The following is a 57671-nucleotide window of genomic DNA, read 5'->3' as shown; positions in this document are numbered from 1 at the left end:
AAACAAGGATTTATACTTTGAGGACGCAAAGAAAAGTGTTGCTGCCAAGAACAGCAATTATAAATTTTACATTGACGGGAATAAGCTTGTTATATATTTTGACTTATATGAGTTAAGACCTTACGCAGGAGGGATCCCCGTCTTTGAAATTAATGCCGGGGAATTGAAGGGACTGCTGAAAAATGACGTATATTCCCAGATGATAGCTGCCAAGCCGCTGGAAAAGGTCAGATTCAACGGAACAAGCCTTTCTCCTCAGCTAAAGACCTATGAACAGGAATATGTACTGATGGTTCCCTTGCAGGATATTGCAAAGCTTTTGGGCTACAAAGTGACCTGGGATGCAAAAAAAGGCTGGGGAGTCGGCGGAGGCTTTGTAAAGAATAAGGAAAGCAGCTTTTATTCCAGCAAGACAAACGGCAGCGTGAATCTGGGGTTGGCTGCAAAAGCTGTTGGAAACACCATGTATGTGCCCCAGTCGTATTTCTCAATGGTTCTTAAGGAGGATGTATATTACTACGGGGATGCATTAAGAATATACAGGATCAATCCGGCAAATCAGAACACCTTTGAAAAGCAGATTGTGGAGCTTGTGTCTCCCAAAACCTCCCAGGAAGCTGTAAATATGTATGCCGCAGCAGTTAAGGAAAGAAAGGGTGCAATTCAGTACGCATTGTATTCGGATGCGCTAAAGGCTGCCAGGAAAGCAGACCTTGAGGATTTGAACTGGGTAACAGGTGTCTCAAGTCCATGGGTGTCCGGCTATGAAATAAAAAATACAGGCAAGGACAGCTATGCCATAACCTTCCACTGGGCAACCTCCACAGGCAAGGCCGGTGACAGTGTCACAAGCGTAAAGGCGGAAAAAATCAGCGGTCAGGATTACTGGCAGATAACAGAGGTAAAGGAATAGTTCGGCGGGTTTATTTTAAGAATAATAAAATGACAGTCAATTGTATGGTAAGTTTGAATATTTATCATGCAATTGATTGTTTTATTTTTTTCGGTAAATAATAATAATTGTACATTTCACCGCAACGAAAACCCCCGTTGGCTTATGCCGGGCGTTGTTATTATCCTCAAAAGTTTACGAAAGTTACAAAAGAGCAGTAAACTTTTTGCGGTAATAACGGCTAAGGAAGATAATAGAGCCGCAAATAACCGCAACAAAACCCGTTGCGGTTATTTGCCGGACTATGATATAATGAATTGCTAACTATGTGTGAATATTTGGAACAAGCTGTGGAGGATTAGGAATGCCAAGTGAAAGACAAAAATATATTAGGAATTTTTGCATAATTGCTCATATAGACCATGGTAAATCGACGCTTGCAGACCGGTTGCTGGAGAAAACAGGTGTGCTTACGTCCAGGGAAATGCAGGAACAGGTTCTGGACAATATGGAACTGGAAAGAGAAAGAGGCATTACAATAAAGGCACAGGCCGTACGTATGGTATATAAGGCTCCTGACGGGCACGAGTATATTTATAATCTTATTGACACTCCGGGCCATGTTGATTTTAACTATGAGGTTTCCAGAAGTCTTGCCGCCTGTGAGGGGGCTATTCTTGTAGTTGATGCCGCCCAGGGCATAGAGGCACAGACTCTGGCAAACGTATATCTTGCGCTGGAGCACAACCTGGAAATAATGCCTGTGATTAATAAAATAGACCTTCCCAGCGCACAGCCTGAGGTTGTGAAAAAGGAAATAGAGGATGTCATAGGCCTGGATGCGTCTGGCGCTCCCATGGTATCGGCCAAAAACGGTATAAATATTGAAGAGGTCCTTGAAAAGGTAGTGCACATGATTCCATGCCCCCAGGGGGATGAGGAAGCTCCGCTGAGAGCGTTGATATTTGATTCCTTTTATGACAGCTATAAAGGTGTTATTGTATACATGAGAGTTAAAGAGGGTATCGTGAAGACCGGAGATATCATCCGTATGATGTATACCAAAAAGGAATTTGTAGTTACCGAGCTTGGCCATCTGAGGCCGGGAGGCTTGTCTCCCGCAGAAGAGCTTAAAGCAGGTGATGTAGGATATATAGCGGCAAGTATTAAAAATGTCCGGGATACCAGAGTAGGTGATACAATAACCCTGGTGGATAATCCCGCCCAGGAGCCGCTGCCGGGTTACAAGAAGGTAAATTCCATGGTGTTCTGCGGCATATATCCCGCGGATGGTTCAAAATACGGTGATTTGAGGGATGCCCTGGAAAAGCTTCAGCTAAATGACGCGGCTCTTACCTTTGAGCCCGAATCCTCTGTGGCACTCGGGTTTGGTTTCAGGTGCGGTTTCCTTGGTCTGCTTCATATGGAGATAATCCAGGAAAGACTGGAAAGAGAATACAATTTCGATCTGGTAACTACGGCCCCAAGTGTAATTTACAAGGTCACTACCACCAATGGGGAGGTGCTTACCATTGATAATCCTACAAATCTGCCGCCCGTCACAGAGGTGGACAGTATGGAGGAACCCATAGTAAAGGCTACCATAATGGTTCCTACGGAATATGTGGGCAATATTATGGAGCTTTCCCAGGAGAGAAGGGGCGTTTACAAGGATATGTCCTATATTGATGAGGGCAGGGCCATGCTGATCTATGAAATGCCTTTAAATGAGATAATATATGACTTTTTTGATGCCTTGAAATCCAGAACAAAGGGCTATGCCTCCTTTGATTACGAGCTTATTGGCTACAGGGAGTCCGATCTTGTAAAGCTGGATATGATGCTCAACGGCGAAGTTGTTGATGCCCTGTCCTTTATAGTCCACAGGGAAAAGTCGGTATCCAGGGGCAGGAGAATGGCTGAAAAACTTAAGGAATCAATACCCAGACAGATGTTTGAAATACCCATACAGGCCTGTATCGGAGGAAAGATTATTGCCCGTGAAACAGTAAAAGCTTTCCGAAAAGACGTTTTGGCCAAGTGTTACGGCGGTGACATTACCAGAAAGAGAAAACTGCTTGAAAAGCAGAAGGAAGGCAAAAAGCGCATGCGCCAGGTAGGCTCCGTAGAAGTACCCCAGGAAGCATTCATGAGCGTACTGAAACTGGATTGATAGAAAACATTATATAAAGGGCATTGGAGCAATCCGGTGCTCTTTGAATATTTTTGGAGGCAGGGAATGAAGGAAAAGCTGTTATGGCTTCAGAATTATTTAAAAGAGACCTATGACACTCCCATACTTGAGAATTTTTTAGGTCTTGAGGTTTCAGCCCTTGAAGAGGGAAAAATAGTATATACCGCTAAGATAGTGGACAGGCACTGCAACATGTACGGTTTTATCCATGGAGGCACTCTGGCCTCCGTATCCGACATTGCCATGGGTGTAGCATGCATTACTCTTGGCAAAAAGGTTGTGACAATTGATATGAACATAAGCTATATAAAAAATGCGCCGGCGGGAAGCATAATAACAGCCATAGGCCAGGTTGTCGGCAACGGAAGGACCATAATGAGGGCCACAGGAGAGATATACTGCGAACAGCAGTTGCTTGTCAGGTCCCAGGCCTCGTATTTTGTGACGGGGGAATTTGGCGAGGGCCGGTGATTATTGTGTTATGGGTTGACTAATAATTGGGCTGACTCACAATGAGGCTATGGCTCTTCCAGTACTTGCACTTTAAATTTTCAGGCAGCTTATTAAGAATCCCTTTTTTAGAATTAGGAAGAGCCTCGTTTTCAGTTTTTATCAGTATAGTTGTTTTCCTCTTTATCAAAGTCTCTATATTTGTCTAAGCAATAACATATAACATGTATAAATTATTATTAATCTTCACTTCCAAATATTCCAGTAAAGTCATATCGAATAGTTTTTAATGATAAGGTAAAAATAATAAAATAAATCAGGTTTGGAACAACTTTCAAAAGCGGTTGTTCCCTGAGTTCATCAAATGCACTTTAATTTCGCCGTAAAGTTAAGTCATATAAAAAAATGAAAGGATGGATCTGATGAAAGCTGTGATTATGGCAGGCGGGGAAGGGTCACGTTTGAGACCGTTGACCTGTAATCGGCCCAAGCCTATGGTACCAATTGCTAACAGGCCAGTAATGGAACATATTATAGAACTACTCAAAAAGTATGGTATTAATGATATTGCAGTTACCCTTCAGTATATGCCCGAAATTATAAAGGATTATTTTGGTGATGGAAGTGAATTTGGAGTAAACTTGAAATATTTCACCGAGGAGGTTCCCTTGGGAACAGCCGGAAGTGTAAAGAATGCAGAGAAATTTTTAAATGAACCCTTTGTTGTCATAAGCGGTGATGCATTAACGGATATTGATCTGGAAAAGGCGCTTGCCTTTCACCGGGACAGGGGAGCTGTTGCAACACTGGTTTTAAAGAGAGTTGAATGTCCCATAGAATATGGTGTGGTGGTAACCGACCAGACTGGGAAAATAACCAGGTTTCTTGAAAAGCCAAGCTGGGGCGAGGTTTTCAGCGATACGGTAAACACCGGTATTTACGTCCTGAACCCTGAAATTCTGGAGTATATTGAGCCCAACCGGATGTTTGATTTCAGCAAGGATGTTTTTCCTGTACTGCTGAAGGAGGGCCGGCCTATGTTTGGATTTGTCACCGGGGATTATTGGTGCGACATAGGGGATTTGGAGGCGTATGCAGGAGTACACAATGATATATTGGACAGAAAGGTAAAAATAAATATAAATGCAAAAGAAATACGCCAGGGTGTATGGGTTGGCGAAGGTGCAGTAATTTCCAGGGAGGCAGGTATAAAACCTCCTGTTTTTATCGGAAAAAATACTGTAATAGCCGAGAACTGCAATATCGGAAGCTATACTGTCATAGGGGACAATAATCATTTGTCTAAAGGCAGCTCTGTAAAAAGAAGCATACTTTGGAAAGGCTGTACTCTCAAGGAAAATTCTCAGATAAGAGGAAGCCTTTTGTGCAACAGGGTCAGGATGAACACCAGAGCCTCAGCCTTTGAGGGAGCTGTAATCGGCGACAGTTGCATCCTTGGAAAATGTGCATCCGTTAAGCCCGGTGTAAAGCTGTGGCCCGAGAAACGGGTGGAGGCCGACACTGATGTATGTTCCAACCTGGTGTGGGGCTCAAAATTTACCAAAAACCTTTTCGGCAACAGGGGGATTTTGGGAGAAATCAACGTGGATATCACTCCTGAATTTGTTTCAAGGCTGGGAGCCACATATGGCTCTATATTCAGCAAGTCTTCCAAAATAGGGGTGAGCTGTGATGATGCGGATGCCTTGAAGATGCTGAAGAATTCCCTGATTTCAGGCTTGCTGTCCACGGGGGCTGAGGTGTACGACATAGGCACGGCAATTTTACCTGTAATAAGGTCTGCCATAAAGTTTTACGGCTTAAGGGGCGGGGTGCACATATCTGCTTCAGGCCAGGGACAGGATATGCTGGTAATAGATATTTTAAACAGTTACGGCAGCAATATTGACAGAGGCGAGGAACGGAAAATCGAGAATACCTTCATACGTGAGGATTTTGTAAGGTGCCCGGTAAATGAAATCAAGCCGGAGGTCAAAATACCGGATCATTGCATATTTTACAGCCAGAGTATCCTAAACGGAGTAAAAGCCAGGGAGCATAATTTCAAAGTGGCTATTATCGCCAAATCCCAATTGGTAAAAACAATCGTGGAAAGAACCCTTGAAGGGCTGAAATGTAATTATGCCTTTATAAATCCCAGGCTGGAAAGCAATTATAGGAAGAAGGAAAGTCTTTTTTCAGATATAAAGACACTGACCACTACCGTCAGACAGGGGAAGTTTGATGTGGGTGTATATCTTGACAATTCAAGTGAAAAGATGATGCTGGTTGATACAAAAGGCAGGGTAATATCTGATGATCTTTTTATGGCGCTTATCAGCCTTATCCATCTGAAGTCTGAAAAGGGCAATACGGTTGTAGTCCCTTTGAATACCAGCAATGTAATTGAAAAAATAGCAGTTGAACACGAGGGAAGGGTAATCAGGACAAAGACCTCGACTCAGGAACTGATGAAGAAAATGGTTTGCGATGAGAATCCAAAAAATATAACTGATTTTTTTACAATGAATTTCGATGCTGTTGCGGGACTTGTTAAGATAATCGACTTTATGGCGCAAAATGAAATAAGGCTGGAAGAAATGGTGGACATGATACCTGACATTCACATTCTGAAAAAAGAGGTCAAATGTCCCTGGTCATCAAAAGGAAAGGTTATAAGGGCAATCATCGAAGAAAATGACGGAGACAGCCTTGAAACCACGGAGGGTGTAAAAATTCTCGGTGACAAGGGGTGGGTGCTGATTCTGCCAGATGCTGAAAAACCGGTTTGCAAGGTGATAAGTGAGGGGTATTCAGAAGAATATGCCAACGAACTTACAGACATATATGTGAATAAGGTGAAAACCATCAGCCAGGATAATGTGAGCAGCAGTTGACTGTTTATGAAAAATGATATGAAATAAAAGGAAATGTCCTTTTGGCCCTGTTGTCGGAGTAAATCCTGCTTCAGGGCTAATTATTTGTATTTTTCCGGCTTAAGGCGTATAATTTACATTGAAGGAATGCATATTCTATGCTTTAACGGGAGGAGTAATGAAACCGGTAATCAGATTATTTTCATTTATTATTGTCCTGATTCTGTCGGTCACAGGCATGTCAGCCACAGTTTCAACAGCCGGAACGCAGATAAAGTCACCGGGCATATATGTTGCCCTGGGAGATTCGATTACTTCAGGCTATGGTCTGGAAAGCTTTACAAATAATGATGCGAAGAATAGAAGCAGTTCTTATAATTTTGTTACAAAGCTTGGCAAAAAGCTGGACATGAAGACCGTGAATCTTGGAGTGGAGGGGATTACCAGCACTGCTTTGCTGAATTCCCTGAAAAAGCCGGCAACGGCGGAACAGAAGAATGCAGTGGCGCAAATAAAGGATGCCGGTCTGATAACTCTTTCTGTGGGAGGAAACAATGTTTTCATACCCTTGCTAAATGCTGTAAACGACCAACTGGGCAAGGGGAAGAGTATTTTTAATGCCGGTGCTGCAGAAATTCAAAATGCAATACTGCAGCTATTGTTCAGCGAAACACAGCTAAGCAAACTGAAGGCAAATATTTCTGCGGGAGCAGAGGCTTTTGCGGGAAATGAAAAATTACATAAATCCGGTGAGCTTTCTGAAATTATTGGGACAATAAAGGCTTTGAATCCAAAAGCAAAGCTTGTGGTTCAGACAATTTATGATCCGTACGGTTTTATATTGCCTGATACGGTGGGGAAGGCAATTGATACCATGAACACCGCAATAATCAAGCAATCTGGCAGCGGGAAGAATTATATTGTGGCAGATGTCTGTTCCGCTTTTGAAAAGGCAGGAAAGGGAATGCAGCTCTTAAATGCAGATTCCGGCAAAACCTTTGACCCCCACCCTACGAAAAAGGGGCATGAAGTCATATATACCCTGATGGCGTATGCGGCAGATAACAACAAGCTTCCCTATGCATTGAAAGCCAATGTGGTAAAAGGGTCGGCGGCTGCCGTTATATCCGGAGGCGAGTTCAGAATAACAATAACTCCCTCAAAAGGCTGCAAGCTGCCCCAGATCATTTATCTGACCGTTGGGAAAAGTGTAAAGTACAACCTCACTTTAAAAAATGCCACAGCAGTAATACCTGTGGCAAAAATAAACGGAGACATAACAATAACCGCAGTCTGCACAAAATAGAAATAGAAGGCCGGACAGGACAATACCCTCTATTGACAATGTACAATACGTTTTTGAGCGGCGAATTTGGCTTGCGGCTGCGTTGAAGCCGCTTGCAAGGCACAAAGCATTCCTTCGCGTCTTCGCCTTGTCGCAAGCCAAATTCTCTCCCTCAAAAATCTCCGACCTCACGCCGAGATATTTTGTCAACTTTCGAGGCGGATGGACGCAGCCTTGCTTGACGCAAGGCAAGGACGACAACAAAGAAAGGTGGCAAAATAGCCGACGTGAGGCGTGTTATACATTGTCAATAGAGGGTAGCTTTAAGGCATAAAAAATCCGGGTATTCCATTTTTATGGAATGTCCCGGAATCACCTGGGTTACATTTCCCCCACTGGGTCATAGGTTCTGTCCGCCACCGGCTCAAAATAAAAGTCAATGAATAACGGAGTCTTGCCATTCAACTGGTCAGCCTTGACAGGAGAGGTATAAAAAGCTATCCTGTACTCAAATTCCGGTTCTTTCACCCGGTCTCGGGCATTTTTGTCATAGGGCATATCCTCAATCTTATAAATCCCTTCGTTTTCCATCTGCCTTATAAACCAGTTCAGTTCATCGTCATCATATACATCCATACATGGTATATTGCCTTTTTTCATTTCATCTATAATTTTTGACATTTCTCCGGTTTGAAATCTTACCTGGTAAAACATTGTTGTTCCTCCTTTGTGTTTGAGTGCAATTATAGTGGATATTAACCGCATGCAAGAATTATATAATAACTATACCACATATCCATGCCGGCAATCAAAAAAGATATATCGCTCCGGTCTGGTAAAATGACTGTTGCTGGGATAATATAAATTGAGTAACATTATAAATCAACGCGTTGTAATAGTTAATACCGGAGGTTATACATGAGAGTTTTTTTTGCCATAGAGCTTGAGGAAGAGATAAAGGATTACCTGTTTTCTATGCAGCAGAAGCTGAGGAAAATCTGCAACGGAGGTAATTTCACCCATAAGGACAATTTTCATTTGACTTTGAGGTTTATGGGGGAACAAAGCGAAGAACAGCTTCTGAGTCTGAAAAATGCTTTGACTGCGGCGGCCTCTGAAGCACAAAGCTTTGAATTAAGGCTGTGGGGCCTGGGGGCGTTCAACAAGGGAAGCAAAAAAATAATCTGGACAGGTCTTGAAAAAAGCAAGGAGCTTCAAGGGCTGTATCAAAGCCTGGAGACTGCCCTGGAACAGGAAGGCTATCCACGTGAAGAGCGGAGCTACAGCCCTCATATAACACTGGCCAGGGAGACAAGACTGGAGAGCGGTTTTCTGGAAACAGGCATAATTCCCGTGGAAAGATTATCTGTGAGGGTAGCCTCCATTTCTCTGATGGAGAGTGCAAGAGTCAATAACAGGCTTTGCTATCAGGCCGTCCACAAAGAGGCATTCCGATTCTGAGGCCTGATAGCTGTCAGGTTTGCCATATCAGGTATTTCCAGGCTATCAGGAAAATAATTACACAAGCCGATTTAAATTGAACTGCTTTGCGTAAAATGGTAAAATGGTAATCTGGAAACCAAATACGCATACAAAGGAAATTCCTGATGGAGGAAGGTTGAAGGAAAATTTGAAACATATAAAAATGTGGCACCGATTCCATGCCGTAACTTTCATGGGGTTTTGTGCAAGATGGGGGGCATGGAAATAAATATGACAAAGGCAAATCTTATAAAAGCCCTCTGCATAACAGCAGCATTGGCTTTCATGACCACAGGTACATACGCGGCGGGAGCTTCTGTGTTAAAAATTGACGGAAGGCAGATTAAGGATGCCGTCAGGGAAATCAACGGGAAGCAGTATGTTCTGGTGGACAGCCTCAAAGACAATTTGGAGGGCATAAGTATTACGGGCAATGGCGGCACAGTTGAAATAAATACGGATATCAATAAAATTTCAAATATAATCAATCAGGTAAGTCCCTCGGTGGTGGGTATTATCGGAAAATTGAAGGAAAGCAGCTATGATTACAGCGAGTATACCGACAATCTTGTTTTTGGGACAGGTGTCATATACAGAAGTGACGGATATATTATAACCAATGCCCATGTTGTAAAGGATATGGATTCCATAGTAGTGGTATTATCCAACAGCAAGGCTTATAAAGCCCGGCTGAAGGCCATAGATGAGAGCCTTGATCTGGCAGTAGTTAAAATAGACAAGGGCGGACTCAAGCCGGCGGTTTTTGGAGATATGTCTTCGGTTGCCGTAGGTCAGGAAGTAGTTGCCATAGGAACTCCTCTGTCATTTAATCTGAGAAACTCTGCAACCAGGGGGATAATCAGCGGGATGAACAGGTCGGCAGACGGAGAGTACAGGTTTATTCAGTCCGATGCAGCCATAAACGGGGGAAACAGCGGAGGGCCCTTGGTAAATATGAAGGGGCAGGTTATAGGAATAAACTCAGTCAAGCTTGTGGGCTTTGGCGTAGAGGGCCTGAACTTTTCCATTCCTGTCGATACGGTCAAGTATGCAATAGGGCATTTTGAAAAGTTCGGAAAGATTAAGAGGCCGTATCTGGGCATAGTGTTTTCCGAAAGCATAGCAGCGCAATATGGGCTTCCAAGTGCTGTGGAAGGGCTGACGGTGAGGGATATCAAAGAAGGCTCACCTGCCTCGGAGTACGATATTGAGACTGATGACAAGCTGGTGTCGGTAAATGGGGTGAAGGTAAATTCAATCATTGATTACAATGAGGAGATGAAAAAATACCTTCCTGGCGACAGAGCAGCCCTGAAGCTGGTGCGTGACGGCAGGCAGCTTGTTGTAAATGTTGTTTTCGGTGAAAAATAAATGTGATAATGAGGATGTGCTGCTATGAACCTGATATATTTTAACAATTTAAAGAATCAGAAAAAATTCCTGGCAGGTCTGCTGCTGGTGTTATCTCTGCTGACAGCCTGCCTGACGGGCACGTACGCCGCCAACGATGACAAGCTGGTGCTGGAACTGAAGGTGGGAAGTGCTGCGGCAAAAATTGACGGTGCGTCTTCCGTGGCCGAAAAACCATATGTGGTCAATAAGACAATAATGGTGCCCCTGGAATGGTTTACAACGGCAGTGGGAGCCGAGGTAAACAAAAAATCCGGCAATGTTGTGGAAATCATTTATGGAGAAATGTCAGCTAGTATCACCATAGGGAAAACAAGCTATATCTGTAACCGGGAGACAAAAAAGCTGCCGGCAGCACCAGCTCTGAAAAATAAATCAACCATGGTTCCTTTGGATTTTTTAGTGGATAACTTTCCCATAACCGGCACGGGTGACCTGAAAACCGGAAATATAAAGCTTGTCCTGGAGGATGACGGAGCATTGAGTGATTTGTCCTTCCTTACCGGAGGCATCAGCAGTCCAAAGGTGGGAAACAGCTATTTTGGCTGGAGCCTGAGTATCCCTTCCGGCTCCAGGATTGTTTCCAACAGCTTCAAGTCCGACAGGACAGGCATTACAAATGAAGGCAGAAGTCTTTATTTTGAAATATATGTTGAGAACAAAAAAAGCAGGAAGCTTTCTGAATTGTACAATGACATACTGTACAACAGCACGGTGAGAAGCTCAAAAATGGATGTGAAGGCTGATATCCCCTACTTTCAGTATACCAGGCTGACAGAATACGATGAAGCACTCCGGGTAAAAGTTTTTGACAAGGGAGATTATTTTTACTATCTGACAATAAATTGTTACGATAATTCTGTCACCCCTGAAAAACTGCTGACAGACAAATACTACGAAAATATTGTGAATTCCTTTAATCTCAGTTACAGGGGAGCGGTTAAGGGGGTTGAGGACTTATCCAGGATAAAGCAGGGGAAAGCTGGTTTCTACAACTACATAGCGCTGAATCTTGAGTCGAAATATATGCCCTGGTCAATGGATGTTCCTGCAAGCTGGGACAGGGTTTTGGCAAATGATGATCCCATGTCCACCTGCCTGGGACTGGACAGCACCCATTATATGAAGGTTACCATGAACACCCTGGGCGAAAGCGGAAGTCTTGATGAGTATGTGGACAATATAGTAAAAAAGTATAATACCTATTTTAACAGGGCAGTATACAAGTTTATTTCAGACAGCTATGAGCCGGTTGCAGGGGCAGAAGCCAGAACTTTGAGATTTGGTATCAGGCAGGGAAGCAGGGACTATATAATCGATGAGTATTATTTCATCCAGGGGGATTTTGTCTATGAAATAACTGTGAAAATACCTGGGAATGAACATGACAGGCTTATTGGACAATTTAAGGAAACCATAAATCAAATGAGCTTCTATTCCATTGATGAAGACCGGTTTCAAAGTGATTTTGAAAAATTTAACGCCAGAAATCTGGGAATAAGAGTGGCTCAGCAGGATGGCCCTTTTGAATATATGAACAAGACCTTCAAATGGAGTTTGAAGATTCCTGGATATTGGACAAAGTCAGCGTCTGAGGATGACAGCAGTGTAACCTTCCTCAATCCCTACTCAAATACAAGTGTAATGGTTTATTCCCAGGAGAATTCTGCACTGTCAAAAAATCTTCCTGATGAAGAACGGTTCAGCATAATGAAAACTCTCAAGAAGGTATACAAGGCGACTCCTGTCCAGGGCACTGCAAGTGAAAAGGGCCTCCAGATGAGAGTATACACCTACAAGGTTGAAAGTGAAGAAAAGGATTATTTTGCAACCGTGACCTGCTACTGTTTTGAGGCAGGCGGCAATTCATACTGTTATGTTACTGCTGTTCCTGAGCTTACTGCCACTTTGGAGGCAAATAGCGAGGCCGGGGACATATGGAATTCCTTTACGATTAAAAACTGACAGTTATTACAACATTGGGTAAATCCTGGCGCATAATTTGGCCTTGTATTTCCAAAAAATCTCCTCCCAATTTATGCACCCTATTTATCCAATGTTATACTAGGAATATATTTACGCAGTACCGCAATAACCATAAGGAGTATTATGAGAGAGAAAATAGAACCCCTGGCATACAGGATGTCACCCCGGACAATTGAAGAATTTGTGGGACAGGACCACATAATCGGCAAGGATAAAATGCTGTACCGGATGATTAAGGCCGACAGGATTACTTCAATCATACTATATGGGCCTCCAGGTACGGGAAAGACTTCCCTGGCAAGAATTATTGCCAATACAACACAATCCAGCTTCGAGAAACTCAACGCCGTCACCTCGGGAGTTGCAGATATCAAGCGGATAGCGGCGGATACAAGGAATCCGATGCTCAACCCGAAGGGCAGGACTGTTTTGTTCATAGATGAAATACATCGCTTCAACAAGTCCCAGCAGGACGCCCTTCTGCCATATGTGGAGGATGGGTCAATAGTTTTGATCGGTGCAACAACTGAAAACCCTTTTTTTGAAGTCAACAAGGCCTTGATATCCAGGTCCACGGTTTTTATGCTGAAGCCCCTTGAAGAAAAGGATATAAAAAAGCTGCTTTTAACAGCAATAGAGGACAAGGAGAGGGGACTGGGAAACTACAGCATCAATATTGACCAGGCTGCACTGGATTACCTGAGTCTGGTCTGCTCGGGAGATGCCCGTACAGCCCTTAATTCAATCGAATTGGCTGTGCTCACCTCAGAATTGGATGAAAACGGCTCCCTGGACATTACCTTGAATACCATCGAAGAGTGTGTCCAAAAAAAGGCCATACGCTTTGATAAGAACGGAGAGGAGCACTATGATAATATCAGTGCCTTTATAAAGTCCATGAGGGGAAGCAGTCCGGATGCCGCAGTATTTTATCTGGCCAGGGCCCTATATGCAGGTGAGGATGTTGAGTTCCTGGCCAGAAGAATAATAATATGCGCTTCTGAGGATGTGGGAATGGCCAATCCCACCGCATTGCAGGTGGCCGTTGCTGCGGCCCAGGCCGTTAAAATGATCGGAATGCCGGAGGCCAGAATAATACTGGGTCACGCTGCGGTTACAGTGGCATGCAGCCCGAAATCAAACTCGGCGTATGTGGCTATAAACAAAGCTCTTGCTGATGTTGAAACAAAAAATACCGGAAGTGTTCCAATGCACCTGCGCAATGCGGCAGCCAGGGGAATGGAGCAGTTAGGCTATGGACAGGGCTATAAATACGCCCATGACTATAAAAACAATATAGTAAAGCAGGAATTTTTACCGGAGGAAATGAAGGGAACCTTATATTATCACCCCACAGCAAACGGCTATGAGGCCAAAATAAAAGATTGGTTGGAGAAATGGAGAGATCAGTGATGATGAGAAGAGTATTGGCGTGGATATTGCTTGCAGGTTTTGTTCTGTTGTTGTTAAACATAGTATTTTTTCATGTGTTCCAGATGCAAAGCGTTGCCGTGTATGCAATAATTGCTGTTTGGTTTATTTTTTCAAACAAGCCCCTGCCCAGCAATAAGATAATTAAGACGGGAGAGAATGCGGGAGGGACGGGACTTGAAAACTTCTCGGAAACTCAGGAGGATATTGAGGAGTTTCAGGGAGACGGCAATGAAAATGTTCAAGAGACCTCAGAACAATGACTGAAAATAACCTGATGTTTAAGGTTTTTACGTGATATTTGGAATAATTATTTTACCACTGCAAATACTATCAGGGAATAACTTCATGTAGAAGGAATATTTACTGGAAGCATATGCCATGAAATGAAGGGTATTCCTTTACAGTTCCGGAGGTAAAATATGATAGTAGCAGTACAGCCGAATATGCCAGAGCTTTCAAAGGCACTGACCCGCCGCGGTTACACCGTGGTGGATTTATATACTTATAGAAATCCTATTGATGCAGTAGTGTATGAGGGCAAGCGTTTTGATTTTTCAGCCATAACAGAAGAAAATACAGGTCCGGTAATGAGCACCAGCAGCAAATCCAGCTATGGTGTTTTTATTGTCTGCGCAAACGGAAAGAGCATTGACGAAATTGACTACATGTTGAAAACAAGGTGCTACAGTTCTTTTTTTGATTCGGACGATAATTGTTAACAATAAAATTTTACCATTTGTTTGTATAAATGTTGCTATTTATACTTGAATTCCTTAACACGATATGGTAACATCAATTAAAGTCTAGTAAATTAATTGGAATTAAGGTGATTAGCGTGAAGGTATCAACAAAGGGAAGATATGGTCTTAGAGCTATCGTTGATCTTGCCGTCCATGACAGGGATGGTCAGGTATCTTTAAAATGTGTTGCAGAAAGACAGGGCCTTTCAGAAAATTATCTGGAACAGCTTTTTTCATCCTTGAAAAAGTCAGGTCTTGTAAAAAGCATAAGAGGTGCTCAGGGCGGTTATTTACTTGCAAAGTCGGCTGAAAGCATATCTGTGGGGGATGTTTTGAGATCTCTTGAGGGAACACTTTGCCCTGTAGACTGTATTGATCTTGAGATGCCCGTTAGTTGCGACAAGGCTGACTATTGCGTTACGGCTACAGTTTGGGCCAAGCTGAGGGATAAAATAAACGAGGTTGTTGATTCTATTTCAATTGCTGACCTGGTTCTGGAGTATGAAAGCAAAACAAAAAATGATTATATATATTACATATAATCCTGTTTTTTAAATTCTTGTAAGGGTATATAATTAAGGAATGCTTGAAAACTACTTCAATTATTCCTGGTGAAGTTTATATAAAAGGGAGTGTTCGACATGGGAAACAGAATTATTTATTTGGATCACGCAGCAACCACTTATGTAAAACCTGAAGTATTTGAGGCAATGAAGCCATACTTTACTGAACATTTTGGAAATGCATCTTCTATATATAGTCTTGGACGTGAAAGCAAAAAAGCTATTGAAGAAGCAAGGGAAAAAGTAGCAAAGGCTTTGAAGTCTGAAGCCAGAGAGATATATTTTACAGGATCGGGAAGTGAAGCGGACAATTGGGCTGTAAAGGGTGTGGCCGCCGCAAACAGAAAAAAAGGCAACCACATTATTACATCTGCCATAGAGCATCCGGCAATTATGAATGCATGCAAATACCTGGAGGGTGAGGGTTTTGAGGTTACTTATCTGCCTGTGGACAGCGACGGTGCCGTTTCACTTGAGGATTTGAAAAAAGCCATCAAGGACACAACTATACTTATAAGCATAATGTTTGCCAACAACGAAATCGGAACCATTCAGCCAATACAGGAAATAGGGGCCATTGCCCGTGAAAAGGGCATCATATTCCACACCGATGCGGTACAGGCGGTGGGAAATGTGGATATTGATGTAAATAAACTGAATATCGACCTGCTCTCTCTTTCGGGTCATAAATTTTATGGACCGAAGGGTGTGGGCGCTTTGTATGTGAAAAAGGGAGTCAGAATTACTTCCTTTATACATGGCGGAGCTCAGGAGCGGGGAAAGAGAGCCAGTACAGAAAATCTTCCGGGAATAATCGGACTTGGAAAAGCAATAGAACTTGCAACGGAAAATATGGAAGCCTACAATAAAAAGCTTTTGGATTTAAGAGAAAAAACCATAGAAGGACTTATGGCAAAAGTACCGTATATCAGGCTCAACGGGCATAGAAGCAGCAGATTGCCCGGAAACGTGAATATTTCATTTCAGTATATTGAAGGAGAATCACTGCTGCTGATGCTTGATATGCTGGGTGTCTGCGGTTCCAGCGGCTCTGCCTGCTCTTCAGGCTCACTTGATCCCTCCCATGTGTTGATGGCAATAGGTCTGCCCCATGAAATTGCACATGGTTCCCTGAGATTGACTTTCGGAGATGTAAATACCCAGGAGGATGTTGATTTTATACTTGAGGAAATTCCTAAAATAGTCAGCAGGTTAAGAGATATGTCTCCATTGTACGAAGCAGTTAAAAACAAGAAGTAATTACAGGCTTAACCGTTAAACTATTGATATCTATAACAGGAAAGAGGTTATGTAAAATGTATAGTGAAAAAGTTATGGACCATTTTTCAAATCCAAGAAATGTTGGAGAAATTGATGATGCAAATGGCGTGGGTCAGGTTGGAAACGCAAAATGCGGTGATATAATGAAGATGTACCTGAAGATAGAGGATAATATTGTTGTAGATGCAAAATTCAAAACCTTTGGCTGCGGAGCCGCGGTCGCTACCAGCAGCATGGCAACCGAGCTGGTTAAGGGCAAGACTGTGGAAGAGGCTATGAAGATTACAAACAAGGCTGTTGCGGAGGCACTGGACGGTTTGCCGCCAGCAAAGATGCACTGTTCAAACCTTGCAGAAGAAGCTATAGCAGCAGCTCTGGAGGATTATAGAAGAAGGAACGGACTGGCCTCTGATGAAAGTGTGGACTGTACAGGCTGCTGCAACAGTTGCGGACACAGCCACGGTCGAGAAGAGGATTTTGAGGACGAGGATTGATAATTGACTTTTCAATTAATTTAAAGGGTTAAATAATAAATGCAGGATGTTATTATTTAGCCTTTTTTGTACAGGAGATTGACTGATGAATTCAAAGAAGGTTATGCTCGGTATGAGCGGCGGCGTAGACAGTTCTGTTGCAGCCGCCATTTTATTGCGGCAGGGTTATGAGGTAATAGGAGTGACACTGCAAATATGGCAGGATATGGACGAGGAGTCGAAAAAATCCGAAGGCGGCTGCTGCTCGCTTTCTGCGGTGGATGATGCCAGGAGAGTGGCAAATAAGCTTGGCATACCGTATTATGTGCTGAATTTTAAAGACATTTTCAATAAGACGGTCATAGAATATTTTAAGGATGAGTACTTTAAAGGCCGTACTCCCAACCCGTGCATTGCATGCAACAGACATGTGAAATGGCAGGCTATGCTTGACAAGGCCATTTCCATGGGAATTGACTATATTGCCACCGGCCATTATGCCAAGGTTGTGGAGGACCCTGTTTCAGGCAGATTTATTCTTAAGAAATCCGTCACTGACAGGAAGGACCAGACCTATGCGCTCTACAATCTGACACAGGAGCAACTGAGCAGGACCTTGATGCCTGTGGGTGACTACTCAAAGGAGCAGATAAGGGAAATCGCAAAGGAAATAGGACTTTCTGTTGCAACAAAGCCTGACAGTCAGGAAATCTGCTTTATCAGCGATAATGATTATGGAAGGTTTTTAAGCGAAAACAGTCCCAAAAAAATAATTCCCGGCAAGTTTGTGGACACCAGAGGCAATGTTTTAGGTACCCACAGAGGCATAGTACATTATACTGTGGGACAGAGGAAGGGGCTTGGAATAGCCTTTGGAAAGCCGATGTTTGTTGTGGCTCTGGATGCTGAAAACAACAGGGTGATTCTGGGAGACGACAGTGAGGTTTTTTCGGACACACTTACTGCTTCCGACCTGAATTTCATTTCCATGGAAGGCCCTTATGACGGGATGAGAGTAAATGCAAAAATCCGCTATTCCGCAAGGGAAGCACCTGCGACTATATGGCTAATGGGGACAAAGCAGATCAGGGTGGTATTTGATACTCCTCAGAGGGCGATAACACCTGGGCAGTCTGTGGTTTTCTATGACGGAGATGTGGTAGTAGGCGGAGGAACCATAGATTAGGAGGGCGGGCAGCCATGATTGAAGTTAAAAAGGAAGAGATGGATAAAATAGCACCGCTTTTTCAGGGCTGGGACGAAACTCTCATCTGGTCCTGCCTCCAGGGCTATATGGGCAAGGCCTGGGCCCGCAGTGGGGAAAAGCCCGGAGCGGCTCAGATAATAACCGGTGATTTCTGCTTTTTTGCCGGGCAGCCCGATGACGAGCTTATTAAAAACATACCCGGCAATTTTCCCTCCGAATACATACTGATGATACCTGAAAATCACAAGTGGGCTGCAGGGATTGAAAGGATTTACAAGAGCAGGTACGAAAGGTTCATGAGGTATGCCATAAAGAAGGAGCCGGGGGTATTTGACCGGAAAAGCCTGGGCTGCTATATTGAAAACCTTTCACCGGAGTATGCCGTAAAAAGTATTGATGAGAAAATATATCTGAAAACAAGGCGGGAAAGCTGGTCAAAGGATTTATGCTCACAATTTTCAACCTATGCAGATTATGAAAGATATGGCATGGGCTTTGCCGTTTTTCACGGTGACAAGCTGGTTTCAGGGGCTTCCTCCTATACTGTTTACAGAGACGGCATAGAAATAGAGATAGATACCAGGGAAGATTACAGGCGGAAGGGACTGGCTCTTGCATGTGCTTCAAGGCTAATACTGGAATGTCTTGACAGAAAGCTGTATCCTAGTTGGGATGCCGCCAACAGGGAATCTGTGGCCTTGGCAGAAAAGTTGGGATATCACTTTGAAAAAGAATATGTAACCTATGCGGTTCCTGCAAGATGAAGAAGTGAAAACCGGCATAAAATAAAAAAAGCCTTGGGTCAGGAGGCTGTTTCTCTTATTTTCCGGGGGTTGCCGTGTATATCGCTGTCAGGATGTTTTTCAAAAACATCAAAGGCTTCACTCAGGCAATCCTCAATAACGTCGGAATTTAAATATACGTTATTATTATTCAATTTTCTCACCTTCTTTCAACTACAGTATTAACTATATACCTATTTACATATAATATCAATACCAATTTATGTTAAGTTTCCATTACATAAGTAAATAATAATTAACTTAACTGGTTATTTCAGGCTCGACAGGGAGTAGGCAGCCTTTTGTCTGTTAACTATATTTTAGCCGGCACAACCGGTTGAATTGGCTAAAAGGCTTCAAAAACCGGCTTCCGCTTCTCAAAATGCATGGTATATTTAAATCCGATAGCTTTCAGGCAGTGGGCGGCCTCCTCGAAGCAATGGCCCAAATGCTCCGTAAAGTGCGAATCCGAACCTATTGTGACGATTTCGCCCCCAAGCTCGAAATATCTCCTGAATACATCGTAACCGGGTATGGGTTGCTGTAAGTCAGACCGGAGTCCCGAGGTGTTGAGTTCAATACCTTTTCCTTTATGTATGACAGCTTTGAGTATCATGTCCAGGATATCACTGTAGTCGGCGTATCTTAAGGGCTTATCCTCAAAATTTCCATATCGGGCTGCATAACCTATATGACCTATAATGTCATAGTTGTCGTACGCATTGACGGACAGCAGAATTTCCTCCAGGTAACGCTCATAGGACTGCTGCTGGGAGCGCCCTCTGAAAAAAGCACCGGTATAGGGGTCCATATGGTCTATTATATGAACGGAATTAATTACAAAATCGAAAGGATACATGGCAAGCACCTGATTTATTTTGTCTGTAACCTGGGGCTGGAACCCCATCTCAACACCTATCAAAACATCAAGCTTTCCTTTCCACCTGTCTTTAAGTCCGCAGAAAACCTGAAAATAGTTTTCATAGTCAATTAAAAAGCTTTCATCAAAGTCGGGATAGTCATAATCCACATGATCTGTAAAAACAATTCCCTTAAGGCCTATTTCCACCGCTCGTTTACAAGCAGCTTCCGCATCCATTTTTGAGTCTGTGGAAAATTTTGAATGAATATGATTGTCATACATTGTAACTTTCTCCTTTGATAAGTATAATTAAAACTGAATAAATTATCCAATCTGTTTTATTTGTATAATGAATTGGATATCTTAATATATGAGAAGCAGTATTGTTTTAATATTATCAACTTTTTAAAATTAAGTCAAAAATAATGGAGCAGGCATGCAGGCTGTGCATGCGGACGGGAGAGTGTCATGGGTGAAGAAAAATCACAAGGAGAACTGCTGAAGGAAAAATTGTCCTATGAAACAAAAAATGCCTGGGAACATGGTGAAAATGAGATACGCAAGGCCTATGACCTTTGTGAAAATTATAAGGCATATCTGGATAAAGGAAAAACAGAAAGGGAGTTTGCCGCAGTTGTTGAAAAAGAGCTGGTCAAAAACGGTTATGAAAACCTGCAGCTTTTGTTCAAGCAGGGAAAAAAATTAAGGAAGGGCGCCAGGGTTTATTACATAAATAAACATAAGGCGGTTGCATTTGCAATTTTGGGTGACAAGCCGGTTGCAGACGGAATAAACATGGTGGGTGCTCATATTGATTCTCCGAGAATAGATATCAAGCAAAATCCATTGTATGAAGACTCAGGGCTTGTGCTGCTTAAAACCCATTATTACGGCGGAATCAAGAAATATCAGTGGGTTGCCATTCCATACTCCCTTCATGGAGTAGTTGTCAGGGCTGACGGAACGAAGGTGGACATTTGCATAGGAGAGGATGAAACTGATCCTGTTTTTACAATAACCGATCTTCTGCCGCACCTGGCCCAGGATCAGATGCAGAAAAAAGCTACCGAAGTTGTAACCGGAGAAGGTTTGAATCTTCTGTTGGGGTCAAGGCCCTATAATGACAAAAAGCTTAAAGATAAAATCAAGCTTAACATACTGAAGCTTCTTAACGAAAAGTACGGCATGGTGGAGGAGGATTTTCTTTCGGCTGAGCTTGAAGCTGTTCCTGCTTTTAAAGCCAGAGATATAGGCCTTGACAGAAGCCTGATCGGAGCTTATGGACAGGATGACAGAGTTTGTGCTTTTACCTGCGTACAGGCCATGCTGGATGCAAAACCTGCTGCGAGGACGGCACTGTGTATACTGACCGACAAGGAGGAAATAGGCAGCACCGGAAACACAGGGGCACAATCCAATTTTCTCAAAAGCTTCATTTCAAAATTGCTTTATCTGACCAGTGACAATTATTCGGATGTTCTGCTTAATCAATGCCTGGAAAACTCTTATATGCTTTCGGCAGATGTGAATCCGGGTGTTGACCCCTCATACCAGGAAGTATACGAAAAAAGAAATGCTTCATACCTGGGAAATGGAGTAGTTATTCAGAAATATACCGGTTCCAGGGGAAAGTATGATGCCAGTGATGCCAGTGCCGAAATGATGGGCTTGATAAGAAAGCTGTTCAACGATAAGGGCATAATATGGCATACTGCTGAACTTGGCAAGGTGGATCAGGGTGGAGGCGGAACCATAGCACAGTATGTTGCAAACCTTGGAGTCGAAGTCCTGGACTGCGGTGTGCCGATTTTGTCAATGCACTCTCCGGTGGAGGTTACCAGCAAAATAGACGTGTTCATGTGCTACAAGGCAATGCAGGCTTTTCTTGAAAGCAATCCGGCATAATAGAAGAGATTGCCTTACCCAAGGCGGTATTTTTGAATAATATATAAGAAAGAATAATGATAAACCTCATCAGAAGGTTGGAATAAACCAAGGGAGAAGCAAATGATTAAATTCGGACCCTCCGGAAACTCGGACAGTTTTTATGAACAGGGCTACAAATCGTCTTCACAAATGCCGGCGTGGCTGGCATCAATGGGCCTGGAGGCTTATGAGTATTCCTGCAGCAAAGGTGTCAAGGTCGGTGAAGCAACAGCCAGGGAAATAGGGCTTCAGGCCATGGAGAACAATATATTCCTGAGCATTCACGCACCCTATTATATTAATATGGCCAGTGAAGAGGCTGAAAAAAGGGAAAATTCAAAAAGATATATACTGGAAACCATGCAGGTTGCAAGATGGATGGGAGCCAAAAGAATTGTGGTGCATACAGGCTCCTGCAGCAAGATTCCCAGGGAAGCCGCTTTGAGGCAGGCGCTGGCAATCCTGGCCGAGACCTTGGAACTGGCTGATGCTGCCGGTTTTGGGGATATACACATCTGTCCGGAGGTGCTGGGCAAACAAAACCAGTTGGGTACGGTAGAGGAAATTCTGGAGATGTGCAAGGTTGATGAGAGGGTTATTCCAACAATAGATTTCGGACATGTGCATGCCCGTGGACTGGGAATCTTGAATTCAGAGGAGGACTTTGCCGCGGTTATCAATATGATTGAAAACTACATCGGAAAAGAGAGGGCAAAAAGGATACATTGTCATTTCAGCAGGATTGAGTTTTCAAGGGGCGGAGAAAAAAGGCACTGGAATTTCTCCGACAGGCAGTATGGGCCGGAATTTGAGCACCTTGCGCCCATTCTTGTAAAAAGAAGAATGGAACCTGTTATAATATGTGAGTCAAGGGGAATGATGGCTGAAGATGCTGTTGCCCTGAAAAAGATATATATGGAAGCCAGAGAGAAGTATGAATAGAATAAATACTGATAACAAAAGGAGGCAAAAAATGAAAAAAGTATTGGTTGTAAACGGGCCTAACCTGAATTTGCTGGGAGTCCGTGAAAAAGGTGTTTACGGAAGTGAGACTTTACTGGATATTGCCAAGGCGGTAAATATAACATCTGAACAGTTGGGGCTTGAAACGGATTTTATACAGAGCAATCACGAAGGGGAAATCATTGATAAGCTTCATGCAGCCCGGGAGGTCTATGACTGCATAGTAATAAACGCAGGTGCCTACACCCATTACAGCATAGCCATCAGGGATGCAATCAAGGCCATAGAGCTTCCTACAATAGAGATTCACCTTTCAAACATACATAGCAGAGAAGAATTCAGGCACACCTCTGTAATTGCCCCCGTGTGTGTGGGACAGATTTGCGGTTTTGGAAAGATGAGCTATATCCTTGCATTGCACGCTGCGGCAGAGCTTCAGCCAGGCTAAGGTTAAGGGCAGGTAAACAGTAAATATAAAAAAAAATATAAAAAAAATATAAAAATAAAGATAAGGACATTGACTTATTAAATAATGGGGAATTTAGGAGGCAGTTAAATGTTTAATGCAGAAAATCTCAGTAAAAGACTGGACGGTTTCAGGAACAGGTTGGCAGAATTGCACCTTGAGGCGGCCTTGATTACAAAAAGAGAAAGTTATATGTATTTGTCAGGCTTTACAGGGACTTCAGCAAATTTGCTGATAACCTCAAAAAAAGCCTATCTGCTTACAGATTTCAGATATATGGAGCAATCTGCCCGTCAGGCTCCTCTGTTTCAAATAGTTCAGCACAAGCCGGACATAAATGAAACCATCGGAGAACTGATACATTCCGAACAGGCTAGGAGCATTGGCTTTGAAGACCACGCAGTCAGCTATTCTGCCGGCAGGGCACTGTCCGACCGGTTTAAGGACATGGAATTCAAAGGTATGGGCCTGGCAGTAGATGATATGAGAAGCATTAAGGACGAGCAGGAAATTGAAATTATTGCAAAAGCCGTAAAAATAGCGGACGATGCACTGATGCAAGTACTTCCTTTAATCAGGCCCGGAATAACCGAGCTTGATGTGGCAGCCGAACTTGAGTATAAAATGAAAAAGCTTGGAGCGGCAGGTCCTTCTTTTGAAACAATAGTGGCTTCCGGTTTGAGGTCGTCAATGCCGCATGGAGTGGCATCGGACAAAAAACTGGAACTTGGTGACGCCATAACCATAGATTTTGGGGCATTATACAACCACTACTGCTCTGATATAACAAGGACAGTCTTTCTGGGACAGCCGGATAAAAGGCTCATTGATATTTACAATATTGTGCTTGAGGCCCAGTTGACCTCCGAAAGAGGAGCCGTAAGGGGCAGAACCGGAAGAGAAGTTGACAGGATAGCCAGGGATATCATTTACAGCAAGGGCTATGAGGGCAAATTCGGACATGGTCTTGGACATGGTGTGGGACTTGAAATTCATGAAAGCCCAAGACTGTCCATGAGCGGAGAAAAGGCACTGGAAAACAGGATGGCCGTGACTGTTGAGCCGGGAATATATGTAGAGGGCCTGGGCGGTGTGAGGATTGAAGATACAATTATCATACGGGATGACAAACCTCAGGTATTGACCCAGGCACCCAAAGAAATAATTATACTGTAAAAAGTAAAACTGTGGAAAATTTAAAATAAAATGCTTGAAACATATCTTCCCATGGGAAATGAAGGTTTCAACGGTAATTGACTTTAGGAAAACTTTCAAAAAAATACACTAAAATTGAAGCATTTACTATTAAATTGAAAATTTTTCTTGCTTAAACCTGAAAATTAATTTAATATAAACTAGGGTACAATTAAACATAAAGTTTTGTGTTATTCATTTAAATTTATAAAATGCATATTTATTTATATCATGGAGGTAAGATATGATAGTTGCTGGTGATTTTAGGAACGGCGTAACTTTTGAGTTGGACAATAACATCTTTCAGGTTGTTGAATTCCAACACGTAAAACCAGGCAAAGGAGCTGCTTTTGTTAGAACAAGGCTGAAAAATATAGTGACCGGAGCTACAGTTGAAAGAACTTTTAATCCAACTGACAAGATGCCCAAGGCTCATATTGAAAGAAAAGATATGCAGTATCTCTATAACGATGGTGACTTGTATTATTTTATGGATGTTGAATCCTATGAGCAGCTTCCCATAAACAAGTCTGCTATAGGTAATGCCCTTGATCTTGTAAAGGAAAACAATGTAGTAAGAATACTTTCACATAAGGGAAATGTTTTCGGTATAGAGCCACCTACCTTTGTGGAACTTGAAGTAACCCAAACTGACCCCGGCTTCAAGGGTGACACTGCTACAGGTGCGACCAAGCCGGCTACTGTTGAAACCGGTGCAGTTATAAAAGTGCCTCTTTTTGTTAATACTGGTGATGTAATCAGAATTGATACCAGAACAAATGAATATATGGAAAGAGTAAACAAATAATAAATATCAAGGAAAGACAGAGGAGGTAGGATTATGAGCTATATTAGTGAGCGAGTTGCTTTCATAAAAGGCTTGGCAGAGGGTATGAAAATTGATGACACTACAAATGAAGGCAAACTTTTGACTGCTATCATTGATGTTCTGGATGATATTTCTCTTGCAATAGAAGATGTTGAAGAGATACAGGACGAAATGGGCGAGCAGGTTGATGGTATTGATGAGGATCTTGCCGAACTCGAAAAAACCGTATATGAACAAGAGGATGATATTGAATTTGAAGAAATCCAGTGTCCGTACTGCGGTGAAGAAATTGAAGTTGATCTTGAGCTGATTGATGAGGATGCAGAATCAATTGAGTGCCCTCACTGCCATCAGAAGATAGAGCTTGAATGGGATTGTGATTGTGATGATGATGAGTGCGACTGCGGCTGTGGCCATGAGCACGATGAAGAATAGTAATTGACTTTGGTAAAGCTGCCGGCTTTTGACGGCAGCTTTTTTATATGTCTTTTGCCGGGGCAGCGGTAAATTGTATATATAATAGATTGTGAAATTGTATTGACACCTTAATACAATTACTGTATCATTGTATTAAGTGATTAATACAATGATACAGTAATACAATATATGGGTTTGAAAGGAGCAAGTTATAATATGAAAAACAGGCTTATGCTTTTATTTGCCGCATTGCTGGCAATAGCTGCAATCTCAGGTTGTACATACGGCAGTGGGGTTACAAGAGGCTCAGTTGAGGTAAATACCTTTTCAAAAATGTCCATGTCCTATCAGAAATTCAGCGGTTATAAAACAACCAAAGTTAAAGTTGGGGATGGAGAAGCAATTGAAGTCAGCGTAGCTATTGTTACCACAGAAGGAAAACTTGATCTGGAAATCTCCAAAAAAACTGATTCAGGGGCTGCAAACAGAACAGAAGCTGAAAAAGGCCGGGAAGAAGAAACTATTTATCAGGGAACAGACCTGCCTACATCGGATTTCAAGGTAAAGCTGGATAAGCCGGGCAACTATGAGATTACTGTGGAAGGTGATGAGCACAAGGGAAGCTATAAAATAACCTGGGACAAAATAGACCAGGAGAAATAGCCGCATTTAAGAAAGGAGGAACTTCATGGCAAACGATTTTTCATCAAACGTGCCTATTTATATTCAGATAATGAATGATGTAAAACTTAAAATTGTGGCGGGGGTATGGGAGCCAGGGCAGCGCCTTCAGTCGGTGAGGGACCTGGCAGTGGAGTTTTCGGTAAATCCCAATACCATGCAGAGGGCATTGGCAGAATTGGAACGGGATGGACTGCTTTATACCGAAAGAACTTCAGGCAGATATGTGGCACAGGATCACCAGAAAATCTTAAAGGCCAGAAGCGAAATGGCCCGGCAATACACCGATAATTACTATGATGCCATGGAAAAGCTGGGTTATAAAAGGGATGAAGTTATTTATATAGTTACAAATAAATTAGACCTTATAAAGGGGGAAGGCAGTAATGGGTAAGATAATTGAAATTATAGCCTTAGAGAAGAAATACGGTTCCAAAAAAGTTCTGGACAATATATCCTTGACACTTGAGAGCGGCACTATAGTGGGCCTGCTTGGTCCCAACGGCTGCGGCAAGACCTCGTTGATAAAGGTGATGGCAGGACTTATAAAAGATTATAACGGAAAGGTGCTGATAGACGGCAATGAACCGGGTGAAGCCTCAAAAGCCTTAATATCATACCTGCCTGAGAAAACCTATTTGTCGGAAAATTACAGGGCAAGGGAAGCCATGGATTTCTTTGAGGACTTTTATACCGATTTTGACAGGAAGAAAGCTGAGGAGATGTTCCAGCAATTCAAGCTTGATCCCAATCAAAAAATAAAAAGTATGTCCAAGGGAATGCAGGAAAAGGTCCAGCTTATACTTGTGATGTCCAGAAGAGCAAAAATCTATCTGCTGGACGAACCGCTGGGAGGACTGGACCCTGCATCAAGAAAGGCCATGCTGGATATTATCCTGAACAATTATTCGGAGGATTCCGTGGTGCTCATATCAACCCACCTGATACATGATGTGGAAAGGATTTTTGACAAGGTGATAATGGTTGGGGACAGAAGGATTCTCATAGACGACACTGTGGACAATATTCGTGAAAGCAAAGGCAAATCTGTCGTTGAATTATTTGAGGAGGTATTCAAATGTTAAACAAATTATTAAAACATGAATTTAAGGATACTGCACGCATAATTCCGATGTTCTACCTGATAAGTCTTATTTTTGCAAGTATGGTGCTTTCGGCCAAGACGTTGGATATCGACTGGTTCAGGATGACAACCTCGTTTGTACTGCTTTTGCTTGGTATCGCTGTTTCAATTGTAACCTTCGTTGTAATTGCCATGAGATTTTATAGAAATCTTTATTCAAATGAAGGCTACCTGATGTTTACGTTACCTGTAAAGCCGCATTTGCTGCTGGCAGCCAAGGGTATAGCTGCTTTCTTTTGGATGCTGCTGAGCTACGGAGTGACTGTGTGCGCATTTTATATAAGCTTATATGGCTTTGGTTTAACCGGAGAGCTTTCAATGGTAATGGATCAGCTCAAAATATACGGAATGGAAAAAGTAATATATCTTTTCGTGCCAATGATGATTCTTGCAACCCTATACTTGCTGGGTCAGATATATTTCGCAATAACCATGGCAAACAGGCCTGCCTTTCACAGTATGGGCGGAGCTGCTGCCTTTCTGGTCTTTATCGCAACAAATGTAATCCTGCAAATAGCAGAAGCAATATTTGCCATATTTGTACCGTTTTCAGTAGAAATTGATCTGGTGGAAAATATAGGAGTTTCCCTGACTTCCCAAAATATGTTCGGCTATCTGCTCGAAAGCATGAAGGGAGCAGAACCCACGACAATTGTAATAGGGTTTGGAGGCTATATATTTGAAATCATTATGGTATGCATATTGTTCTATGTAACCTCAAGAATTATGAAAAACAAGGTGTCATTGAGATGATAATATTGAAATGTTAGCCACATAATAAAACCTTATACAAAAGGGAGTATTGCCAACTACTTTAAGTAGGGAGCATGCTCTTTTTTGGTGTAATGACCAGTGGTCTGTAACGTCTGATAAGTTTTATCTGTTGCAGACTACTGGGAAAAGTTCCTTGTTAAAACAGGGTGTTAAGTCAACTTCAAAATTTACTATAAGGTATAGAAAATAAATTTTGGAGTGATACAAAATGTATATGAGAGCCCCGGCACAGAAGAAAACAGAGCAAGCTTCAGCCAAAATAAATTCAAATTCACATAAACAAAACCTCAAGCAGGGTCAACCTGCTAAAAAAACAATGTCAGGAGTACGGATTATAGAATAATATTACAGTTTATACTTTCAGACCCTGATTTGATAACTCAGGAGGAGTTTTTGATATTTCAGAGTGCGGTGGGTTACCGGGAGGCTGTAAAGTTAATGGAAGAGGGCAGACAGCGCAAACGGCTTCGAAAAATGGGGCTGTCCTTTGAAAAAGAGCTGCCAGTGCAAGGAAAAATGCAGCAAAAAAAGCAGGATGAAAGGAGTACAGCTTCTAATACAGGTCTGCCGGATAAACTGCAGACCGGGTTGGAAAACCTTTCTGGAGTCAGTCTTTCTGACGTACAGGTGCATTATAATTCTGATAAACCTCAGCAGGAGGGAGCACTTGCGTATACTCAGGGAAGCGAAATTTATATTGGGCCGGGCCAGGAAAATTATCTCCCTCATGAGGGCTGGCATGTGGTACAGCAGAAGCAGGGAAGAGTAAGTGCAGCATTTCAGCTTAAATCCGGCCTTGATGTGAACGCTGATGAGCATTTGGAAAAAGAAGCCGACATAATGGGTAAAAAAGCAGAGAGCAACGCTGAGGACAGTATATTACATATTGAACAAACAAACGGAGTAAAAGCTCCAGGTACAAAAGGAACTGTTATCCAGAGAGTTACAACACAGGAAGAAGGAATGAAAATTGCAGCTCAGAATACAAAAAAACAGGAGACGGCAGAAAAAGCTGAGATAATACCGGCAGCATATGGCGAAACCAGCGAAAATGTAAAGAAAATACAGCAGGTTTTAATAAGTATGAATTACTGGACAGGAAGAAGCGGTGATAAAGCCAGCGGGTATTTTGGGGACGTTACCAGGGAATCGTTAATTAACTTCCAAACAGGATATATGAAGCTGGACAAGCAGGAGCTATATGATAAAAAAGGCAAATATGTAGGCTGCGGACCCGGTACGGCCAAGAGCTTGAATAGCGCATATAAATTATTGAATAATTCCAATGTACCCGAACAGGCAAAAAATGGTATAATGGGAATAGGAAAAAGCCCGGAAAACAATTCAACTTATAATTGGGACATAAAAGCCGGGGTGTATAATGCCTATGTCAAAGAAGCCCAATTAATGCTCATGAATATGGGTTACAAACTGCCCAAATATGGGGCTGATGGGAAGTGGAGCAATAGCGGGGAGACTTATGAAGCCTTGTTGAGTTTTCAAAAAGGCTGTGAAACAGAATTGGAAGGTATAAAGAAAAATGGAACCGCTGAGAACCGTAAAGAGGTGGAACACTTCCAGGGCATTGAGCCAACGGGGAAATTGGATCAGCGTACATATGCTGCATTACAGAAAGAAAAAACTAAGAAGGTAACTGCAAATTACAATAACACTCCTCCAAAGAAAGTCGAGAATGGAAATAAGGGGACGGGTAATTCAAAAGAAGATACGGAAGCAGAACAAATAGCAAATAGGACTTTTTATTACTATTTTGGTCAAAATGAAACAGGGGTTATACCTGCTAATGCCTCTGTTACCCCAGAAGTTGCTACTGAAATGCTTAAGAACCTATCTAAAGGTGAGTATGGATTTAAGCCAGAGTTTGGTAAGGGAGGATGTTCTTGGTTTGTTACCGAAGGAAATCCTTATGTTGGTATAAGTCCAAATAAAAATATTGATATTCCGGTAGATGTCACAAAGCCAAATGGTTTCCTTGTTTTTGATGAAGCTCGGTTGCTTCAAATGTTTAATACCACAAAGACTGCTACAGAAGCTGAAGCAATGTCGAAGTTCCGAAATTATAATGGACTATCCGACACTACACCACTAAACAGTAAAATGCAAAAAGCATTTACACAATTTCATAAAAGATTTGCTGAATCTCGTATGTGGGATAAAGTAGGTGAACTTGTCCGAGCATCTTCTAGTAAGGTTGGTGAAGTAATACTTCAAGAAGGAAGTGCTTTTTCAAAACAGGGGTCTGGAAAATTTGCTGTAGTAGCAGATGCTTCAAAAGTTCAGGTGAAAGGCGGCATTACAGCCCTAGCTGAGATTGTAAAAGGTAAAGGGGATGCAGTAGAACCAGCTTTAGTTGAGGCGGCTGAAGCAATGGCAACAAAGTTAAAGTGGGCAGGAACAGTTCGTAATGTATTCAGATATGGAGGAAAAGTATTAATTGTTGTAGGTGTTGCAGCGGATGTATATAAAGTCTATGTTGCCGAGGATAAGGTAAAGGCGGTTGTGGAATCAGCAGGAGGATGGGCTGGGGCTACTGCGGGAGCAGCGGCGTTTGCTGCTTGGTGGACTCCGGCTGATGTAGCAGGACCATGGGCTTGGGTTGCACATGGAGTAGGAACCCTTATTGCTGGTGGTGTTGGATATTGGGCAGGTTCTGGAATAACAAGAACAATTTATGAACTTGTGATTGAAGAATAGTAAATTATACCGTGATTTTAGTACCAAGAGCTGTCTGCAAAAATGCAGGAAAGGAATTAATGTATGACTAGAAAAGAAGTCCTCAATATATTAATAAATTTATCAGGTTCACTTGGGCCATTTCAAAAGATGGATTGCATGGATGATTATGAGAAAATGCATACAGATATGTATAATATTATGGATGATGATTCATTTGAAATTTTGATTGATATTCTATTGAATCCACCTGAAGTTGGGCGTATAGAACCTGAAGATTTTGAGTATGAACTTAAGGAAGCAATAACTGCAATTGGGCGTAGAAATACTCAGAATTGTTTGGAAAAGGTTAAGGATTTGCTATATGTCGAACAAGTGAGACCAGTAATTATTGATGTTATAGGTGGTTTGGATTGCAAGGAAGGCATTTTACTGTTAGAACCACTTTTAGAATTAGAGAACTTAACGGATTATGAACTTGTAAATTTGGCATGTGCATTTGGTTCAATTGGAGGTTTAAAATCTTTTAAGATTTTAAAGAAAATGAAAGTAAAGTATGCTGATAAGTCATCTGTTGTATTGAGAGAAATTGATATTGGATTAACTACTTTGAAGTATTAAAGGGCAATCAATATGATGGAGAACACTTACTAGTGCGTAAGGTTTAAACCTCGCGGGCGGTTATCTTTATGATAACCGTCTTTTTGTTTTAAATTTATGTCATAAACCTGGACAAAGCCTAATATATATAAATAACTTACTTGGATAAGTGATTGGAAATTACGTCATATCGGTCGCTCCTCATGTAGGAGCGTGGATTGAAATATCGATATCAATCCTCTCTGGATATGTAACATGCGCCTCACGTAGGAGCGTGGATTGAAATTCCGAATGGAAGCTAAAAATTGGAAACCTAAGAGAGGTATACATATGATTAAAGGTGTTCAGAGCGACATAATGCCCTATTTGATGCCAAGCATACGGGCAGTGTTTATGAGGATGGACAGCAAAAAGTTGGACAATCTTCAGGAAATACGAATGAGAGCGGGCAAGCCGCTGATGGCAGCCGACGGTGCGTTCGACCTGTTTGTGACTGCTGACGGTGAATTAACCGGCAATATAAAGGATTCATATATGGTGGTCCAAAATGAAATCACCAAGACCATTGAATTAATGAGTGAAAATTCGGTTTATGCTTTTCAGGATGAAATAAAAGCCGGATTTCTGACTTTGAAAGGCGGACACCGCGTAGGTCTGTGCGGCAGGGTAGTATTCCAGGATGGACAGATCAGAAATATCAAGGATTTCAACGGGATAAACATACGTGTTGCAAAGGAAATAAAGGGCTGCGCAATGCGTGTTGCCGGCTACATAATGAAAAATAACACCGAAGTATATAACACTCTCATTATAGGGCCTCCACAATGCGGCAAGACAACAATACTCCGGGATGCGGCAAGACTGTTGAGCAATGGCGACCTGGAACTGGATTTTAAGGGCCTCAAAATAGGAATTGTTGACGAAAGGTCTGAAATAGCTGCCTGCAGTAAAGGTATCCCGCAAAATGATGTGGGCTTCAGGACGGATGTTATGGATAGCTGTCCAAAGGCCTTAGGCATGGAAATGCTGCTTAGAAGCATGTCACCTCATGTGATAATTACTGATGAAATCGGTACACATGGAGATGGGGCTGCAATATTGAAGGTACTTAATTCCGGAGTAAAAATAATTGCCTCTGCCCATGGCTATAACATATCGGAGCTCAAAATGAGGGAAGAGCTGCTGGCCCTTATCAAGGCAGGAACCTTTGAGCGCTATATCGTGCTTAGCTCAGGTGAAGGACCGGGCACACTGGAGGAGGTAATTGACTCACAACTGAGCATCATCTACAGGAGGTGTTCCCCATGCTTGTAAAGCTCATAGGTGCTGCAGTTCTCATAGGTGCTACAAGTGTAATAGGTTTTTCCAAGGCGGCCGATTGCTCAAGGAGACCAAGAACACTGCGGGAGCTGCAGGCTTTGCTGCAAATGCTTGAAAATGAAATCAGCTACCTGTCCAACCTGCTTACTGAAGCGTTTACGAGAATATATGAAAACTCAGGGGTAGAAGCAGCCATACTGTTCAAGGCCGCCGCCCAAAACCTTGAGGCCGGAGGCGTCACGGCGGATACAGCCTGGGAAAGAGCAGTAGACGACAACGCCCCAAGGCTTTCGCTAAATAAAGAGGACAAGTCCATACTGGCCACCTTTGGTAAGATGCTTGGAAATTCAGACCTGGAAGGACAGCTCAACAACATAAGGCTTGTCACCTCCCAGCTCAGGCTTCAGGAAATAAAATCGGAAGAAATGAAGAAAAAAAATGAAAAAATGTATAGAAGTCTTGGGGTTTTAAGCGGACTTGCTATAACCATCATATTATTTTAAGTCTGCTTGGGCAATTGGATATTGCAAAAGCGACATGAGGGGGGCTTATAATGAGCGTGGATTTAATATTTAAAATAGCAGCCATCGGAATACTGGTGTCGGTTCTTAATCAGGTGCTCATCCGTTCGGGAAGAGAAGAACAGGCAATGATGACTACTCTTGCAGGAATTGTAGTGGTGCTGATGATGGTTTCAAAAGAAATTGCCGGCCTGTTTGCAGCAGTCAAGACTATGTTTCAGTTCTAGATAAACTCAGGATAATATCCTGTACGGCATAACTTTATGAGGATAAGGATGATATGGATATACTTCAAATTGTTTGCATCGGAATAGTAGCTGTTGTACTGTCTGTAACAATAAAACAGCAGAAACCTGAAATAGCATTGCAGGTAAGCATAGCCACCGGTCTTCTGATATTTATCCTGATTGTGGTCAAGCTTACGTCGGTTATAGAGTTCATAAAGACCTTCAGCAGAAAGGCTGATATAGATGCGGCCTACATAGGGATACTGCTTAAAATAGTTGGAATTGCGTATATAGCGGAGTTTGGCGCAGAGGTTTGCAAGGATGCCGGCGAGTCTTCGATAGCATCAAAAATAGAGCTGGCAGGTAAAGTAACCATTGTTATCCTGGCAGTTCCAATAATTTCATCGCTTCTGGACCTGGTGGTAAAGCTCATGCCATGAGCAATCAATACAATTTGAATTTATATAAACGGCACAGATAGGAGATAAAAAATGCAAAGGAAAAGTATGGTTGAGAGAACAGCACAATTGCAAAAATATAAAATATTCATACTGCTTCTGATAGTAATGCTGGGTTTATTCCTTCCTGCAGAAATACGTGCTGCCGGCAGCGGGGAAACCCTTCAGGACAAAAGCCTTGCAAAGGACACGGCAGCCCTGCCTGAACACAGGAAGACAGAAAGCAGAAACGGAAAGGGTTCAGAGAACGCAGGAATTACCCAGGATGAATTGGGAATAATCAATGAGCAGCTTGAGTCGAACAATTCCTCGGGAATCGGAGATACTCTGAAAAAGTTTTACACCGGTGAGACTCAGAAACTGTTCCCTGATTTCAATCCGGAAGAAATTTTATCGGATGCCGCCAAGGGAGATTTCAAATTCAGTATTCAGGGTCTTCTTAACAGAATAATCAGATATCTTCTTGAGGAGGTATTTTTGAATATAAATGTCCTTTTAAAAATAGTCATACTGGCAATAATATGTGCAATACTTAAAAACCTGCAGAATTCCTTTCTTGGAGAAAGTGTGGGCGAGCTGGCTTTTTTCGTCTGCTATATAGTTATTGTTTCGGTACTGATGGTCAGCTTCAGCAGTGCAATGAACATGTGCTTTTCCATAATAGACAGCATGGTGACCTTTATGCATGCCATCATACCGCTGCTTATAACCCTTCTGGTATCAGCCGGCAACCTGACCTCCGCAGGGGTCTTCCAGCCTGTACTTATAATGCTGGTGGAAGTGGGTGCTACGGTTATTAAAAACTTTTTCATACCTCTTATTTTTCTTGTGACAGTACTGAATATTGTAAATAACATATCCGACAAGGTGCAGTTAACTAAACTTTCGGGCTTCATGAAGCAGATATGCACCTGGGGTCTTGGACTGATACTTACGGTTTTTATAGGAATCGTTTCCATACAGGGCTCAATGGGAGCGGTAGTTGACGGTGTAACCAGCAAAACGGCAAAATATGCACTTGGAACCTTTATACCTGTTGTGGGAAAATACCTGGCTGACGCCGCCGATACGGTGGTGGGCTGTACACTTGTCATAAAAAATGCGTCAGGTGTCATAGCAATGCTGGGAATTATAATAATATGCCTTGCACCGCTTTTGAAAATACTTGCCATGATTATTTTGTACAAGCTGGCCTGTGCGTTCGTGGAGCCTATTTCAGACAGGAAAATAACAAACTGCCTCAATGATATGGCCGGATCGCTGACATATATACTGGGAGTCACGGCAGCGGTTGCTGTAATGTTCCTGATTGCAATTACGGTTGTCATAAGCACCACAAATATTTCAGCCATGATAAGGTAGGTGAGGTTATGCTTGAATTTATGAGACACTGGATTATAAATATCGTCACAATCTCCATAATTCTTATACTGTTTGAAATAGTTGTCCCTTCAGGGAAAATAAAAAAAATCATAACCCTGGTTTCGGGCTTCATACTTTTGATTGCCGTGGTAAACCCCCTGATCAAGCTTAAGGATAAAAGCTTTGACCTCAATGAAGCCATGCTTTCAGACAGCTATTACATAGACAGGAAGGAAGTTGAAACCGGCAGCAGGCTCCTGGAGGAAACACAAGCCAGACAGATTTCAACGGTATATAAAAGAAAGCTGACGACGCGCATTGAGGAGGAAACCAACAGGCTGGAAGGAGTTAATGGCTCCAAGGCGCTGGTGGTTATAAATGAAGATTTCAAGTCGGAAAAGTTTGGTGAGATTACAAAAATATCGGTAGAAATAAAAAAGGCAAAAAGCAGGGCCGGAGCTTCCAAGATTGAACCGGTGGCCACAGTTGAAAGAATTGATATTAAAGCACAGTCGGGCGATAAAGAAGAAAAAGGCAAAGACAAGGACAAAGACAACTTGAAATTTGTTGACCCGGAGGACAAGCGGCTTACTGAACTTGTAAAACAAAACCTCAATAAATCCCTTGAAATCAGCAAGGACAATATAGAGGTCACAATTACCTGAGATCGGAACATAAGTTTTCACCGGAAATATGGGAGGTAGTACAATGAATAAACTCACTGAATTCTTAAAGGGTTTTAAAAGAAAAGTCAGTCAATACGGCAGTAAGAAAATCATTGAAAAAGCTGTGATTATTGCAATTGTCGGGGTAATATGCCTGATAGCAGGAAGTGTGATTTTTGAAGACAGCTTTAAGCAAAACGAAAATACGCCTGCTGCCGGAACCACCGGAGAAAACAAGTCTGATACCTCTTCCGGACTTGCGGCCGCAGAGGCCGGTATGCAGACAAAAGGAGAGGGTAAAAGTGAAATGGAGGAAAAACTCAGAGACATACTTGCACAAATCAAGGGAGCCGGAAAGGTTGATGTAATGATAACTTTTGTTTCCGGCAAGGAGTCCATTCCCGCTACTGATGTGAATTCCAGCGATAGCAGCACTCAGGAGAAGGACAAGGAGGGGGGCTCCAGAGACATCAAGGAAAATAGCCGTGAAAACAGCATTGTGTACGAGGAGAGTCAGGGAGTAAAGAGACCCTTTGTAGTAAAGGAAATACTTCCGGAAGTCAAGGGGGTAGTCATTGTGGCGGACGGAGGAGGAGACCCGGAAGTGAAAAGCAATCTGACAAAGGCTGCCCAGGCACTGCTGGAGGTGGCTGCCCACAGGATTCAGGTATTCCAGAGAAGCAACAAATAATTTTTAAAAATAGAAATAAATTTTGCCTAGTATGAATATACATAATCTTGAAAAGAAATGGTTAAACACCGGCCGTTTCTAAAAAAATCCTTCGGCATATGACCGGAAGGAGTAAAAAACCATTGAGATTGTTAGGAGGGTCTATGTGATGAAATTTTTAAAAAGAAAACAGATTATTGTACTTTCCCTTGTATTGATGCTAGTTGTTGCAGGCTATCTACAGTACAGCTACAACAAGAGCTCACAGTTCAGTGAGGAAGACTCTGCACAAATTGGCGATGCCGTGTATGTTGATAATCAGGATATTATTGACGGGGACACCGCAGCGGTTGACGACTCAGAGAAGACTGTTACTGCTTCCAAGGAAGCAAACAACTACTTCGCGCAGACCAAAATGGACAGGGATGTTGTCAGAGGCAAAGACATAGAAATAATGAAAAGCATTACCGACGATCAGAGCGCTTCCAAGGAGCAAAAAACTGAAGCTCAGGCCAGAATGATGAAGATAGTTGAGACTTCACAAAAAGAATTGAATATTGAGAACCTGATAAAAGGTAAGGGCTTCAGTGATGTTGTTGCACTGTTCGGAGATGACGGAAGCGTAGATATAGTTGTAAAGGCACCTGCAATATCAAAGGCCGATACTGCTAAAATTGTTGACATAGTTACAAGACAGGCGAATATTTCACTTGATAAAATAGTTATAAAGAAGATGTTTTAAAATAATTGTATAAATCAACAATATCATTGAGGTTATCTTCCAAGGGATAACCTTTTTCTTTTGATTTTAACAGGCTGCCGGTGGGTATAATAACAAATGTGTTATTACAAAAACCGGGATTCTGAGTCCGGGTTCATAATAAACCGGGTGATAATGTGATTTTCTAGTGTTTTATCAGATTGATTAATATGTATATAAGTGATATAATTTTACCAAACTGAGCCATAATATGGCACAAGGCCGCTGTTTGCAGTTATTTGCGGAGTTTTGTACCGGATACTATGGCTGTAAGTATGTTAACCCGTATAATGGAGAGGTGCATAATGGAAGAGGAACACAATATTGTGGATGATTACGGTTCAGTAAAAATATCTGAAGAGGTAGTTGCCATTATTGCAGGTATAGCTGCTACCGATGTCCCTGGAGTTGCAGGAATGAGCGGTGGGATAGCGGGAGGTATAGCCGAGATACTTGGCAGAAAAAATCTGTCAAAGGGTGTCAAGGTTGAAGTCGGAGAAAAAGAGGCAGCTATCGACCTTTATATAATTGTGGAGTTTGGCGCCAGAATTCCCGAAGTAGCCTGGGATATACAGGACAAGGTGAAAGGTGCCGTTCAATCCATGACCGGGCTCAATGTCATAGAAGTAAATATCCACGTGCAGGGAGTCAACTTTGATAAGGAAGTTAAAAAGGACACCGAATTAAATAAAGGTATATAAGCCATATTGCTGGAAATAATTATTATAGAACCAGAAAATTCATATTAATGCAGAAAATTGATTTTTGTGTCTGTTTGAAATATAATTGAATTGACGTTTTATATGCCGGCTGCAGTTTTTGTAGGGTTTGCTTTTGAATAAATGAAAAGAGGTGGAGGATTTTATGAACATAATTTTACGTGTTTTGCTGGCTGTTTATGCATTTTTTCTTACAATAGCATCAATGTTTGCAATGCTTGTTACAATAAGGTCGGACATATTGACCGACACATATACATATTTATATAATGAGGTATTGGCCAACAGAAATCCATCTATTGTCATGTTCATCATAGCTTCGATTTTTTTCTGTCTGAGTCTGACTTTCCTGCTTTCCGGTTTTAAGCCCGAGGGAGATAAAAAGGCTATTATAAAGTATAATAAAAACGGCGACATCAGGATTACCCTGAACTCAATTGAGAATATCGCACTGGCCACCTCCAGGAAGCTTTCGGGGATTCGTGATTCCAAGGCATATGTTACCAAGGTAGGGGAAAATGTAATTATTACTGTAAAGGCTATAGTTTTACCTGAGATTAATATTCCGCTTCTTTCCGAGGATATGCAGATTAAGGTCAAATCTTCGGTTGAAGATTGCACAGGGGTACAGGTTGAAAGTGTCAAAGTACTTATAGAAAGTATTTTCACCGGGTATAAGTCTTCTCGAGTCGAGTAGCATATGGAGGTGTTTTATGGATAAGCAGAAACTGTATGAAGTTTACAGGCTGCACAAGGGAGAAATCATCGGTGCGGCTATCGGACTTTCAATAGCTGTAATTGTGTTGCTGCTTGGAGTATTGAAAGCGCTGTTCGTTGTAATATGCGTGGTTTTTGGCTATTATATAGGAAAGAGGCTGTCCCAGGACAAGGACTATATAAAGAATCTTCTTGACAGGATACTGCCTCCCGGAACCTACAGATAAATCTGAAACTGCTAAAAAAATAATAATGACAATAGAAATACATAGGAGGAATTGTTAATGGGACGCCGTGCATCCAGGGAAGCTGCGATGAAACTGCTTTATCAGTTGGAAATTCAGAAGGGTGATAGAAGCGAACAAATTGAAACTGCTCTTGAAGATTGCAGCTTGACTGACAACGACAAGAAATATATAAGAGGTATTGTTGACGGAGTTGAGGAAAAAACAGCACTGCTGGACAGCATAATTGAAAAGTATGCAATGGGTTGGAAAATAAGCAGGCTTTCCAAAATAGATTTGTCCGTTCTCCGCATAGGAATATATGAAATTTTATATCGGGAGGACATACCTTTCAGTGTTTCGGTAAATGAGGCGGTAGAATTGGCAAAAAAATACAGCAATGAAGATGCCGGCGCTTTTGTTAATGGCCTTCTGGCAAAGGTGTCCAAGGCCGATTCCACTGTTCAAGCCCAAGAGGCCGGCAATGAATCAGGTATTTCTGAAGCTGCAGATGACTTGGATAAATAGTTTGTATGATAAAACTGGTAATGCCGGTGAACCTGCATTATCTTTTTTTATATTTCAGATATTTAAATCAATGCTGTCATTTCTGAAATTAATAGACTTTGAGCTTGGGCTTTGATGATTGCTGAGCAAGGGTCGAAGCCGGAATGGAGTTTTAGGTGAACAGGATATTTTCAGTATCAGACATAAATAATTATATAAAACAGCTTGTTTCCAATGACGGAATACTGTCAGGCCTGTCGGTGAGGGGAGAAATATCAAATTTCAAGCACCATTATACAGGTCACATGTATTTTACCATAAAGGATGAGAACAGCGTTCTAAAGTGTGTCATGTTCAAGTCACAGGCAAGCCAGTTGAAGTTTGTACCTCAGAACGGCAATAAGGTTATTGTTTCAGGTTATGTCTCGGTTTTTGAGAGAGACGGGCAGTATCAGCTTTATGCCGGTGACATGCAGCCGGACGGACTGGGTTCGCTCCATCTGGCATTTGAACAGCTTAAAAACAGACTTCAGGAAGAAGGTCTTTTTGATACGGCAAAAAAGAAAAAGCTGCCGCTGCTGCCGGTCAGCATTGCGGTGGTCACTTCGTCAACAGGTGCTGTCATAAGGGATATAATAAATGTTACATACAGAAGGCACAGCAAAATGAAGCTGGTATTATATCCGGTTGCTGTGCAGGGAGTTCAGGCCGCCGGACAGGTAGCGTCCGCCATTGAAAATCTCAACAGGTACGGACAGGTGGATGTAATAATAGTCGCCAGAGGCGGAGGCTCTCTGGAGGAACTCTGGGCGTTCAATGAAGAGGTGGTGGCCAGGAGCATATATGCCTCAAAAATTCCTGTGATTTCGGCAGTTGGTCATGAGACGGACTTTACCATATGTGATTTTGTAGCTGATATGAGGGCGCCCACGCCGTCTGCTGCTGCCGAACTGGCAGTACCTGACCTGGAAGTACTGAGATACAAGCTTCAAAACTGCAATGTGAGAATGAAGGGTGCCTTGGTCAAGAAATTGAACCTGTGCGAAACCCAGCTTCAGAAAATAAAGACCCGGCCGGTTTTCCAAAAGCCTTACGATAGGCTGAATCAATACCGGCTAAAGCTTGATAATGAGATAAAGCACCTTTTCAGGAATAATGAAATGCTGATGAAGGACAAAAAGGCTCAGTTTGCGCTTCTGGCAGGGAAACTGGATGCCTTGAGTCCCCTTAAGATAATTGAACGCGGCTACAGCGTTGTAAGGGATGCACACAGCACTGTGGTCAGCAGCATAACCCGGGTCAGTCCGGGAGATATGCTTGAAATAAGCCTTAAGGATGGAAAAGCAAACTGCAGTGTTGTCTCAACTCATGAAAAGGAGATATAAATGCGGAGGCGGAACAAATAAAAAACGGAGGAGAATATATGAAGCTAGAGCGGGACATGCAAATGCAAATGAGTTTTGAAGAGGCTATAAGCCAACTTGAGCAGATAGTTGCAAGGCTTGAAAAGGGTGAGGTTTCTCTGGAGGAATCCATCTCTGATTTTCAACAGGGAATCGAATTATCCAGATATTGCGCCGCAAGACTTGATGAGGCCGAAAAAAAGATATCCGTACTGCTCCAGGATGAAGAGGGCAATTTTGTAGAAAAGGATTTTGAAGCATGAATTTTAAGGAGAAACAGTCGTTTTATATAAAGCTTATTGAAGAAAAACTGGCAAACAGTGTTGCGGTTGACAATCCGTACTATACCAGCCTCAAGGAGGCCATGCTGTACAGCCTGACGGCCGGAGGGAAAAGGCTCAGACCAACCCTTGCACTTGCCACCGGAGAAATATTCGGAACTGAACCCGGGGAAGTGATTGCCTTTGCCTGCGCCATCGAAATGATCCACACCTATTCTCTGATTCATGACGATTTGCCTGCCATGGACAATGACGATTACCGCAGGGGCAAGCTGACAAATCACAAGATGTTTGGTGAGGCCATGGCAATTCTGGCAGGAGACGCACTGTTGAACCTTGCCTATGAAACCATGCTTAGGGATGCCCTGGCTGGAAGCAGTATGGCAAAGCTCAGGGCCATGGAGGCAGTAGCCAGGTATGCCGGCGCCCGGGGTATGATCGGCGGTCAGGTAATAGACTTGCAGGGGGAAGGAAGAAAGGTGGACAGCCAGGAACTGGCAGCAATGCACAGGCTGAAGACCGGGGCTCTGATCAAGGCGCCGGTGGAGGCCGCTGCAATAATTTCCGGTGCCGGTGAAGAACAGCTTTCTGTACTGTCAAACTATGCCGCAAATCTCGGCCTGGCCTTTCAAATCAAGGATGATATACTGGATGTTGAGGGAAGCATGGAGGAAATGGGCAAAAGGCCGGGAAATGATGCAGTCTGCAACAAGTCCACCTATATAACCCTTTATGGCCTGGAACAGTCAAAGCGGATGCTTCAGGAAGTAACCGACGAAGGAATCGCTTTTCTGGAGGGATTCGGCAGCAAGGCGGATTTCCTGAGAGAACTGGCACGGGCGCTGGTGAGAAGATCAAATTAAGATTTGTAACAGTGAGTCATTAAATTAACCTATAGTGCTAATTAAAAATGTGGTAACAGTCAGAAAATGCTACTCACTCCCGGACGAGCTTCAAATAAATGCTTGTATATAACGCTTTTGGCGAAATTGTATACCTTACAGCATGCTTTTTTAGCCGTCGCAGCAACTCGACCATCCAGGTCTCCAGGGCAGTTAAATTGACATCCTGTCAATTTAACTGCCAAAGCAGCAGGCGCCTACAATTTTAGCGAAAAGCTTTTAATCATACTGCCCATTTCTTTAAAGTCGTCCTCGCGTGACTTGCAAACTTGTCTCCTAAAGACTTTATTTACTCGCACTACAGATTAATTTAATCTGCGCAACACAATAAAATATAAATTACTGTTTTCAAATCTCAATCTGGAGCAATATTCCCTTTGTAATTTACTGTATTCTGTGTTATAATGTGTTCTCGACGGCAGTATATATGCCTTTTGGTATTTTACAATATTGCAGTTGCTTTGATAGATAATAATTTTATACTATATTTAATTATTGACAAAAAAACTGGTGGCGCAGTATTCTAGTCAGTACTCATGATTCTGAAGACGGGCCTAAAAATCCGTTAAAGGGCACATCGATGAAGTTCCTTGTGTCGGCTTGCTACGCCCAGTGGTGGGCTGGTGCTGGGAGTTAAGGCTTAGGGGCGATCTGCAATGGCATGCGGGCGTTGACCCCTTTTCCGTGGAGACCCTTACTTGTGGTTGAAAAGTTAAGCTTCAGCAGCGAAATATTGCAGGCTGAACTTGCCACCTCGACTACGATTGGGGATTAAACCTGTTATGCGGTATTTTTTTATGCTGTGAACAGAGTAGCCTGCCTTGAGTGAAATTTGGTGGATAATGGATCGGATGCCTGATGTATTGGCCGATATATTGGCATTATTGCTGTTTGAAACCTTTTTTGCAAAAGAGGCTAGGAATCATCTTGACTGTTGAGGAAAACTCCTAGACTGTTCTTTATGTAATTTGTTGGGGATTAAAGTGTGGACTAAGTGGTAATCAGGCCCCACCTGCGGTAACGCAGTGGTGATGCGGTTAAAGGGAAACCGCTGGTTTGGCGACATTCCAGTACGCGTTAGGGAAATCCTGCCTGACCTAAGCCGCAAAATTTACTCAATGAATTGCCACCCGTTTTTTATATGTCATAAGTGACTGTGAAAGGCTTACAGTGTTCGCCAGAACATCGTTTTAATATTTGGAGGATTGGTGTGGAAGATAATTACAAGCATCCAGCCGATGAACGCAAGGTCAAATTTAAATCTAATACGGTAAGTTCTAAAAAAGAAACAAGAGTATGGACACTCTTAATAACTGTTGTCACTTTCTTTATTTCCATCCTTATGTCTTTTTTCTCAAATGAAACAATCAGATATGCCTCTACAGTGGTTTCCTTTCTCATAGTTTTCGGAATAATTATAATAAGCATATTGTTCGATCTTATAGGAACTGCAGCAACTGCTGCCGACGAGGCACCTTTTCATTCCATGGCCTCCAGAAAGCTGTATGGTGCAAAGCAGGCTATAAGACTTATCAGAAATGCGGATAAGGTATCGAATTTTTGTAATGATGTTGTGGGAGATATCTGTGGAGTCATAAGCGGTACGGCAGGGGCTTATATTGTTTACAAGTTTTCCGGGGAAGGCAGCCAGGTGGAAAACAGCATATTCGGTTTGTCCATCACCGCTATGGTAGCGTCGCTTACAGTAGGCGGAAAGGCACTGGGAAAATCGGTGGCTCTGCAGAACAGCAACTACATAATATATAAGGTTGCAGTTGTTACACATTTCTTGTTTGGCAGGTTCAAATTTGTTAAAACCAAGAAAAGATGGCATAATAAAAAGAATAAAATCAATAAAAAAAAGAACAGTTAAAATAAAGGAGAATAGCCGTGGGGTATTTGGAAGGTATAAACTCTCCAGATGATATAAAAAAATTAAGCTATGAAGAATTAGCGCTGCTTGCAGATGAAGTAAGGGATTTTTTGATAAACAAGATATCTAAAACCGGAGGGCATTTGGCCTCCAACCTTGGAGTTGTAGAGCTGACCCTGGCCTTGCACAAAACATTCCAGACAGATTTTGACCAGATAGTTTGGGATGTGGGTCACCAATCCTATGTACACAAAATCATAACCGGGCGGAAGGAGCAATTTGAAACCTTGAGAAAGCTGGAAGGACTTGCCGGCTTTCCTAAAACCTGTGAGAGCAATCACGATTGCTTCAATACCGGTCACAGCAGTACCTCCATATCCGCTGCACTGGGTATAGCCCGGGCAAGAGATTTAAAGAAGGAAAATTACAGTGTTGTTGCGGTAATCGGAGATGGTGCCATGACCGGAGGCATGGCGTACGAAGCATTGAATGATGCCGGAAGATCCACCACCAATTTTATAGTCATACTTAATGATAACGAAATGTCCATAGCCCAAAATGTAGGAGCTATGTCCAAATATTTAAGCAAATTGCGCACTGATCCTTTTTACACCAAGACGAAAGAGGACATTGACAATTTTCTGAACAGGATGCCGAATTTCAGCAAAAAGGCCCGGCGTGCCATTTCAAAACTGAAGGGAACAGTAAAATATATATTTACTCCCGGTGTTTTTTTTGAGCAGTTGGGATACAAGTATTATGGCCCGATTGAAGGACATAACATTGAGGAAATCGGTAAGGCGCTGGTTGCCGCAAAGAAGATAAAAGGGCCTGTATTAGTGCATGTGAATACTCAAAAGGGCAAAGGATATTCCTTTGCAGAGGAGAGTCCTGACAGGTTTCATGGTATTGCTCCCTTCGAGGTGGAGACCGGTGAGACCTATGGGCAAAGTGCTCCCGATTATTCTGAAATATTCGGAAATACCATGTGCGCCCTGGCGGCATCTGATGAAAGGCTCGTTGCAATTTCGGCAGCCATGGCCAAGGGGACCGGCTTGTTCAGGTTCAGCAATGAGTTTCCAAACCGTTTTTTTGATGTGGGGATTGCGGAACAGCATGCCGTGACTTCGGCGGCAGGAATGGCGGCAAAGGGTTTGATTCCGGTTGTGGCCATATACTCCTCATTCCTGCAAAGGGCATATGACCAGATTATACATGATGTGGCCACACAAAATCTGCATGTGGTTTTTGCCATAGACAGAGCCGGTATTGTGGGTGAAGACGGAGAGACGCACCAGGGTGTTTTTGACCTGACCTATCTGAGCCATATTCCAAATCTGAAGGTGATGGCACCTGCCGATTATTACGAGCTCAGACAGATGCTGGATTATGCAGTGAACGGGCAGAAGGGGCCCGCAGCCATAAGGTATCCGAGAGGGCGGGGGAAGGAGTGCCTGGGACAAAGGCTTCCTATTGAAGCAGGCAAAGGCGCTGTTGTGAAAAATGGCGAAAAAGTCTGTATTCTTGCTGTGGGGAGCATGGTGGAAACAGCTCTTCAGGCGGCTGAAATACTTGGCAGGTCAAATATAGACCCGCAGGTTGTAAGTGCAAGGTTTGTAAAACCTGTGGATGAAGAATTAATATTAAATATTACGGAAAAATTTGATTATATTATTACTTTGGAGGACAATTGCAGGTTTGGCGGTTTTGGAAGCAGGGTACTTGAATTTGTTAACAGAAAGGGCTTGAAAAGTAATATTAGTATTATGGGGATGCCGGACGAATTCATTCCCCATGGTTCCAGAGCAGAATTGCTCAGGAAGCTTGGGCTGGATGCAGAAGCCATTGCGGCTCATATTGCAGGTAATATAAAATAATCAGTTATCATCGTTAACTGATATGGAGGTAAATTTGGAAAAGGAAAGGCTTGATATACTTCTTGTTAATAAGGGCTTGTTTGAAAGCCGTGAGAAAAGTAAGAGTGCGATTATGGCGGGAGTTGTATGGGTTGACGGTCAACGGGAGGACAAGCCCGGAACCAGGGTCAATGCCGAAGGTATTATAGAGATCAAGGAAAATGCAAACCCCTTTGTAAGCAGAGGCGGCTTAAAGCTGGCCAAGGCGATAGCTGAATTTCATATAGGACTGGAAGGTAAAACCTGCCTGGACATTGGTGCTTCAACCGGGGGCTTTACAGATTGCATGCTTAAAAACGGAGCAGAAAAAGTCGTGGCAATTGACGTGGGGTACGGCCAGCTTGCCTGGGAACTCAGGAAGGACAGTCGTGTAATCTGCATGGAAAGAACTAATGTAAGGTATGTGAAGCCTGAAAATGTTGGGTTTCTTTCAGACTTTGCCTCCATAGATGTTTCTTTCATATCTCTGACAAAGGTCCTGCCTGCAGTTTTGGAGCTGCTTAAGGAGGAGGCTGAACTTGTCTGCCTTATCAAGCCCCAGTTTGAAGCCGGCAGAGAAAAGGTTGGAAAGCATGGTGTTGTCAGGGATAGAGGAGTACATAAGGAAGTTATCACAAGGATTATGGATTTTGTACTGGAGAGGAAGCTTTATGTAAAATGCCTTTCATTTTCTCCCATTAAGGGTCCGGAAGGCAATATAGAATATCTGCTTCATATCTCAAAAAATGACGGGTCTGCCGTCCGAGAAGACCTGGAGCAGATGGTGGAAGCTGTTGTAAGCAGTGCGCATGGTGAACTTGGGTCAACTTGATTTGTCTTTTTATATGGATTTCTTTGCAAAAAGCCAGGGCTTTTGCTAAACTGTAAGGGTGTAGATATAAAGATGGCATTTGGAGGCAATATGAAAAACATCGGTATTATAACAAATAATGAAAAAGACATAGGATTTGCCTATACAAATATGCTTATCGAAAGTATAAGGAAATTCGGGGGACAGGCTGTTTTACCCACCAGAACGGTAACCAGGGGCATGGACGGACTGGATGATGAAGTGGCTGAGATATGCGGTAAATGTGATCTTATTATTTGTCTGGGTGGTGACGGAACCTTTATAAAAACTGCCAGAACCGCATATTTGTTTGATATACCTATTCTGGGAATAAACCTGGGCTCACTTGGATTCCTGACAGACATTGAAAAAGGAGAAATCGACAAGGCGGTGGAGTGCATATTCCAAAACAATTTTGTTATTGAAGAAAGGATGATGCTTTCTTCAAAGATATATAAGGATGGGAAGCTGTTTGCCAGGGATGTCTCTATAAATGATGTTTCCATATCCCGGGCAGGAATATTGAGAATACTGCATTTGAGCACCTATATTGACGATAACTTTTTTGATATGTTTCCCGGGGACGGTATAGTCGTTGCCACTCCCACAGGTTCCACAGCTTACTCCATGTCTGCGGGGGGACCTATTGCAGAACCAACGGCAAAGCTTATTATAGTAACGCCGATTTGCCCTCACTTGCTTTATTCAAGATCTTTCGTAGCCTCTGAAGAACGAAAAATAAAAATATGTGTCTCGGACGGCTTTGAACATAAAGCGCTGGTTACGGTGGACGGACAGAAAAACTACGAAATAACCGGCGGAGACTATATAGAGATTGAAAAGTCAGATTCTACAGTGAAAATATTAAAAATACAATCAAAAAATTTCTTTACAGTTTTAAGAAACAAAATCTATGACAGAAAAGAGGATTAAAGCGTGAAAAAAGCGAAGCAAGCATTTAGTGAACACATTGATGGGCTTCGCTTTACAAAAACCTGCAGGCAGGTTTTCATCACTTTTTGTGCCTTTAGCACAGCGAAAGGAATGTTAATATGAAATACAACAGACATGCCAAGATTTTGGAGATTATTGATAACAATGTAATTGAAACACAGGAAGAACTGGCAGACAGGCTCAAGGAGCAGGGTATGGATGTTACTCAGGCAACCGTATCCAGAGATATCAAGGATTTAAGGCTGATAAAGGTCATGTCTCCCGACGGCAGGTACAAGTATGCAACTTTTTCTCAAACCGAGAGCCAGGTATCAAACCGGCTTATTACTATTCTTACGGAAGCATATGTTTCAAGTGACTATGCAAATAATATCGTAGTTGTCAAGACCTTGTCAGGAATGGCCCAGGCGGCGGCTTCGGCAATCGATTCCCTTAAGTGGCAGGAGATTCTTGGGACAATTGCAGGTGATGATACCCTTATAATGGTCTGCAGAGCTGAAAAAATTGCAGAAGAAATAGTAAATAAGTTTTGTAAAATGATAGGAAAATAGTGTGGTTTGCGTATTGCAACTGCAGGTGGGGTAATCCGGGGTATTTTTTTCACTTTGGATTAAAGCCATGGCATGCAATAGGAGGTTATTATGCTGACTCAGCTTGATATTCAAAACATAGCACTGATTGACCGGTTAAGCCTTGAAATTGCACAGGGACTGAATGTGTTGACAGGAGAGACAGGTGCCGGTAAATCAATTTTGATAGATTCCATAAATGCTGTTCTTGGTGAAAGAGTGTCAAAGGAGTTGATCCGGACAGGCAGGGATAAGGCAATAATTGAGGCTGTATTCCAGTACAGAAATCCCCGGATAGACGGTATTCTGGGGGAAGCGGGGATAGATTCCGAGGACGGATGCATTATTTTGTCAAGAGAAATAAGCCTGTCCGGAAAAAATACCTGCAGGGTCAACGGCAGACTGGTTAATGTTTCCATGCTGAAGCAAATCGGAGAATTGCTTCTGGACATTCACGGACAGCACGACAACCAGTCTCTTTTAAAAACCGATACACATATTGAGCTTTTGGATGCTTTTGGCGGTGCTGCCATTGAGACTGTCAAGAATGAATACATAGCACTTTATTCACAGTATAAAGCCGTCAGGTCAAGGCTTGGAGTTCTGGCAGGCGATAAGGGCGAGATGGCAAGACGCATGGATATGCTGAATTTTCAGATTGATGAAATAAGAAATGCAAAACTGAAGGCAGGAGAAGATGAAAAACTTCTATCAAAACGTCAGGTTTTGGCCAACTCTGAAAGGATAATGAATTCCATTGTAAAGGCATACGAATTGCTGAATGAAGGCAATGATTCCGGAAAGCCGGCATTGTACAATTCAAATAAGGCCCTGCAGGAGCTGTCAGCTATCCTTAAATATGATTCTGAATTGAATGCCGTATCCGATAAACTGGAATCTGTTATTTACCAGCTGGAGGATATCTGCGAGGACCTGAGAATCAGACGTGAGTCAGATGAATTCAGCCCGGAGGAATTGTCCCGCATTGACGAACGGCTTGATATCATTTCCCGGATGAAGAGGAAATACGGCGGGTCAGTGGAAGAGGTACTGGAATTTCTGGAGAAATCCCGGAAGGAATATGATGAACTGCTCCGGAGTGAAAGCCTGATTGAAGAATTGAATAAGCAGCTTGCAGTTCTGGAGCAGAAGCTGTTCGATGGTGCAGTAAAGCTGAATGCCCAACGGGAAAAGGCTGTAAGGGTACTGGAAAAGAATGTGACAGATGAACTGGAAAATCTTGAAATGAAGAATTCCAGCTTTAAGGTTCAGCTCAATTATAACGAAACTGACAGGAGTTTTACCAAAAACGGTTTAAATACTGCTGAATTTCTTATTTCCAGCAATGTGGGAGAGCCCCTTAAGCCTCTGAGCAAAATAGCTTCAGGTGGTGAAATGTCAAGAATAATGCTGGCGATAAAGACCATTTTGGCAAATGTGGATGCTATTCCTACCTTGATATTTGACGAAATTGACACTGGCATCAGCGGAAAGGCTGCCCAAAAAGTAGGAGAAAAACTGTCCTACATATCCAAAACCCATCAGGTACTCTGTGTGACTCACTTGTCGCAATTGGCCTGTATGGCTGATAACCATCTGTATATTGAAAAAATTTCAGATGGGGAAAGTACCCGTACCACAGTCAGAAGGCTTGACCATGAAGGCCGGGTACAGGAGATTGCCAGGATAATCGGCGGCTCTGACACAACTGCTTTGGCACTGAAGCATTCTGAGGAGCTTATAGAGGCAGCGGAATTATTTAAAAGAAAAATTTAATAAGACTTTTTATTTAAAGTGTTGTGCTGATTCCAAAGTATAAAATTTATCAGTTAGCACAACACTTTCCTTTCAATAACATAATTATTCTATTATGTTTCTTTCTTTTTTCAATTTTACTGATTAAAAATGAGTTTTATGAGATATTATATATTATAATATTTGTTTATTTTTTCAGCATTTGCAATATGAAATTCTTAAAACCTCAATTCACCTTCTTTTGAGTTTTAATTACCTGCCATGTTTTATTTTACTTGAATAATAAAAATCCATAAAGGTTAACTTATGATTATGATTGCAAGGTCACGCACGTTCTAAAATTGCGTGGCTTTGTTCTCATTGGAATAATACGTGAAAAAAAGAAGCAAGCAGCCAGAAAACGGTATTTTATTTATCAGGAGCGTGATTAAATGCACTATTTAAAATCCAATAAAAAAAAGCTGTTTGTATTACTATTTGTCTGCTTTTGCGTGATTACTTTAAGCTATTTGCAGGCATTTTCCGTTATACCTGAAAGATTGACACTGCTGGAAGGTGAAGAATATATTTACAATTTTAAAAGTCTCTACTTTGTAAATATAAAAGCTGACAACAGTGAGGTTTTAAAACTGAATAACAACAGTATCAAAGCAAGTGGCAATTACCTGGAGCTGATTTCTCCTCTGGCCTTCAAAACCCAGAAGAAAGGCACCGTTAAGCTGAATTTTAAAGCCTTCGGGGTGATTCCACTAAAGACCATGCAGGTTGATATTATTCCAAGCAAAAAGTTAGCAGCATGCGGCAATACAGTGGGGGTAAAAATAAAAATGGACGGTATACTGGTAATCGGAGTCAGCGAAGTGGATGCTCAAAACGGAATGAGGGCTGCTCCGGCAAAGGATGGCGGAATAAAGGCAGGTGACATTATTTATGAAATAAACAGCAAAAAATTGTCCGACATCCGGGATATGATCAAACAGATTGACAACAGCAAGGGAGGTAAACTGGATATAAAGTATAAAAGGGCTAATTCGGTTTATACCACAACAATATGTCCCATTGAAGGAATCAACGACAGAAAGTACCATATTGGGCTTTGGGTGAGGGACAGTACTGCGGGTATAGGCACTTTGACCTTTTATGACCCTGAAACGGGAAATTTCGGAGCTCTTGGACACGGAATAACAGATGTGGATACTGGTATGCTGATGCCTGTGAGCAGCGGAGAGGTGCTGGAGTCAAATATCATAGCCGTAAAGAAGGGTGAGCAGGGAACTCCGGGGGAATTGAAGGGAATATTTATGGAAAACAAGCCCCCCATGGGCAATATCTTTAAAAACGATGATTTTGGAATATATGGAAAGGTATTCGAAAATCACAGGCTTATAAAACAAAGATTATATCCCATTGGGATAAGAGGGCAGGTGAAAGTCGGGCCTGCAACAATACTATCAAATATTGAAGGCAGTGAAATTCAGGAATTCAGTATTTATATAGAGAAGGTTGCAAGGCAATCCTTTAGCGGGCCAAAGGGGATGGTAATACGGGTGACCGATAAAAGACTGCTGAATTCTACCGGAGGAATAGTTCAGGGGATGTCCGGAAGCCCCATAATACAAAATGGAAAATTAATAGGTGCGGTAACCCATGTACTTGTTAATGATCCAACCAGAGGCTACGGGATATTTATCGAATGGATGCTTAAAAATATCAATGAAAAGACTACTGCCTTTTCAGGAGAGCTCAGAGCCGGGTGATCAATTAAAACTGAATCTGCCAACAATTTCTGGTAGATTCAGTTTAATTATTAAGATTCTGGGTATATATTTACAGTGTGTTTTTTAAAAATTTTTATTATTTCGGGTAATAATTCAAGTTTTTTAAATTTATATTATTATTTTATAATATAGAGAAATATGGTAATATTAAGGCGTAGACAGTGAAATTTGTTTTTAGCAACTAATATTTGACTTCGGCAATTAGTGTAAAAAACTTGAAATTATGTCGAGTTCAAAATATAATAGATGCATGACATATTTTGGAAAAATAAAAACTTGGGGGGTTATGGTGTGAGTAGTAAAAAAATTAATGTTCTTATTGCAGACGATAATAGGGAGTTCGGCGATATCTTATGTGAATATCTGTCAAACCAAAACGACATTGAAGTTGTCGGTCTGGCAAGGGACGGTTTTGAAGCAGTTGATTTAATTCTTCAGAATACTCCCGATATCGCAATTCTTGACATTATTATGCCGCATCTTGATGGTTTGGGAGTACTGGTGAAGATTGCAACATCCAACATGGATAAGAAACCATTGTTTATAGTCTTATCAGCCGTTGGACAGGATAAGATCACACAGCGTGCTCTTGCGTTAGGTGCTGAATACTATATTGTTAAGCCTTTCGACATGGATGTATTGGTTAACAGAATACGCCAGCTAAAAGACAGTTCTTATGTTCCATCTGTTTCAACATCCATATCATCATCTATTTCTATACACAAAAATGATATGTTTACAGAAAAAAAACCGGTACATATTGCAAATACTTCAAGAAGCCTGGAAGTGGAAGTTACAAATATCATGCACGAGATTGGTGTACCCGCTCATATTAAAGGCTATCAGTATTTGAGAGATGCCATTATGATGGTTGTAAAGGATTTAGATGTAATAAATTCTATAACCAAGCTTTTGTATCCCAGCATTGCAAAAGAATATAACACAACTCCAAGCAGAGTAGAGAGAGCCATACGTCATGCTATAGAAGTCGCGTGGAGCAGAGGTCAGGTTGAGGCCATTGACGCTTTGTTCGGATATACTGTAAATATCGGAAAGGGCAAGCCCACAAATTCCGAATTTATAGCTATGATAGCAGACAAATTGAGATTGGAATTGAAAGTCGGGTAAGAGATAAATAACGGGTTTTAAATACTTTTTTCTGAATGGACTCCTGGATTTATAGATAAACATAAAATGTTTAATTTATAAATCAGGAGTTTTTATTATGAATGCAGATTTTATGGTAAGAAATATATATTTATTAAATTTTTGAGAACAATTTATTTTTTATATTTTATTTTGGGGTACTATTGTTATAATAAAGTTATTAACAAAACCAATTACGGTTTTAAGGAGTTTCTATGAATAACAAAAGTAAAGTATTAATAGTTGATGATGACAGGAATATTTGCGAGCTAATCGGACTATACCTTCAAAAGGAGGGATTTGAAGTTCTATATGCCTATAACGGCCTGAATGCTGTTGAGACCTTTAAAATGCAGACTCCCAGCCTCGTTGTGCTGGATATTATGCTGCCTGGCATTGACGGCTGGCAGGTATGCAGAGAAATCAGGAAGGTCAGCTCAATACCCATCATTATGCTCACAGCAAAGGGAGAAACCTTTGACAAGGTGCTGGGCCTTGAACTGGGTGCAGACGACTATATGGTCAAGCCCTTTGAACCTAAGGAGCTTGTAGCCAGGATAAAGGCCGTCCTCAGAAGATACGAACACAAGGACGTTGATACACAGGAGGTAGTTTTCCCAAATCTCATAGTAAACAAGAGCAATTATACCATAAGACTAAAGGGCAATCTGATAGAATTGCCTCCAAAGGAACTGGAACTCTTGTTTTTTCTGGCTTCCAACCCCAACAAGGTATTTACCCGGGAGCAGCTTCTGGAGCATGTGTGGGGGTTTGACTTCTATGGTGACTCCAGGACTGTGGATGTCCATGTGAAGAGGGTAAGGGAAAAGATTGATCTTGAAGGTCAGCCCTGGCAGTTGAAAACAGTATGGGGCGTGGGTTACAAGTTTGAGGTGAAATGACGGGATGCCAAAATTAAGATTTAAAAAAACAATTTTTAAAAAGCTTGTGACCATTTTCATTGGCCTGCTCATTTTAAGCTATATTGTTACGGGAGGTTTCCTGTACTACTTTTTAAATGACTATTCTACAAAAGAAAAGGTTGAAACGTTGGAACAGGCAGCAGTCAACATCAAGAGCAATTTTATTCTCTTTTTGAACAACAGGGAGGATGTCCTGGTTCAGCAGTTATTTAAAAGCTTTCTGAGCCAGACAAGCGGGTACAGCAATTCAATAATCTGGATTGTCAACGGAAAGGGACAGGTTGTCTTTTGCTATCCTAACTGGGCGGAGGATGCTCTGGCCAAATATAAGGATGAGGGCAATCTTATTCAACTGCCCGACCCCAAGATGTATGAAGACGTAATGAAGAACGGCGGCACCACCATTCAGAATATTGGCGATTTTTACGGTATCTTCAACGACAAGGCATTTAAAGAGCTGGGCAATTCCTGGCTTTCAATTCAAGTCCCCTTTCAGGTGATACCCAGTAACGGCAAGCAACAGACCATTGCAGCTATTTATCTGCATACACCCATGCCTGAAATACAAAGACTCAGGACAAAAGTATTCCAGTTGTTTGTCTGGTCTGGAGGAGTTGCAATTTTCTTTGCTATTGTGATGGTTTATGTTTTCTCCCTCAGATTTACAAAACCCTTGAAACAGATAAACAATGCCGCTAAAATCATAGCGGCGGGAGAATTCAGAAACAGGCTTTCGGTAAAAAACAAGGATGAGATTGGGCAGCTTGCCAGCAGCTTTAACCAAATGGCGGACGACCTGCAAAAGCTGGAGGAAATGCGCAGGGGCTTCATTGCCAACGTATCCCACGAGCTGAGAACACCTATGACCTCCATCCGGGGTTTTATTGAGGGAATACTTGACGGTACGATACCGGATGAGAAACACGAGGATTATCTGTTAATCGTCAGGGATGAAATAAACCGCCTGAACAGGCTTGTAAATGATCTGCTGGATTTGGCAAAAATGGAAGCGGGAGAACTGAAGCTGAATATTAAGCCCTTTGATATAAATGAACTTATCAGACTTTGCGTCATAAAAAATGAAACCCTGATAACCTCTAAAAATCTGGAGATTGAAGCAAATTTTGACTCTGAAAATCTGTTTGTTACAGGTGACAAGGACTCAATTGAAAGAGTTGTTATAAATCTGCTGCATAATGCGGTTAAATTTTCAAATGAAAACGGGAAAATTATTTTAGAAACTGTAAAGAATAAAGATAAGGTTTTGATTTCAGTAAAGGACGATGGCATCGGTATCGATGAAAATGAGCAGAAAAGAATCTGGGATAGATTTTACAAGTCCGATAAATCCAGAGGAAAGGACAAAACCGGCACCGGTCTGGGTCTGGCAATCGTTAAAAACATTATAAATGAACACAAGCAGGAAATTTGGGTAGAAAGTGAAATGGGAGCAGGAACAAAGTTTACTTTCAGTATGGACAATTATAAATATAATATAGAAGATTAACACTTTGTTCATAGTTTTTTAAAATTACACCTTTAAAATAATAAATATATTGATGAGAAAGGGGACTTTTCAATGTTTGACGACAAAAATGAAAAAAATGATGCAACAACAGAACTGAATAACAGACTGAATGATCTGGAAGAAAATGAGGTCAAAGTTCAGCGTGAGGAAAACAGCTCTGATATATATAAGTCCGCCGAAACAAATTCTGCAGGAGAGGTTGAAACAGCCGACGGCGACACAGCTCATGCTTCAAATGCCGAAACTCCGGAGAGCTTAAATGCAGATATGGAGGATAAAGCAGGAGAAAAGACAACAACTGCGGGAGAAAAAGCAGAGGCTGACGGCTTGGAAGCCACCCGGCCATTTACGGCATCTGACGGCAATCAGGGTTTTGTGCCTCAGCCCGACCGGGTAAATCAAAGCAATTTTCCAGGCGGCAGGCCGGTCAACGGACCAACCAGTATGAATGATACCCAGAGGGTGTGGCCGGTGTATAACAGCCCCCAGGGCAATATCACCCCCCAGAATATGGGCGGACAAAACTATAACAACTATTACCGTGAAAACTACAAGAACACCCAGAAAAAATCAGAGGCGTGGAAATACATTTTGGTATCTGTTGTCAGTTCGATTATTGGAGGAGCAATACTTACTGTAATGCTGCTGGGTGTGGGGCCCATGGTTCAGCCCGAACTCAAGAGCTTTTTCGGAAGCAGCCTGAGTGAGAGTGCAAAGGGTTCACAAACACAATCGGGAGAACTGAAAAGAGTAGAAATAGTTCAAACCGCCGAGTCGGCAGTAACCAGTGTGGCTGAAAAAGTAGGACCCTCTGTTGTAGGCATCAGAACCACTTATCAGAATACAAACGATTTGTTTGGTGTGCAATCCGAGGGAGGGGAAGGTTCAGGAATAATAATCAGTTCCGACGGCTACATTCTGACCAACCATCATGTTATAGAAAATGCCCTGAACGATAAGACCAGAAAAGTTCAGCTTGGATCAAAGATAGAAGTATTTCTGCCAAACAAGATTGACAAAGGGTATACAGCCGAAGTCAAGGGCTATGATTCAAAAACCGATCTGGCTGTATTAAAGATAAATGAAACCAACTTAAATGCAATTGAGTTTGGAAATTCCGATGACCTGAAAATCGGAGAACCCGCTATTGCCATAGGAAATCCAGGTGGACTGGAATACATGGGATCTGTTACACAGGGTGTAATAAGCGGTTTGAACAGAACTGTCCAGTTGGACGGAGGAAGAAAAATCAAGCTTGTCCAGACCGATGCAGCCATAAACCCGGGAAACAGCGGAGGAGCTCTGGTAAATATTAAAGGCCAGTTGATCGGAGTAAATACGGTAAAGATGGTTGCCACAGGTTTTGAAGGACTTGGCTTCGCTATTCCAGTAAATGATGCAAAAAGGATATCGGATGAATTGATAAAAAACACCTATATACCAAAGCCTTATCTTGGTATAACAGTAGATCAGAGATATACCGAAGATTTTGCCAAAGACAATAAAATGCCCATGGGTGTTTACGTGGCAGACATAGAATTGCTTGGAGCCGCTGAAAAAGCAGGTATTCAGGCAGGAGACGTAATAACCAAGTTTGCGGGTAAGACTGTAAAATCCTTCGCAGAACTTGAAGACGAGAAAAACAAGCATAAACCTGGAGATACTGTTTCCATAGAAATATACAGGGAAGGGAATACCAAAACTGTTCAGGTAAAGCTTGGAGAAACTAAATAAGGCTTTAACAAAGAAGACTGAGTAAAGGTGTTTATTGGGATTTTAAGGCTCATTCCCGGTGATTTTTGAAAGAATCACCGGGAATGAGCCTTTTCCAATTGCGGTGAAGCTTCTATAAACCGGGTCTTTGTGCATTGGTACTAACTAAATATTAATTTTATATTGCTAATCTTGTCAAAACACTTTAAAATTAATATGGGTACTGTCAAGTACTTTGCGCAAATTTAATTTTGCCGCATGGTTTCTGGCAGTTACCCTGCTAGATTTTCAGATTCTGTTTCCTCTGTACTGTAGTTTTCAAGGTGTTTCATGTTCATATACCTCT

At 42.1% G+C, this 57671-nt stretch carries 57 protein-coding genes (1 of these 57 running past the window's edge); 54 read left to right on the top strand and 3 right to left on the bottom strand.

Features of this window, described 5'->3' with window-relative positions:
- From CLHUN_RS13100 to CLHUN_RS13080, 5 genes are all read left to right on the top strand, one after another.
- Positions 1 to 913, top strand: partial view of a DUF3298 domain-containing protein gene (locus tag CLHUN_RS13100; protein ID WP_080065082.1) — the 3' portion only. 530 nt of this gene lie to the left of the window's left edge; the window shows 913 of its 1443 coding nt (coding positions 531–1443); its start codon lies beyond the left edge, outside the window; it ends in the stop codon at positions 911 to 913.
- A 343-nt stretch (positions 914 to 1256) separates the two neighbouring features.
- Positions 1257 to 3065, top strand: coding sequence for a translation elongation factor 4 (lepA, locus tag CLHUN_RS13095; protein ID WP_080065081.1), 1809 nt, complete (start codon positions 1257 to 1259; stop codon positions 3063 to 3065).
- A gap of 66 nt (positions 3066 to 3131) precedes the next feature.
- A complete protein-coding gene (locus tag CLHUN_RS13090; RefSeq protein ID WP_080065080.1) occupies positions 3132 to 3557 on the top strand; it encodes a PaaI family thioesterase in 426 nt (141 codons plus the stop codon).
- Positions 3558 to 3949: 392 nt separating this feature from the next.
- Positions 3950 to 6433 (top strand): sugar phosphate nucleotidyltransferase, encoded by a 2484-nt coding sequence (locus CLHUN_RS13085; RefSeq protein WP_340148337.1) that lies wholly within the window; start codon positions 3950 to 3952, stop codon positions 6431 to 6433.
- A 157-nt stretch (positions 6434 to 6590) separates the two neighbouring features.
- Positions 6591 to 7718, top strand: coding sequence for an SGNH/GDSL hydrolase family protein (locus CLHUN_RS13080; protein WP_080065078.1), 1128 nt, complete (start codon positions 6591 to 6593; stop codon positions 7716 to 7718).
- A 360-nt stretch (positions 7719 to 8078) separates the two neighbouring features.
- On the opposite strand, the gene CLHUN_RS13075 is transcribed toward CLHUN_RS13080, so the two are convergent.
- Entirely contained in the window at positions 8079 to 8411 is a 333-nt protein-coding gene (locus CLHUN_RS13075; RefSeq protein ID WP_080065077.1) for a hypothetical protein, read from the bottom strand.
- Between the two features lie 204 nt (positions 8412 to 8615).
- On the opposite strand from CLHUN_RS13075, the gene thpR reads away from it, so the two are divergent.
- From thpR to CLHUN_RS13020, 11 genes are all read left to right on the top strand, one after another.
- The gene (gene thpR / locus CLHUN_RS13070) at positions 8616 to 9158 is read left to right on the top strand and encodes an RNA 2',3'-cyclic phosphodiesterase (protein ID WP_080065076.1); all 543 of its coding nucleotides are present in this window, start codon (positions 8616 to 8618) and stop codon (positions 9156 to 9158) included.
- 240 nt (positions 9159 to 9398) lie between these two features.
- Positions 9399 to 10550, top strand: a complete 1152-nt coding sequence (locus CLHUN_RS13065; RefSeq protein ID WP_242656514.1) for a S1C family serine protease — start codon at positions 9399 to 9401, stop codon at positions 10548 to 10550.
- A 24-nt stretch (positions 10551 to 10574) separates the two neighbouring features.
- Positions 10575 to 12554, top strand: coding sequence for a stalk domain-containing protein (locus tag CLHUN_RS13060; protein WP_080065075.1), 1980 nt, complete (start codon positions 10575 to 10577; stop codon positions 12552 to 12554).
- A gap of 144 nt (positions 12555 to 12698) precedes the next feature.
- The gene (locus tag CLHUN_RS13055; protein ID WP_080065074.1) at positions 12699 to 13988 is read left to right on the top strand and encodes a replication-associated recombination protein A; all 1290 of its coding nucleotides are present in this window, start codon (positions 12699 to 12701) and stop codon (positions 13986 to 13988) included.
- On the top strand, positions 13988 to 14269 hold the full coding sequence (locus tag CLHUN_RS13050) for a hypothetical protein (protein ID WP_080065073.1): 282 nt from the start codon (positions 13988 to 13990) through the stop codon (positions 14267 to 14269). Before CLHUN_RS13055 ends, CLHUN_RS13050 begins: the two co-directional genes overlap by 1 nt.
- A 159-nt stretch (positions 14270 to 14428) precedes the next feature.
- Positions 14429 to 14728, top strand: coding sequence for a YkuS family protein (locus tag CLHUN_RS13045; RefSeq protein ID WP_080065072.1), 300 nt, complete (start codon positions 14429 to 14431; stop codon positions 14726 to 14728).
- Between the two features lie 116 nt (positions 14729 to 14844).
- Complete coding sequence (locus CLHUN_RS13040) at positions 14845 to 15291, top strand: RrF2 family transcriptional regulator (RefSeq protein ID WP_080065071.1); 447 nt, start codon at positions 14845 to 14847, stop codon at positions 15289 to 15291.
- A gap of 99 nt (positions 15292 to 15390) precedes the next feature.
- Positions 15391 to 16572 carry a cysteine desulfurase NifS gene (gene nifS, locus CLHUN_RS13035; RefSeq protein WP_080065070.1) on the top strand — a complete coding sequence of 394 codons (1182 nt, stop codon included), beginning with the start codon at positions 15391 to 15393 and terminating at the stop codon, positions 16570 to 16572.
- A 56-nt stretch (positions 16573 to 16628) separates the two neighbouring features.
- Positions 16629 to 17087 carry a Fe-S cluster assembly scaffold protein NifU gene (nifU, locus tag CLHUN_RS13030; RefSeq protein WP_080065069.1) on the top strand — a complete coding sequence of 153 codons (459 nt, stop codon included), beginning with the start codon at positions 16629 to 16631 and terminating at the stop codon, positions 17085 to 17087.
- Positions 17088 to 17172: 85 nt separating this feature from the next.
- Complete coding sequence (gene mnmA / locus CLHUN_RS13025) at positions 17173 to 18252, top strand: tRNA 2-thiouridine(34) synthase MnmA (protein ID WP_080065068.1); 1080 nt, start codon at positions 17173 to 17175, stop codon at positions 18250 to 18252.
- A 14-nt stretch (positions 18253 to 18266) separates the two neighbouring features.
- Positions 18267 to 19037 (top strand): GNAT family N-acetyltransferase, encoded by a 771-nt coding sequence (locus CLHUN_RS13020; RefSeq protein WP_080065067.1) that lies wholly within the window; start codon positions 18267 to 18269, stop codon positions 19035 to 19037.
- Positions 19038 to 19075: 38 nt separating this feature from the next.
- Here the strand turns inward: CLHUN_RS13020 and CLHUN_RS22730 are convergent, their stop codons facing one another.
- The gene (locus CLHUN_RS22730; RefSeq protein ID WP_278247544.1) at positions 19076 to 19210 is read right to left on the bottom strand and encodes a hypothetical protein; all 135 of its coding nucleotides are present in this window, start codon (positions 19208 to 19210) and stop codon (positions 19076 to 19078) included.
- Between the two features lie 191 nt (positions 19211 to 19401).
- The gene (locus CLHUN_RS13015; RefSeq protein WP_080065066.1) at positions 19402 to 20199 is read right to left on the bottom strand and encodes a histidinol-phosphatase HisJ family protein; all 798 of its coding nucleotides are present in this window, start codon (positions 20197 to 20199) and stop codon (positions 19402 to 19404) included.
- Between the two features lie 186 nt (positions 20200 to 20385).
- Between CLHUN_RS13015 and CLHUN_RS13010 the strand changes: the two genes are divergently transcribed.
- From CLHUN_RS13010 to CLHUN_RS12825, 38 genes are all read left to right on the top strand, one after another.
- Positions 20386 to 21822, top strand: coding sequence for an aminopeptidase (locus CLHUN_RS13010; protein WP_080065065.1), 1437 nt, complete (start codon positions 20386 to 20388; stop codon positions 21820 to 21822).
- A 102-nt stretch (positions 21823 to 21924) separates the two neighbouring features.
- On the top strand, positions 21925 to 22785 hold the full coding sequence (locus tag CLHUN_RS13005; RefSeq protein ID WP_080065064.1) for a TIM barrel protein: 861 nt from the start codon (positions 21925 to 21927) through the stop codon (positions 22783 to 22785).
- Positions 22786 to 22816: 31 nt separating this feature from the next.
- Entirely contained in the window at positions 22817 to 23254 is a 438-nt protein-coding gene (gene aroQ / locus CLHUN_RS13000) for a type II 3-dehydroquinate dehydratase (protein ID WP_080065063.1), read from the top strand.
- A gap of 108 nt (positions 23255 to 23362) precedes the next feature.
- On the top strand, positions 23363 to 24448 hold the full coding sequence (locus CLHUN_RS12995) for an aminopeptidase P family protein (protein ID WP_080065062.1): 1086 nt from the start codon (positions 23363 to 23365) through the stop codon (positions 24446 to 24448).
- A gap of 262 nt (positions 24449 to 24710) precedes the next feature.
- Positions 24711 to 25274, top strand: a complete 564-nt coding sequence (efp, locus tag CLHUN_RS12990) for an elongation factor P (protein WP_080065061.1) — start codon at positions 24711 to 24713, stop codon at positions 25272 to 25274.
- A 33-nt stretch (positions 25275 to 25307) separates the two neighbouring features.
- Positions 25308 to 25730, top strand: a complete 423-nt coding sequence (locus CLHUN_RS12985) for a CD1247 N-terminal domain-containing protein (RefSeq protein ID WP_080065060.1) — start codon at positions 25308 to 25310, stop codon at positions 25728 to 25730.
- Between the two features lie 198 nt (positions 25731 to 25928).
- Entirely contained in the window at positions 25929 to 26375 is a 447-nt protein-coding gene (locus CLHUN_RS12980) for a hypothetical protein (protein ID WP_080065059.1), read from the top strand.
- A gap of 25 nt (positions 26376 to 26400) precedes the next feature.
- Positions 26401 to 26787: a GntR family transcriptional regulator gene (locus tag CLHUN_RS12975; RefSeq protein WP_080065058.1), complete on the top strand. Its 387-nt coding sequence runs from the start codon at positions 26401 to 26403 to the stop codon at positions 26785 to 26787.
- On the top strand, positions 26780 to 27478 hold the full coding sequence (locus CLHUN_RS12970) for an ABC transporter ATP-binding protein (protein WP_080065057.1): 699 nt from the start codon (positions 26780 to 26782) through the stop codon (positions 27476 to 27478). The genes CLHUN_RS12975 and CLHUN_RS12970 overlap by 8 nt, the downstream gene beginning before the upstream one ends.
- Positions 27472 to 28290: an ABC transporter permease gene (locus CLHUN_RS12965; RefSeq protein ID WP_080065056.1), complete on the top strand. Its 819-nt coding sequence runs from the start codon at positions 27472 to 27474 to the stop codon at positions 28288 to 28290. The genes CLHUN_RS12970 and CLHUN_RS12965 overlap by 7 nt, the downstream gene beginning before the upstream one ends.
- Before the next feature lie 459 nt (positions 28291 to 28749).
- The gene (locus CLHUN_RS22555; protein ID WP_242656513.1) at positions 28750 to 31026 is read left to right on the top strand and encodes an eCIS core domain-containing protein; all 2277 of its coding nucleotides are present in this window, start codon (positions 28750 to 28752) and stop codon (positions 31024 to 31026) included.
- Positions 31027 to 31089: 63 nt separating this feature from the next.
- Entirely contained in the window at positions 31090 to 31626 is a 537-nt protein-coding gene (locus CLHUN_RS12955) for an FHA domain-containing protein (RefSeq protein ID WP_080065055.1), read from the top strand.
- Positions 31627 to 31935: 309 nt separating this feature from the next.
- Positions 31936 to 32919, top strand: a complete 984-nt coding sequence (gene spoIIIAA, locus CLHUN_RS12950; RefSeq protein ID WP_080065054.1) for a stage III sporulation protein AA — start codon at positions 31936 to 31938, stop codon at positions 32917 to 32919.
- Positions 32910 to 33428, top strand: a complete 519-nt coding sequence (spoIIIAB, locus tag CLHUN_RS12945) for a stage III sporulation protein SpoIIIAB (RefSeq protein ID WP_080065053.1) — start codon at positions 32910 to 32912, stop codon at positions 33426 to 33428. The genes spoIIIAA and spoIIIAB overlap by 10 nt, the downstream gene beginning before the upstream one ends.
- Before the next feature lie 50 nt (positions 33429 to 33478).
- Complete coding sequence (gene spoIIIAC / locus CLHUN_RS12940; protein ID WP_080065052.1) at positions 33479 to 33673, top strand: stage III sporulation protein AC; 195 nt, start codon at positions 33479 to 33481, stop codon at positions 33671 to 33673.
- A 53-nt stretch (positions 33674 to 33726) separates the two neighbouring features.
- Complete coding sequence (gene spoIIIAD / locus CLHUN_RS12935) at positions 33727 to 34113, top strand: stage III sporulation protein AD (RefSeq protein WP_080065051.1); 387 nt, start codon at positions 33727 to 33729, stop codon at positions 34111 to 34113.
- 51 nt (positions 34114 to 34164) lie between these two features.
- Positions 34165 to 35493 carry a stage III sporulation protein AE gene (spoIIIAE, locus tag CLHUN_RS12930; protein ID WP_080065050.1) on the top strand — a complete coding sequence of 443 codons (1329 nt, stop codon included), beginning with the start codon at positions 34165 to 34167 and terminating at the stop codon, positions 35491 to 35493.
- Positions 35494 to 35501: 8 nt separating this feature from the next.
- Positions 35502 to 36158, top strand: coding sequence for a stage III sporulation protein AF (locus CLHUN_RS12925; RefSeq protein WP_080065049.1), 657 nt, complete (start codon positions 35502 to 35504; stop codon positions 36156 to 36158).
- Between the two features lie 43 nt (positions 36159 to 36201).
- Entirely contained in the window at positions 36202 to 36849 is a 648-nt protein-coding gene (locus CLHUN_RS12920) for a stage III sporulation protein AG (RefSeq protein WP_080065048.1), read from the top strand.
- Positions 36850 to 36997: 148 nt separating this feature from the next.
- Complete coding sequence (locus tag CLHUN_RS12915) at positions 36998 to 37570, top strand: SpoIIIAH-like family protein (RefSeq protein ID WP_080065047.1); 573 nt, start codon at positions 36998 to 37000, stop codon at positions 37568 to 37570.
- Positions 37571 to 37893: 323 nt separating this feature from the next.
- Positions 37894 to 38289 (top strand): Asp23/Gls24 family envelope stress response protein, encoded by a 396-nt coding sequence (locus CLHUN_RS12910; protein ID WP_080065046.1) that lies wholly within the window; start codon positions 37894 to 37896, stop codon positions 38287 to 38289.
- Positions 38290 to 38452: 163 nt separating this feature from the next.
- Positions 38453 to 39004, top strand: a complete 552-nt coding sequence (gene amaP / locus CLHUN_RS12905; protein ID WP_080065045.1) for an alkaline shock response membrane anchor protein AmaP — start codon at positions 38453 to 38455, stop codon at positions 39002 to 39004.
- A 16-nt stretch (positions 39005 to 39020) separates the two neighbouring features.
- Complete coding sequence (locus tag CLHUN_RS12900) at positions 39021 to 39251, top strand: DUF2273 domain-containing protein (protein WP_080065044.1); 231 nt, start codon at positions 39021 to 39023, stop codon at positions 39249 to 39251.
- Positions 39252 to 39308: 57 nt separating this feature from the next.
- Entirely contained in the window at positions 39309 to 39776 is a 468-nt protein-coding gene (gene nusB / locus CLHUN_RS12895; RefSeq protein ID WP_080065043.1) for a transcription antitermination factor NusB, read from the top strand.
- A 155-nt stretch (positions 39777 to 39931) separates the two neighbouring features.
- Entirely contained in the window at positions 39932 to 41140 is a 1209-nt protein-coding gene (xseA, locus tag CLHUN_RS12890; RefSeq protein WP_080065042.1) for an exodeoxyribonuclease VII large subunit, read from the top strand.
- Between the two features lie 38 nt (positions 41141 to 41178).
- Entirely contained in the window at positions 41179 to 41421 is a 243-nt protein-coding gene (gene xseB / locus CLHUN_RS12885; RefSeq protein ID WP_242656512.1) for an exodeoxyribonuclease VII small subunit, read from the top strand.
- Positions 41418 to 42302, top strand: a complete 885-nt coding sequence (locus CLHUN_RS12880) for a polyprenyl synthetase family protein (RefSeq protein WP_080065041.1) — start codon at positions 41418 to 41420, stop codon at positions 42300 to 42302. Before xseB ends, CLHUN_RS12880 begins: the two co-directional genes overlap by 4 nt.
- Positions 42303 to 43551: 1249 nt before the next feature.
- The gene (locus CLHUN_RS12875) at positions 43552 to 44214 is read left to right on the top strand and encodes an Mg2+ and Co2+ transporter CorB (RefSeq protein WP_080065040.1); all 663 of its coding nucleotides are present in this window, start codon (positions 43552 to 43554) and stop codon (positions 44212 to 44214) included.
- A gap of 17 nt (positions 44215 to 44231) precedes the next feature.
- A complete protein-coding gene (dxs, locus tag CLHUN_RS12870) occupies positions 44232 to 46091 on the top strand; it encodes a 1-deoxy-D-xylulose-5-phosphate synthase (RefSeq protein ID WP_080065039.1) in 1860 nt (619 codons plus the stop codon).
- 34 nt (positions 46092 to 46125) lie between these two features.
- Positions 46126 to 46941, top strand: coding sequence for a TlyA family RNA methyltransferase (locus CLHUN_RS12865; RefSeq protein ID WP_080065038.1), 816 nt, complete (start codon positions 46126 to 46128; stop codon positions 46939 to 46941).
- A 90-nt stretch (positions 46942 to 47031) separates the two neighbouring features.
- The gene (locus CLHUN_RS12860) at positions 47032 to 47892 is read left to right on the top strand and encodes an NAD(+)/NADH kinase (protein ID WP_080065037.1); all 861 of its coding nucleotides are present in this window, start codon (positions 47032 to 47034) and stop codon (positions 47890 to 47892) included.
- A gap of 119 nt (positions 47893 to 48011) precedes the next feature.
- Positions 48012 to 48464 carry an arginine repressor gene (locus CLHUN_RS12855; RefSeq protein ID WP_080065036.1) on the top strand — a complete coding sequence of 151 codons (453 nt, stop codon included), beginning with the start codon at positions 48012 to 48014 and terminating at the stop codon, positions 48462 to 48464.
- Between the two features lie 90 nt (positions 48465 to 48554).
- On the top strand, positions 48555 to 50258 hold the full coding sequence (gene recN / locus CLHUN_RS12850; protein WP_080065035.1) for a DNA repair protein RecN: 1704 nt from the start codon (positions 48555 to 48557) through the stop codon (positions 50256 to 50258).
- 410 nt (positions 50259 to 50668) lie between these two features.
- Complete coding sequence (gene spoIVB, locus CLHUN_RS12845) at positions 50669 to 51994, top strand: SpoIVB peptidase (protein ID WP_080065034.1); 1326 nt, start codon at positions 50669 to 50671, stop codon at positions 51992 to 51994.
- Between the two features lie 312 nt (positions 51995 to 52306).
- Positions 52307 to 53143 carry a sporulation transcription factor Spo0A gene (gene spo0A / locus CLHUN_RS12840; RefSeq protein WP_080065033.1) on the top strand — a complete coding sequence of 279 codons (837 nt, stop codon included), beginning with the start codon at positions 52307 to 52309 and terminating at the stop codon, positions 53141 to 53143.
- A 233-nt stretch (positions 53144 to 53376) separates the two neighbouring features.
- On the top strand, positions 53377 to 54063 hold the full coding sequence (locus CLHUN_RS12835; protein WP_080065032.1) for a response regulator transcription factor: 687 nt from the start codon (positions 53377 to 53379) through the stop codon (positions 54061 to 54063).
- A gap of 4 nt (positions 54064 to 54067) precedes the next feature.
- Entirely contained in the window at positions 54068 to 55591 is a 1524-nt protein-coding gene (locus CLHUN_RS12830; protein ID WP_080065031.1) for a sensor histidine kinase, read from the top strand.
- Positions 55592 to 55663: 72 nt separating this feature from the next.
- Positions 55664 to 57346 carry a S1C family serine protease gene (locus CLHUN_RS12825; RefSeq protein WP_080065029.1) on the top strand — a complete coding sequence of 561 codons (1683 nt, stop codon included), beginning with the start codon at positions 55664 to 55666 and terminating at the stop codon, positions 57344 to 57346.
- Positions 57347 to 57671: the final 325 nt, after the last annotated feature.

Source organism: Ruminiclostridium hungatei, assembly GCF_002051585.1.
GTDB classification, from domain to species: domain Bacteria; phylum Bacillota; class Clostridia; order Acetivibrionales; family DSM-1351; genus Ruminiclostridium; species Ruminiclostridium hungatei.
This window is presented reverse-complemented; position numbering and strand designations above follow the sequence as displayed.

Excerpts from the sequence above, each read along its gene's own strand:
- CLHUN_RS13060 (WP_080065075.1), top strand. The coding sequence starts at position 10,575 with ATGAACCTGATATATTTTAACAATTTAAAGAATCAGAAAAAATTCCTG.
- CLHUN_RS12965 (WP_080065056.1), top strand. The coding sequence starts at position 27,472 with ATGTTAAACAAATTATTAAAACATGAATTTAAGGATACTGCACGCATA.
- CLHUN_RS13065 (WP_242656514.1), top strand. The coding sequence starts at position 9,399 with ATGGAAATAAATATGACAAAGGCAAATCTTATAAAAGCCCTCTGCATA.
- CLHUN_RS12855 (WP_080065036.1), top strand. The coding sequence starts at position 48,012 with ATGAAATACAACAGACATGCCAAGATTTTGGAGATTATTGATAACAAT.
- CLHUN_RS12900 (WP_080065044.1), top strand. The coding sequence starts at position 39,021 with ATGGATAAGCAGAAACTGTATGAAGTTTACAGGCTGCACAAGGGAGAA.
- CLHUN_RS13005 (WP_080065064.1), top strand. The coding sequence starts at position 21,925 with ATGATTAAATTCGGACCCTCCGGAAACTCGGACAGTTTTTATGAACAG.
- nifS (WP_080065070.1), top strand. The coding sequence starts at position 15,391 with ATGGGAAACAGAATTATTTATTTGGATCACGCAGCAACCACTTATGTA.
- CLHUN_RS13010 (WP_080065065.1), top strand. The coding sequence starts at position 20,386 with ATGGGTGAAGAAAAATCACAAGGAGAACTGCTGAAGGAAAAATTGTCC.
- spoIIIAD (WP_080065051.1), top strand. The coding sequence starts at position 33,727 with ATGGATATACTTCAAATTGTTTGCATCGGAATAGTAGCTGTTGTACTG.
- CLHUN_RS13085 (WP_340148337.1), top strand. The coding sequence starts at position 3,950 with ATGGATCTGATGAAAGCTGTGATTATGGCAGGCGGGGAAGGGTCACGT.
- aroQ (WP_080065063.1), top strand. The coding sequence starts at position 22,817 with ATGAAAAAAGTATTGGTTGTAAACGGGCCTAACCTGAATTTGCTGGGA.
- spoIVB (WP_080065034.1), top strand. The coding sequence starts at position 50,669 with ATGCACTATTTAAAATCCAATAAAAAAAAGCTGTTTGTATTACTATTT.
- nifU (WP_080065069.1), top strand. The coding sequence starts at position 16,629 with ATGTATAGTGAAAAAGTTATGGACCATTTTTCAAATCCAAGAAATGTT.
- lepA (WP_080065081.1), top strand. The coding sequence starts at position 1,257 with ATGCCAAGTGAAAGACAAAAATATATTAGGAATTTTTGCATAATTGCT.
- CLHUN_RS13055 (WP_080065074.1), top strand. The coding sequence starts at position 12,699 with ATGAGAGAGAAAATAGAACCCCTGGCATACAGGATGTCACCCCGGACA.
- CLHUN_RS12985 (WP_080065060.1), top strand. The coding sequence starts at position 25,308 with ATGAGCTATATTAGTGAGCGAGTTGCTTTCATAAAAGGCTTGGCAGAG.
- CLHUN_RS13045 (WP_080065072.1), top strand. The coding sequence starts at position 14,429 with ATGATAGTAGCAGTACAGCCGAATATGCCAGAGCTTTCAAAGGCACTG.
- spoIIIAB (WP_080065053.1), top strand. The coding sequence starts at position 32,910 with ATGCTTGTAAAGCTCATAGGTGCTGCAGTTCTCATAGGTGCTACAAGT.
- CLHUN_RS12830 (WP_080065031.1), top strand. The coding sequence starts at position 54,068 with ATGCCAAAATTAAGATTTAAAAAAACAATTTTTAAAAAGCTTGTGACC.
- CLHUN_RS12975 (WP_080065058.1), top strand. The coding sequence starts at position 26,401 with ATGGCAAACGATTTTTCATCAAACGTGCCTATTTATATTCAGATAATG.
- efp (WP_080065061.1), top strand. The coding sequence starts at position 24,711 with ATGATAGTTGCTGGTGATTTTAGGAACGGCGTAACTTTTGAGTTGGAC.
- CLHUN_RS12825 (WP_080065029.1), top strand. The coding sequence starts at position 55,664 with ATGTTTGACGACAAAAATGAAAAAAATGATGCAACAACAGAACTGAAT.
- xseB (WP_242656512.1), top strand. The coding sequence starts at position 41,179 with ATGAAGCTAGAGCGGGACATGCAAATGCAAATGAGTTTTGAAGAGGCT.
- CLHUN_RS13015 (WP_080065066.1), bottom strand. The coding sequence starts at position 20,199 with ATGTATGACAATCATATTCATTCAAAATTTTCCACAGACTCAAAAATG.
- amaP (WP_080065045.1), top strand. The coding sequence starts at position 38,453 with ATGAACATAATTTTACGTGTTTTGCTGGCTGTTTATGCATTTTTTCTT.
- spoIIIAA (WP_080065054.1), top strand. The coding sequence starts at position 31,936 with ATGATTAAAGGTGTTCAGAGCGACATAATGCCCTATTTGATGCCAAGC.
- CLHUN_RS12915 (WP_080065047.1), top strand. The coding sequence starts at position 36,998 with ATGAAATTTTTAAAAAGAAAACAGATTATTGTACTTTCCCTTGTATTG.
- CLHUN_RS13090 (WP_080065080.1), top strand. The coding sequence starts at position 3,132 with ATGAAGGAAAAGCTGTTATGGCTTCAGAATTATTTAAAAGAGACCTAT.
- mnmA (WP_080065068.1), top strand. The coding sequence starts at position 17,173 with ATGAATTCAAAGAAGGTTATGCTCGGTATGAGCGGCGGCGTAGACAGT.
- spoIIIAE (WP_080065050.1), top strand. The coding sequence starts at position 34,165 with ATGCAAAGGAAAAGTATGGTTGAGAGAACAGCACAATTGCAAAAATAT.
- CLHUN_RS13075 (WP_080065077.1), bottom strand. The coding sequence starts at position 8,411 with ATGTTTTACCAGGTAAGATTTCAAACCGGAGAAATGTCAAAAATTATA.
- CLHUN_RS12955 (WP_080065055.1), top strand. The coding sequence starts at position 31,090 with ATGACTAGAAAAGAAGTCCTCAATATATTAATAAATTTATCAGGTTCA.
- CLHUN_RS13050 (WP_080065073.1), top strand. The coding sequence starts at position 13,988 with ATGATGAGAAGAGTATTGGCGTGGATATTGCTTGCAGGTTTTGTTCTG.
- CLHUN_RS13080 (WP_080065078.1), top strand. The coding sequence starts at position 6,591 with ATGAAACCGGTAATCAGATTATTTTCATTTATTATTGTCCTGATTCTG.
- thpR (WP_080065076.1), top strand. The coding sequence starts at position 8,616 with ATGAGAGTTTTTTTTGCCATAGAGCTTGAGGAAGAGATAAAGGATTAC.
- CLHUN_RS12980 (WP_080065059.1), top strand. The coding sequence starts at position 25,929 with ATGAAAAACAGGCTTATGCTTTTATTTGCCGCATTGCTGGCAATAGCT.
- CLHUN_RS12860 (WP_080065037.1), top strand. The coding sequence starts at position 47,032 with ATGAAAAACATCGGTATTATAACAAATAATGAAAAAGACATAGGATTT.
- CLHUN_RS12995 (WP_080065062.1), top strand. The coding sequence starts at position 23,363 with ATGTTTAATGCAGAAAATCTCAGTAAAAGACTGGACGGTTTCAGGAAC.
- CLHUN_RS12920 (WP_080065048.1), top strand. The coding sequence starts at position 36,202 with ATGAATAAACTCACTGAATTCTTAAAGGGTTTTAAAAGAAAAGTCAGT.
- CLHUN_RS12910 (WP_080065046.1), top strand. The coding sequence starts at position 37,894 with ATGGAAGAGGAACACAATATTGTGGATGATTACGGTTCAGTAAAAATA.
- nusB (WP_080065043.1), top strand. The coding sequence starts at position 39,309 with ATGGGACGCCGTGCATCCAGGGAAGCTGCGATGAAACTGCTTTATCAG.
- CLHUN_RS12880 (WP_080065041.1), top strand. The coding sequence starts at position 41,418 with ATGAATTTTAAGGAGAAACAGTCGTTTTATATAAAGCTTATTGAAGAA.
- spoIIIAC (WP_080065052.1), top strand. The coding sequence starts at position 33,479 with ATGAGCGTGGATTTAATATTTAAAATAGCAGCCATCGGAATACTGGTG.
- CLHUN_RS12835 (WP_080065032.1), top strand. The coding sequence starts at position 53,377 with ATGAATAACAAAAGTAAAGTATTAATAGTTGATGATGACAGGAATATT.
- CLHUN_RS22555 (WP_242656513.1), top strand. The coding sequence starts at position 28,750 with ATGGAAGAGGGCAGACAGCGCAAACGGCTTCGAAAAATGGGGCTGTCC.
- CLHUN_RS13020 (WP_080065067.1), top strand. The coding sequence starts at position 18,267 with ATGATTGAAGTTAAAAAGGAAGAGATGGATAAAATAGCACCGCTTTTT.
- CLHUN_RS12925 (WP_080065049.1), top strand. The coding sequence starts at position 35,502 with ATGCTTGAATTTATGAGACACTGGATTATAAATATCGTCACAATCTCC.
- CLHUN_RS12970 (WP_080065057.1), top strand. The coding sequence starts at position 26,780 with ATGGGTAAGATAATTGAAATTATAGCCTTAGAGAAGAAATACGGTTCC.
- recN (WP_080065035.1), top strand. The coding sequence starts at position 48,555 with ATGCTGACTCAGCTTGATATTCAAAACATAGCACTGATTGACCGGTTA.